Source organism: Streptomyces sp. NPDC058691 (assembly GCF_042714775.1).
GTDB lineage: Bacteria > Actinomycetota > Actinomycetes > Streptomycetales > Streptomycetaceae > Actinacidiphila.
Map to the genome: position 1 here is coordinate 1 of NZ_JBHXSO010000053.1, position 56,226 is coordinate 56,226.

Below are 56,226 nucleotides of genomic sequence, written 5' to 3' on the forward strand. Positions count from 1 at the left end.
GTCGCCAGGTCGGACGCCGTGGACAGCGAACCCGACACCGTGGACGCCAGGTCAGACGACGTCGTCACCGTCGTGCCCGAGATGTTCTTCTGGATCGTCTTCTTGACGGTGTCGATCTGCTGGGAGTCGGCGGCCCGCACATAGACGGTCGTGACCTTGCTCTTGGCGTCGGCGAGGCTCTGTGCCCGCTTGAGCGGGATGTAGACGTTCGCGGCGGATGATCCGCTGTCGGCGGTCGCGACGCCGATCACCGAGAACTTGGTGCCCGAGATGGTGAGCGTCTTGCCCACCGACAGCTTCTTCTGCTTCGCGTACGCGCTGTCGACGACGGCGACCTTGGCGTCGGCCTGGGAGGCGGCGAAGGTCTTCCCGGAGGTGATCTTCGAGGTCGTCAGCGGACCGAGGCCCATGTGGGCCACGTCGGTGCCGAAGACGGAGTAGTTGTCGACGCCGAAGTCGGCGCCGCCGCCCTGGACCTGCGGCCGCGCGCCGGGAGCGCCCTGGCCACCGCCGGCACCGGTGCCGGACTGCGCCGTGCCGCGGGTGAACTGACCGCTGACCTTCACCACTTGGAGGCTGAGACCGCCGACGGCCTCGGCCACGCCCTGCTGCGAGGCGACCTGCGTGACCACCGAGGAGTTCAGCGACTGGAAGCCCTGCACCATCACGTTGTCGGAGCTCTGCTTGGTGTCGCTGTCGTCGCCGCGGGCGTCGAAGTCGAACCTCGGCCCCCCGCTCCCGGAGGAGGACGGGGCGCTCTGCGCCTTGGTGACGGTCATGTCGGTGCCCAGGCCGTACAGCGACTGCAGTACCTTGCCCTGGGCCCGTGTCATGCCCGCCGACACCGAGTCGACGGTGATGACCAGGGCGATGCCGAGGGCCAGCCCCAGGGCGACCACCAGGGCGGCCTTCCGCCGGCGGCGGAGCTCGCGCCGGAGATAGATGAGAAACATGCTCGTCCTCGCGTCGTGCCCCGATGGGGGACCGTGAATGACCGTGAATGACCGCGAACGCAGAACACCCTGCGGGGCCACGGCGAGAAGCTACGGACGGGGATTTACGGAAGGCTGAGGTGCGCATGTGGGCCGGATGAGAAGGTCGGCGCCTGGATGAGAAACGTTCTTACGGTTGCGAGCGTGAGGGCCCGCGCGGCCATGCACGATGGGGAGAGCCAGAGATGACGGACGGAACGCCGTGGGGCGGGGACGGTCACGGCGGTCGCCACGGCTTCGGCGACGGGTCCGGCCACGGGTCCCGACCGGGGCATGCGCCGGAGTACGAGCCGGGGTTCGGGCCCGCCGGCCACGGCGCGGACGGCGGCTTCGGCCCGCCTCCCCCGCCCGCCCACGGCGCCGCCCGGTCTCCGTACCCGGCGAGGCCCGGGCACGCACCGCGGCCCGCGTCACGGTCCCGGCGCGGCGGGCTGCTGCCGGCCCTCGTCGGTGTCGCCACCGCCGTGCTGGTCGCCGGACTCCTCATAGCGAGCCCCTGGAACGACGGTTCCCCGGGGACGGCCTCCGACGGCTCGCCGGCCGCGGCCGGCAAGAACCCGGCCGCGGACGCCGCGCGGCTGCTGCGCGAGGCCGCGGACAACCTGGAGGAGGCCCAGGTGCTGTCGTACCGGGGCGAGTTCGCCCGCGACCCGGGTTCGGCCACGCCCTTCGACCTGCAGACCACGCCGGGCGGATGGGGCCGCGGTTCGCTCGGCGACCAGGGCCGGACCGTCCGGATGCTCACCGCCGGCGACAACCGGCTCGTCAAGGCGGACCAGGGGTACTGGAAGACCCGCGGCTACTCCGGCGACCTGCTGGACCGGATCTCCGGCCAGTGGACCGACGCGGCCTCCGACCTCCCCGAGGTCGACGACGTGACCGCCCCGCTGACCCCCGCCAACGTCGCCGGCCTGCTCCGGGACGCGGCCGGCGGTGCGGGCGCCGCCACCGCCTCGGCCACCCGGGTGGGCGGCCGGGCCGCCACGCTGCTGTCGACTCCGGGCGGCCGCTTCTCCATCAGCGACTCCGCGCCCCACACCCTGCTCCGCCTGGCCTCCGGCTCCTCCCCCGCCGCGACCGGGCCGCTCCCGCTGGCCGACGGAACGGACGTCTTCGTCTCCGCGCTCACCGGCGCCGACCGCGCTGCGTTCACCACGGGCTTCGAGCGGGACCTGACGGCGCTGAGGACCGCCGTCGACCCCACGGTCACCTTCACCACGGTCGGCAAGGCGCGCTTCTCCCCCTGCGGCAGCACCAGTTGCACGGCCCGCTTCACCCTCCAGAACTCCGCGTACGGGTCCGCGGCCGCGGAAGCGGCCACGGACGCCCCGGTCCACGCGGAGATCACCATCGACATCACGCTCGACGGCAGGAAGGTCAAGCGCTGCACGTACCAGCGGACGATGCGGCCCTCCGGATCGGTCGCGCTGACCTGCACGGCCGCCTACAGCGCCACCACCAGCCGCGACCACACCGTCCGGGGCCTGCCCGAGGCGTGGGCGCGGGCCGTCCCGGACGACGAACTCGCGCGGCTGCGGGCGGGCTTCGCCAAGGGAACGGTCGACGGCCAGGCGGCCTGACCCGCGCGGACGGCGCCGCCCGCCCGGAGCACGGCGTCTTCACCTTCCGGCCGGAGATCGGAGACGGACGCCGGGTCGCTCCTGCGCCGAGGCCTGAAGCGCGGCCGGGACCGCATGGGTTCCGCGGCAGAGGCGGAGGCGGAGGCGGAGGCGCTGCCGCCGATCCCCAACTCCCCTTGCCGTGAGTCCACTCCAAGGCGTTGGCTGGTCGTCCATGGAGTACACGCAGCTGGGCCGCACCGGCCTGACGGTCGGCCGCATCGTGCTGGGCACGATGAACTTCGGCGGGCAGACGGATGAGACGGACAGTCACCGGATCATGGACGCCGCGCTGGACGCCGGCGTCAACTTCTTCGACACCGCGGACATCTACGGCACGGCCGAGGACAAGGGCCTGACGGAGAAGGTCATCGGCTCGTGGTTCGCACGCGGCGGCGGCCGGCGCGACAAGGTCGTCCTGGCGACGAAGGTCTACGGGAACATGTCGGCCGACGGCAAGGCCTGGCACGAGCAGTCCTGGCCCAACCACGACCGGCTCACCGCACTGCACATCAGGCGGGCGGCGGAGGCGAGCCTGCGCCGGCTCGGCACGGACCACATCGACGTCTACCAGTTCCACCACATCGACCGCGCGACGCCCTTCGAGGAGATCTGGCAGGCGGTCGACGTGCTGATCCGCCAGGGGAAGATCCTCTACGCCGCGTCGTCGAACTTCCCCGGTTACAAGATCGCGCAGGCCAACGAGATCGCGGCGAACCGCGGCATGGTGGGCCTGGTCAGCGAGCAGTGCCTGTACAACCTGGCGGAGCGGCGGGCCGAGGCGGACGTGATCCCGGCGGCCCAGGCGTACGGCCTCGGGGTGATCCCCTGGTCCCCGCTGCACCAGGGCCTGCTGGGCGGCGCGCTGCGCAAGGAGCGCGAGAACAGCGGCTTCCGCACCAAGGCGGGCCGGTCCGCCGCGGGGCTGGCCGATCCGGCGGTCCGGGCCAAGGTGCAGGCGTACGAGGACCTGCTCGCCAAGCACGGTCTGGAGCCCGGCGAGGTGGCCCTGGCGTGGCTGCTGACCCGGCCGGGAGTGACCGGGCCGATCGTCGGGCCGCGCACCATGGAGCAGTTCACGTCGGCGCTGCGGGCGGCGGAACTGGAGCTGGACGCCGAGGTGCTGGCAGGGCTGGACGAGATCTTCCCGGGTCCGGGGCCGGCCCCGGAGGCCTTCGCCTGGTGAGTCTTGTCACACCGGAGCCGTCGGGAGCCGCTTCGCCATGAGGCGCTCCGGGCGGCCGTCGGGCATGAGGCCGCTCTCGCCGGAGTCCTCGAAGCCGTTGCGGCGGTAGAGCGCGGCGGCCTGCTCGTTGCCGTCCGCGACGGCGAGGGTGAGCACCGCGGCGCCGGTCCCCGCGGCCCATGTCTCGACGGCCCGGATCAGCAGGTCGCCCACGCCGTGGCCGCGCGCGTCACGCGCCACCCACATCGAGATCAGTTCGGCGGTGCCGGGGTGCTCGCCCGGGACCCCGCTCGCCATGCCGGAGGGCACCCCGTCGAGCAGGGCGACCAGGTGTGAGCCGGGCAGGGCGAGCCGGTCCCGCCAGCGCTCCTCGCGGTCCCCCGCGCCCTGCCAGTCGGCGAGCCGGGAGCCGAAGGCGTACGGGGCGTCGGCGAGGGCGGCCAGGCGCAGCCCTCGCCACAGCCGCCAGTCCCCGGGGGTGAGCATTCGCAGTTCGGTCATCCGGGCAGGCTGCCGCCGGGCGGGACCCGGCGGCAACCCATTTGCGGCCCGGAGGCCGGCACCGCGGTGGATACGCTCAGCGGGCGCCGAGCAGGTGGTTCATCGCGAGCTGGTCGAGCTGCTCGAAGGCGAACCCGCGCTGCGCGGCGGCCTCGACGTCGAAGTCCTCGAAGGCGGTGCGGTCGGCGAGGAAGCCGGCCAGGGTCTCGCCCTCCGCGAGGGTCGGCTGCGCGAGCTGGTCCAGGCGCGCGGCCTTCAGCGCCTCCTGCACGGCCGGGTCGGCGCGGAACGCGGCGGCCCGGTCCTTGAGGATGAGGTAGTTGCGCATGCAGCCCTCGGCGGAGGCCCACACGCCGCCGAAGTCCTCGGTCCGCGGAGGCTTGAAGTCGAAGTGGCGCGGGCCCTCGTAGCCGGCCGTCTCCAGCAGGTCGACCAGCCAGAACGCGGAGCGCAGGTCGCCGGCGCCGAAGCGCAGGTCCTGGTCGTACTTGATGCCGGACTGGCCGTTGAGGTCGATGTGGAAGAGCTTGCCGTGCCACAGCGCCTGGGCGATGCCGTGCGGGAAGTTCAGCCCGGCCATCTGCTCGTGGCCGACCTCGGGGTTGAGGCCGACGAGCTCGGGGTGCGCCAGCTCGTTGATGAACGCCAGCGCGTGGCCGACGGTCGGCAGCAGGATGTCGCCGCGCGGCTCGTTGGGCTTGGGCTCGATGGCGAAGCGGAGGTCGTAGCCCTGCTCCAGGACGTACTCGCCCAGCAGGTCGAAGGCCTCCTTGAAGCGGTCCAGGGCGACCCGCACGTCCTTGGCGGCACCGGACTCGGCGCCCTCGCGGCCGCCCCAGGCGACGTAGACCTTGGCGCCGAGCTCGGCGGCGAGGTCGATGTTGCGGATGGTCTTGCGGAGCGCGTAGCGGCGCACGTCGCGGTCGTTGGAGGTGAAGGCACCGTCCTTGAAGACCGGGTGGGTGAAGAGGTTGGTGGTGGCCATCGGCACCTTCAGGCCGGTGGCGTCCAGCGCCTGGCGGAAGCGCTTGATGTGGCCCTCGCGGGCGGTGTCGTCCGACCCGAAGGGGATCAGGTCGTCGTCGTGGAACGTGACGCCGTACGCGCCGAGCTCCGCCAGGCGGGTCACGCTCTCGACCGGGTCGAGCGCGGGGCGGGTGGCGTCGCCGAAGGGGTCGCGGCCCTGCCAGCCGACGGTCCAGAGACCGAAGGTGAACTTGTCGTCGGGGGTGGGGGTGAAACTCATCGCGGCGGCTCCTATTCGTAAGACCGTTGAACAAATTAATATGCGAACGCCGCTTTGTGAAGGGAGCCGCAGCATGAGCCGCGACATGGGGCACGGAACGATCGCACTGGGTGTGGACAGCTCCACGCAGTCCACCAAGGTGCTGGCAGTCGAGGTGGAGACCGGAAAGGTGCTGGCCAGGGGCCACGCACGACACGTGGTGAGCGAGGGAGAGGGCCGCGAGACCGACCCCGAGGTGTGGTGGAGAGCACTCGGTGAGGCGCTGGCCCAGCTCGGCCCGTACGCCGGGGAGGCCGGCGCGATCTCCGTCGGCGGGCAGCAGCACGGCCTGGTCGTGCTGGACGCGGACGGCAGGCCGCTGCGCCCCGCGCTGCTCTGGAACGACGTACGGTCCGCGCCCCAGGCCGCCGCGCTGGTCGAGAAACACGGCGCAGCCTGGTGGGCGGAGCGCTTCGGCAGCGTGCCCGGCACGAGCTTCACCGTCACCAAGTGGGCCTGGCTGGCCGAGCACGAGCCGGAGGCCGCCAAGGCCGCGGCGGCCGTGCGGCTGCCCCACGACTTCCTCACCGAGCGGCTCAGCGGGGCCGCCGTCACCGACCGGGGCGACGTCTCCGGCACCGGCTGGTGGGCCACCGACACGGAGGCGTACGACGAGGCGATGCTGGCCTCGATCGGCCTGGACCCGGCCCTGCTGCCGCGCGTGCTCGGTCCCGGCGAGCGGGCCGGCGCCGTCCTGCCCGGCCTGCCGCTGCGCGAGGGCGCCCTGGTCGCCGCGGGCACCGGCGACAACGCCGCCGCGGCCCTCGGCCTCGGCCTCGCCCCGGGCCAGCCGGCGCTCAGCCTCGGCACCTCAGGCACCGTCTACACCCCCTCGGCCGCCCGTCCCGCCGACCCGACGGGCATCGTGGCCGGCTTCGCCGGCGGCCACGGCGGCTGGCTCCCGCTGGCGTGCACCCTCAACTGCACGCTCGCCGTGGACAAGGTCGCGGCGCTGCTCTCCCTGGACCGGGAGGCGGTCGCCCCGGGCGGTTCCCCCGTGCTGCTGCCGTTCCTCGACGGCGAGCGCACCCCCAACCTCCCGTACGCCACCGGGCTGCTGACGGGGCTGCGGCACGACACCACCCCGGGGCAGATCCTCCAGGCCGCCTACGACGGCGCCGCGTACGCCCTGCTCAGCGCGCTCGAGCAGGTCCTCGCGGTCGACGGCGCCCCCTCCGACGCCCCGCTGCTGCTGATCGGCGGCGGCGCCCGGGGCACCGCCTGGCGGGAGACCGTGCGGCGGCTCTCCGGCCGCGCGGTGTGCGTCCCGGTGGCCGACGAGCTCGTGGCCCTCGGCGCCGCGGCCCAGGCGGCGGCCCTGCTGACGGGCGAGACCCCGCAGGAGATCGCCCGCCGCTGGAACACCACGGAGGGCCCCTCGTACGACCCGGTCGCGCGCGACGAGGAGTCCCTCGGCCGCATCGGTGCGGAGCTCACCCGGGCCTTCGGGGTCGAGTGAGCGCTCCCCGGCGGCGGCGGCGCGGGGGACGCCCGCCGGCCCGTGCGGCCTTGACAAGATCGCTTGCCGGAACGGCAAATGGAGGCATGGCAGACGACGACATCCCCGGCGTGCTGTCCGCCGTCGGACCCCGGCTGCGGGCCCTGCGGCGGGAGCACGGCGCCACGCTCGCGCAACTCGGCGAGACCACCGGGATCTCGTCGAGCACCCTGTCCCGGCTGGAGTCCGGGCAGCGCAAGCCGACGCTGGAACTGCTGCTGCCGCTGGCGAAGGCGTACGGCGTGCCGCTGGACGAGCTGGTGGGGGCGCCGCCGACCGGGGATCCGCGCGTCCATCCGCGCCCCTTCACCCGGCACGGGCAGACCTTCGTGCCGCTCACCCGCTACCTGGGCGGTCTGCACGCGTACAAGATGATCATCCAGGCGCCCCAGGACCCGGCCGCACGGCCCGAGCAGGGGCGGCACGAGGGGTACGAGTGGGTCTACGTGCTGTCCGGCCGGCTGCGGCTGACCCTCGGCGACCACGATCTGGTGCTGGCCGCCGGTGAGGCCGCCGAGTTCGACACCCGCACCCCGCACGGCTTCGCCAACGCGGGACCGCAGCCAGTGGAGTTCCTGAGCCTCTTCGGGGCCCAGGGCGAGCGGATGCACGTCAGGGCCCGTCCGGCCGGCGGGTGACCGGACCGGAGGGCGTGCGAGGGTGGGGACAGGTCCGGATCGACCGGACACCGGACGAGAGGGGATCGGCACGTGGCGGACGGCCCGGGATCGCAGGCGGGCGTGCGGAAACGGAATCTGGCCCTGGTGGCCCGTGCCGTGGCCGGACACGGCGAGATGTCGCGGGCCGCGGTGGCCGCGGAGGTCGGGCTGACCCGCGCGACGGTCTCGACACTGGTGGACGAGTTGCTGGCGGCCGGGCTGCTGGTGGAGCTCGGCACGCAGCGCCCCGGCACGGTCGGCCGGCCCGGCACCGCGCTCGCCCTCAGCGACACCGGCCCTGCGGGCCTGGGCGCCGAGGTCGGCGTCGACCACCTGTCGGTCTGCGCGATCGACCTGCGCGGCACGGTCCGCGCCCGCGCCCGCGTCGAGGCCGACAACCGCGGCCGTCCCGCACCGGACGTGCTGCGCGAACTGGCCGCGCTCGTACGGGAGGTGACGGTGGAGGCCCGGGAGAGCGGGCTGTACCCCGCCGGGCTGACGGTCGCCGTCCCGGGACTGGTCGGGCGGGACCGGCGGCAGGTGACCCGGGCCCCCAACCTCGACTGGGAGGACGTGCCGGCCGCCGAGTACTTCGACGGCCTCACCCCCGCCGCGACGCTGGTCGACAACGAGGCCAACCTCGGCGCCCTGGCGGAGCTGTGGCTCGGCGGCCATGAGGGCGTCACGGACTTCGTGCACGTCTCGGCGGAGATCGGCATCGGCGCCGCGCTCGTCGTCGACGGCCGGCTGTTCCGCGGCGCCCGCGGCTTCGCCGGGGAGCTGGGCCATGTACCGGTGTTCCCCAACGGCCCCCGCTGCTCGTGCGGGTCCCGGGGCTGCCTGGAGCAGTACGCGGGCGAGGAGGCCGTGCTGCGGGCCGCCGGGATCGGCCCCGACCGGCCGGACGCCCTCAAGGCCCTGCACACCGCGGCCACCGGGGACGACCCGGCGGCGCTGAAGGCGCTGGCCGCGGCCGGGCAGGCCTTCGGCATCGCGCTGAGCGGCGCGGTGAACCTGCTGGACCCGCAGGCCGTCGTGCTGGGCGGCACCCTCGCCTCGCTCGCCCCGTGGCTGCGCGGTGCGCTGGTACGGGAGCTGGACCGCCGTGTGACGGACCGTCAGTGGCCCTCGGAAGCGGTCCTGGTGTCCCGGCTGGGCCGCGAGGGCGTGCTGCTGGGCGCCGCGTACAGCGTCGTGCGCGATGTCCTCGACGATCCCCAGCAATTGCGAACCCCCTAGACCCCGGGGCCCGTTACGATGCGCTGCGCGCCGCACGGGGAGGCGGCGCGGATCGTTCTCGTCCCAGGGGGATTTCCGTGTTCGTGCTGTGCATCCTGCTGCTGATCGCGGCCGTCGTGCTGTTCGTCGTCGGCCGCGGCCGCACCGGGGGCTGGAAGCTGGGCGCCGCGCTCAGCGCCCTCGCCGGCGTGCTGGCCGGCGTCTTCGCCTGCGTCCATGTCGTCAGCGCCTACGAGGTCGGCGTACCGGTGACCTTCGGCAAAATAGGCTCGCCGATGACCTCCGGCGTCCACCTCAAGTCGCCGTTCACCGACATCACGTCCTTCTCCACCCGCCCGGCGGACCTCAACCTCTACGACAAGGACGTCGTCGAGGTCCGTTCCTCGCAGGGCGGTGTGCTGTACGCGGACGTCACGGTGAAGTGGGCCGTGGTGCCGAGCAAGGCCGTCGCCCTCTACCGGCTGGCAGGCAACGAGGAGGCCATCCAGGAGCGCCTGGTGGTCCCGGACAGCCGCGAGATCATCCGCAACGTCTTCGCCGAGCACACCAGCGAGGAGGGCTACGCCTCCGCCCGCGAGGCCATCGGCCGGGAGATCGACGCCCTGATCAAGGAACGCCTCGCGCCGCGCGGCATCGACATCACCGCCGTCAACCTGCGCAATGTGCGGCCCTCGGACCAGCTGCAGACGCAGATCGACAAGAAGATCCAGCAGGAGCAGGCCACCGAGCGGGCCGTCGAGGCCGCACGCACGGCCAAGGCCGAGGCGGAGCGCAAGCGCATCGAGGCGGAGGGCATCGCCCGCGCCAACCAGATCATCGCGCGCTCGCTGAACGACAAGGTGCTCTACAACCAGTGCCTGGAAGCCTTCAAGGAGGCCGCCAAGGCCAACCCGGTCTACGCGGTCCCCTGCGGCACGACCGCCAACGGCTCCCCGGTCATCGTCGACGGCACCAAGAAGTAGCCCGCACACGCCAGGGGCCCGGAACCAGATGGTTCCGGGCCCTTTCACGTGCCACCCGGCGAGTGAGCCAAAGGGGCGCGCGCCTGTCGACTGTCGACAGGCGCAGCAGGCGCCCCGGAGGCGAACCGAGCCCTCAAAAAATTCAGACCGCGCTGCCGGCCTGCCAGGCGGCCCAGCTCATGTTCCAGCCGTTGAGCCCGTTCGCCGGGTCGACGGTCTTGTCCTTGGAGTTCTTCACGATCACCACGTCGCCGATGATCGAGTTGGTGTAGAACCAGTACGCGTCGGTGCTGGTGTCCTTGGCGCCCTTGGTGTCGTTCAGGCCCACGCAGCCGTGGCTGGTGTTGACGTGGCCGAAGACGTAGTCCGAGCCCCAGTAGTTGCCGTGGATGAAGGTGCCGGACGTGGTCAGGCGGATGGCGTGCGGCACGTCCTTGATGTCGTACTCGCCCTTGCCGTCGTCGTCGGTGAAGCCGACCGTGGCACCGTTCATCCGGGTCTCGGTGAACTTCTCGGACATCACCATCTGACCGTTGTAGGTGGTGTTCTGGTCCGAACCCGCCGAGATCGGGATGTTCTTGATCACCTTGCCGTCACGGACGACCTGCATCTGGTGGGTCGAGGCGTCGACCGTGGAGACCTGGCTGCGGCCGATCTTGAAGGAGACCGTCTTCTCCTGGACGCCGTAGACGCCATCGGCACCCTCGACACCGTCCAGGTTCAGCTTGACCGTGACGGTGGAGCCGGCGGTCCAGTAGTTCTGGGGGCGGAAGTCCAGGCGGGTGGTGTTGAACCAGTGGCCGACGACCTGCTGGCCGCTGCTGGAGGTGACCGTGATCCCGGACTGGACGGCCTTCTTGTCGGTGATGGCCTTGTTGAAGTTGATCGACACCGGCATGCCCACACCGACGGTCTGGCCGTCCTCGGGGGTGTAGTAGCCGATGAAGCTGTGCGCGGCCGAGACGGTGGTGAACGTCGAGTTCTCCGCCGCCTTGCGGCCCTTCGCGTCCTCCGCCTTGGCGGCGATCTTGTACTGGGTGGCGCGCTCCAGCGGCCCGTTCGGCGCCCAGCTCGCACCGTCGGCCGAGATCGTTCCCTCGACCTCCTTGCCGTCCGCGACCGAGGTCATCGTCACGGCGTTCAGCTTGCCGCCGCTGACGGCGACCTTGGCACCGGAGTTGATGCTGACATTGTCGGCACCGGTCTTGGGGGTGATGGCTATTCGCGCGTCGGACGCGTCCTTGGCCGCCGCCTCGTCCACCGACGCCTGGGACTTGACGTTGTTCTGGCTGCCGGCGTCCGCCTTGTCTCCCCCGCAGGCGGTCAGCGTGATCGCGCCCACGGCCAGCAGAGCTATCGCTGCCAGCCGAGCTCCCCGCTGGTGGGGGGGACGCGGTTCGTTGGCTGTGCCGGTCTCGGCGCGCTTCACACGAATCTCCAATGTCTTCGGTACGCGATCCCCCAGCCCGCGGCTACGCGAGCCGCGGACCTCATTCGAGCCTCGGTCGTACTCTCGGGAACTGCCAGGGTCTTAGGTCCGTTCCTCCACGCCGCAGAGTGTGGGGAACAACACCATCGCGTTGCCCACAGCAACCAATGCGGAACCCCGGACCCAATGATGGGCCCGGGGCCTGTGAGTCATGCACACACGGAGACGCGATCAGCGGCCGCCCGGTTCCTTCCCTTCCGCATCGGCCTCCGCGTCGGCGCTGTCCTCGTCGTCGTCTTCGTCGTCGGCGGCCTCGTCGTCGTAGAGGTCCCACTCGTCGGAGTCGGGGTCGTACTCGGTGTGAGCGCAGGACCAGGACGCCTGGACCATGTCGATCCCCGGCACGCTCGTGACCAGGTCGAACGGATCGACCAGATAGGCCAGCGCCTCCGACTCGTCCTGGCGGACCGAGGATTCCGCGTGCTGTCGCTCGTCGGCCGGCATGTACTCGTCGCCGCCGAGCTGGTCGAGCGCGGCATCCGTCAGCTCTTCGGACCCCGTGATCTCCAGGACCAGCTCGACCTGGAGCCGCACGTAACGCGGCCCGGTCTCCCCGATGGGGATGTCAGTAGTGCTCATGTGACGGAGCGTATGCTCGCGCGGCCCGCCGCGGGGGGAGGCACCCGGATCCGGGCGGCAGGATACCCGCGGGGGCGGCGCGGAGGTTGCGGAAGGGGGCGTTCCGGGTTTGAACTTCCCTCCGCACCCCTTGTCTCACTACCATCGGGCTCCACGGTCAAGTCACCGCATCCGCTGGGGGATCCATTGACCTCGTACCGACCTCCCGCTTATGTCGCCGTCACCGCGGCGGCCGTGCTCGGCGCGCTCTACTTCGTGCCCAACGCGTCCGCCAACCCGGAGCACACGGCGACGACGGCTGCCGAGGTGTCCACGACGACCTCCACCACCGCGTCCGGCGGTGACGGGGGGCAGCGGCTCGCGGACACCGGCAGCGTCGACACCACGCCGTACCTGATCGGCGGCACCGCGTTCCTCGGCATGGGCGCGGCGCTCGTCATCAATGCGGGCCGCCGCGCCCGCGCCTACTGACCGGCCGGCCTCAGGCGAGCGGCCCGGTCGCCGACTCGGCCGCCGCGACCAGGGCACCGCTGCGCACGAACGTGTACGCGGCGGCCAGGTCCGGCGCGAGGAAGCGGTCCGGGCCGGGCCCGGTCACATCCGCATCACGCGCTGCCTTCAGCACCGCCTGTGACGCGGGCGCGGGCACCAGCACCGAGCTGCCCTGCACGCGCATCTCGATCGCCCGGGACGCGGCGACCAGCTCGATCGCCACGATGCGGGCCAGGTTGTCCACCGCCTGCCGCAGCTTGCGCCCGGCCGACCAGCCCATCGACACGTGGTCCTCCTGCATGGCCGAGGAGGGGATGGAGTCCACCGAGGCCGGGACCGCGAGCCGCTTGTTCTCGCTGACGAGCGCGGCCTGCGTGTACTGGGCGATCATCAGGCCCGAGTCGACACCCGGGTCGTCGGCGAGGAACGCTGGCAGCCCGTGCGAACGGCTCTTGTCCAGCAGCCGGTCGGTGCGCCGTTCCGCTATCGAGCCGAGGTCGGCGGCGGCGATGGCGAGGAAGTCCAGCACGTAGGCCACGGGAGCGCCGTGGAAGTTGCCGTTGGACTCCAGCCGCCCCTCGGAGCCGTCCTCCCCGAACAGCACGACGGGGTTGTCGACGGCCGCGGCCAGCTCGCGTTCGGCGACGGTGAGCGCGTGCGCCACGGTGTCGCGGCCCGCGCCGGCCACCTGCGGGGCGCAGCGGATCGAGTACGCGTCCTGCACGCGAGGCGCGTCGTCCTGGTGGTGCCCGGTGAGTCCGGAACCGGCGAGCACCCGGCGCATGTTGCCGGCGCTGGCGGCCTGGCCCGGATGCGGGCGGATCGCGTGCAGTTCGGGGGCGAGCACCTTGTCGGTGCCGAGCAGCGCCTCCAGGGACAGCGCGGCCGTGACGTCGGCGGAGGTGAACAGCAGGCGCAGGTCGTCAAGGGCCATGACCAGCATGCCGAGCATGCCGTCGGTGCCGTTGATGAGGGCCAGGCCCTCCTTCTCGCGCAGCTCGACGGGCGTGATGCCGTGCGCGGCCAGCAGCTCGGGGACGGGGCGCACGACGCCGTCGGGGCCCTCCGCCTCACCCTCGCCCATGAGCACGAGCGCGCAGTGCGCGAGCGGGGCCAGGTCGCCGGAGCAGCCCAGCGAGCCGTACTCGTGGACCACGGGGGTGATGCCCGCGTTGAGCAGGGCGGCCATCGTCTCGGCGACGACGGGGCGCACACCGGTGCGGCCGGAGGCGAGCGTCTTCAGCCGCAGGAACATCAGCGCGCGGACGACCTCGCGCTCCACCCGCGGCCCCATGCCGGCCGCGTGCGAGCGCACCAGGCTGCGCTGGAGCTGGGCGCGCAGCTCGGGGCTGATGTGCCGCACCGCCAGCGCGCCGAAGCCGGTGGACACGCCGTAGACGGGCTCCGGCTTGGCCGCCAGCGCGTCCACGACGTCACGCGCCGCGGCGATTCCGGCCAGCGCCTCCGCCGACAGCTCCACGTGCGCACCGCCGCGGGCGACAGCCAGCACGTCCTCCACCGTGGCCCCGTGGGCCCCGATCACCACGTTATGCATACCCATATTCACGCACCCTACGGACTGAATCGCGAGCTGTCACGTGTCCGGTTTCCGACCCTGGGGGAGCCCGCCGCGGCCGGCGCGAGGCTTCTTGACGGCGTACAGCCGCAGGAGCGCAGGCCGCGACTCCCGCCTCGCCGCCGGCCACCGCATCGCCCGAGCGACCCGCCCACGCCCCACACCCCGGCCACGACCCCCACCGTCCTCGGCCCCGCAGCGCCGGCCGCGGCACGACGGACTCCCCGGCCCCGCGTGCACCGCAAGCGGGCCACCCACCAGCCAGGCGGAACGTCCAAGCGGCCAGCCCACGCCGACCACACCACACCCCGCCCTCCAGCGCACGACGGGACGACAGGAACACGTCCCCGCCTCGCCCCGGCCACCCGCGGCGCGGAAGCCCCGACTCCCGCCACCCGGCGGGAGCACGACGCCGGGCCGCCGGATTGTCCGAGCAGCCCACACCACGCCCCACCCGCGCGTGGGGACAGGCCGGCCGGGACGGCAGGTGCACATACCCGCCGCCCCCGCGACAGACCGCCGCGGGGACTCGGCGCCGGCCGGGACGGCACGGGCATCGGCCCGGCTAGTCCCGGCCGCGGAAGCGGCGGCGTTCGACGTCGTGGCCGGCGGGCTGGTCGGCGAGGCGGACGACCGGGTCCTCCGGCGCGCCGCGGCCGGCCACGACCGGCTCGATGGAGTGCAGCGCCTTGGCCCGGTACTGGGCCGCGTCCGCCAGCCGGAACAGCCGCCGTGCCGAGGTGACCGGCCCGATCTCCGCGTCCGTCGAGGCCACCCCGACCGCGACCCCGTCGCCCAGTCCCAGCCACTTGGTCCGCACGCACAGCTCCTCGGCGACCCGGACCACGTCCTCGGCCTCGTGCCCCACCGACAGCAGGCAGAACTCGTCGCCGCCGAGCCGGGCCACCAGGCTCTCCGGCAGCGCCGCGCCGCACAGCGAGAGCACCGAGCCGAAGCCGACCAGCAGGCGGTCGCCGACCGCGTGACCGAGCTGGTCGTTGACCCGTTTGAGGCCGTTGAGGTCGCAGACCACCAGGCTGACCGGGGTCCCGTCGCCGCGGTGCCGTTCCAGCGCCTCCTCCAGGCGCTGGTCGACCGCGCGCCGGTTGGCCAGCCCCGTCAGCGGGTCGGTGAAGGCCAGCCGCCGCACCTCCGCCAGGCGCTCGGTCTGCGCGATCCCGGCGGCGGTGAGCGCCGCCAGGACGGTCGCGAACTCCGTGTCGTCCCGGTCGAAGACCGGCCGCCCGGCCGCCCGGGCGACGTACAGCTCGCCCCAGGCGAGCCCGTGCAGCAGGATCGGCGCGATGACGCAGGAGGAGCGGCCGCGCCGGCGCAGCATGGCGACCCGCTGGTGGAAGTAGGCGCCCGCGCCGTCGCCGGACGGCCCGTACGCGGTCTCGACCCAGGCGTGCGGCTCGCCGCCCTCGGTCCACCGGCCGTGCAGGAACTCCACGATCTCGGGGAAGTCCGCGACCGAGTAGACCTCCTCGGCCGGCTGCGCCTCCTCGTCGGGCGCGAGGTCGCCGTCGTTGACCAGGACCCGCAGCCGCCCGCGGTCGCGCTCCCAGCGGGAGACCGCCGCCATCGTGCCGCCGAGGGCGACCCGCGCGGCGGTCGCCGCGGCGACGACCGCCTCCATCGGCGACTTCGCCGCGGCCACCGCCCGCGCCAGCTCGGCGACGGCGCGCAGTCGGGCGTCCCCGCCGCCGGTGCCGTTCATGCGCCCGTCTCCTGTCGCCGCCGCTTTTTACCAGTTTGCGACGTTTACCGGATCGTGCGCGTCACAAGCCCGCCCGGCGCGACGGTTTCCCGCGCCAATCACTCACCCGGCCACACCGGGTCGCGCTTCTCGTTGAAGGCCGCCACGCCCTCCGCACGGTCCCCGGAGAAGGCGACCGTGCGCCAGGCCGCGTCCTCCACCTCCAGGCCGGTGCGCAGGTCCGTGCCCTGACCCAGCCGCAGCGCCCGCTTGGCGGCCCACAGCCCCACCGGCGAGTTCCGGGCCATCCGGCCGGCCAGCGCCAGCGCCTCGGCGCCGTCCTGGCCGTCCTCGGCGAGGACGTCGACCAGGCCCAGCGCGAGCGCCTCCGCGGCCGGCACCCGCCGCCCCGTGAAGATCAGCTGCGCCGCCCGGGCGGCACCCACCCGGCGCGGGAGCAGCTGCGTGCCGCCGCCGCCGGGGATCACGCCGACGCTGACCTCCGGCAGCCCGACGACGGCCGTCGGGTCCGCCACGATCACGTCACAGGCCAGCGCCAGTTCGTAGCCGCCGCCCAGCGCGTAGCCGTGCACGGCGGCCACCGAGGGCATCGGCAGCTCCAGCACGGCGGTGTAGGCGGCCCGGGTGTGCGGGCGCTGCTTCATCAGGTCGGCGTCGGAGAAGGAGTTGCGCTCCTTGAGGTCGGCGCCGACGCAGAAGGCCCGCTCATGGGTCGAGCTGAGCACGACCACGCTCACCGACCGGTCGGCGGCCAGCGCCGCGCACGCCTCGGTGATCGCCCGCGCCATGTCCGTGGAGACGGCGTTCATCGCCTTCGGCCGGTCGAGCACCAGCTCGGCGACCCGTCCCCCGTCACCGTGCCGGCGGACCGCCACCCACTCACCAAACCGCAGCTCGGACATTGCCCACGCACCCTTCGGGTCGGCCGTTAACGATCGTGAACCAACCCGAGCAGGGTAGGGCGCCGCCCCCGCCGGCGAAAGCGCCCCCGGGCCCGAGCGGGCCCGGCCCGCCCGTCCGGCACCGCCGGTCAGCCGCCGCGCCGGGCCAGCAGCCAGGGCTCCACGACGCCGAGACCGCGTACCGGCCGCCGCCACATCGGCTGCAGCGCGAACCGGTACTTCTCCTCCGACCCGGGCTCGATCCCCGCCTCCGACTCGGGGGCCTCGCCGCCGGCGACCAGCGCCTGCGCGAGCTCCCCGTCCACGAGCACCGCGTCCCGGGGCGCTATCGAGGTCAGCCGGCTCGCCAGGTTCACCGTCGTGCCGAAGACGTCGCCCATGCGCGTGGTGACCGTGCCGAAGGCGATGCCGACACGCAGCGCGGGCATCGTCTCGTCGCCGTTCATGGTCTCGATGAGCCGCATGCCGATCTCGGCGGCCGTGCCCGGGTCGTCGGCGATGAACAGCACCTCGTCGCCGAGGGTCTTGACCAGCCGTCCGCCGTGGGCGGCGACCTGGTCGGCGGCGGTGGTCTCGAAGGCCTCGACCAGCTCGCCGAGTTCCTCCTCCTCCAGCCGCCGGGTCAGCCGGGTGAAGCCGACGAGGTCGGCGAAGCCGACGGCGAGCCGGCGGTCGACGGCCTCCTCGTCGTCCGAGCGCACGACACGGCTGGTGGCCGCCGCCAACTGCCGCCGCCAGACGTACGTCAGGAACTCCTCCAGCTCCGGCAGCAGCAGTTCGACCAGCGGATAGGCCACCTCGGCCCGGGTCAGGCCGGGCTCGGGCGGCTCGGTCAGTTCCTCCAGGAAGGAGTCGGTCTGCCACTCGGCGAGCCGCGCGGTGGTCTGCCCCGTGGAGCGGGCCACTTGGATGGCGGTGTTCTCGCTGATCAGACCGGCCTCCACCAGGCCCGCCAGACGGCGCAGCGCGAGCACGTCGGCCTCGGTGAGGGCCCGTGCCTGGCCGATGTCGGCGAAGCCCATGGCCCGCCAGAAGCGCGCCGCGAGGTCCATGGAGACACCGGCGCTGCGGGCGGCCTGGAACGGCGTGTAGAGCCGCTCGGCGCCCATGATCAACTGCTCCAGGCGGAGCGCGATGGGGTCCTCGTCCGGCCCGGACGGCCCGGCCTCCGGCTCGGCTTCCGGTTCGTCGTCGGGTGCGGCGCCCTCGGGCCCGCTCTCCGGCTCCCGGTCCGGCCCGTCGTGCGACGGGAGGTCGCTCGCGTCGTCCACGGTCACCGCCCGCCCCCTCCAGGGTCCCTGCGCACTGGCCCCTCCGCGCACCTGTTGTATGGCGGCTGCCGCACCCACCATACGACAGGTGTGGCCTGGCTCACTCTCCCGCCGGCCGCACATGGACGACGTCGCCCGCGGCGACCGCCCGCTTGCCCGCGTCGGTGGCCACGACCAGCCGTCCGTCGTCGTCCACGGCGACCGCCCGGCCGGTCGCCTCGCCGCCGCCCGGGAGCACCGCGCGCACCGTGCGGCCCAGGGTCGTGCAGCCGGCGGCGTACGCCTGCTGCAGCCGCGAGGCGGCCGGATCGCCGTCCGCGCCCAGCCACTCGCCGTACCAGTCGGCCAGGGAGCGCAGCACGGCCCGCAGCAGCGGATCGCGGTCGGTGACCTTGGCCCCGGCCAGCGCCAGGGACCCGGCGGCGGGCACCGGCAGTTCGTCCTCGCGCAGGGTGACATTGAGCCCGATGCCCAGGACGACGGCGTCGTCGCCCACCCGCTCGGCGAGGATGCCGCCGGTCTTGCGCTCCTCGCCGCCGACGGTCACCAGGATGTCGTTGGGCCACTTCAGGCCCGTGTCGACGCCCGCGGTGCGTGCGACGGCGGTGGCCGTGGCGACCCCGGCGAGCAGCGGCAGCCAGCCCCAGCGGTGGGCGGGGACGGCGGACGGGCGCAGCAGGACCGAGAAGAACAGCCCGGAGCGGGCCGGCGCCTGCCACTGGCGGTCCAGCCGGCCGCGTCCCGCGGTCTGCTCCTCGGCGACCAGCACCGCGCCCTCCGGCGCGCCCTCCCGGGCACGTGCGCCCAGGTCGCTGTTGGTGGAGCCGGTGGCCTCGACGAGGTCGAGGGAGGTCCACCGGCCGTCCGGGGTGACGATCGCCTTGCGCAGGGCCGTCACGTGCAGCGGCGGCCGGTCGAGGTCGGACCAGCGGTTCGATGTCATGTGTCCCAGCCTAGGAGCAGGGGTGTGGCCAACGCCGCACTGACCGGGCAGCATCCGCGCGGTTACGCTACGGAAACAGAATTACTCGCCAGTCACGTCACACCCTCAGATCCACCCGACGGGAACAGGAGAGCCGCCTCCCATGGCTGAGCCGGAGTACGACATCCACACGACCGCGGGGAAACTCGCGGACTTGCGCCGCCGCACCGAGGAGGCGACCCACGCAGGCTCGGCGCGCGCGGTGGAGAAGCAGCACGCCAAGGGCAAGCTGACGGCCCGTGAGCGCATCGAACTGCTGCTGGACGAGGACTCGTTCGTCGAGCTCGACGAACTCGCGCGACACCGCTCGACCAACTTCGGCCTGGAGAAGAACCGCCCCTACGGCGACGGCGTCGTCACCGGCTACGGCACCGTCGACGGACGCCCCGTCGCGGTGTTCTCGCAGGACTTCACCGTCTTCGGCGGGGCGCTCGGCGAGGTCTACGGCGAGAAGATCGTGAAGGTCATGGACTGGGCGCTGAAGACCGGCTGCCCGGTCATCGGCATCAACGACTCCGGTGGCGCCCGCATCCAGGAGGGCGTGACCTCGCTCGGCCTGTACGGCGAGATCTTCCGCCGCAACACCCACGCCTCCGGCGTGATCCCGCAGATCTCGCTGATCATGGGCCCCTGTGCGGGCGGAGCGGTGTACTCCCCCGCCATCACCGACTTCGTGGTGATGGTCGACCAGACCTCGCACATGTTCATCACGGGCCCGGACGTCATCAAGACCGTCACCGGCGAGGACGTCGGCTTCGAGGAGCTCGGCGGCGCCCGCTCGCACAACTCCGTCTCCGGCAACGCGCACCACATGGCGGGCGACGAGAAGGACGCCATCGAGTACGTCAAGGCGCTGCTGTCCTACCTGCCGTCCAACAACCTCCAGGAGGCGCCCGCCTACCCCCAGGAGGCGGAACTGACGGTCAACGCCGAGGACCTGGAACTCGACGCGCTGATCCCGGACTCGGCGAACCAGCCGTACGACATGCACAAGGTCATCGAGCACGTCCTGGACGACGGCGAGTTCCTGGAGACGCAGGCGCTGTTCGCCCCGAACATCGTCACCGGCTTCGGCCGCGTCGAGGGCAGCCCGGTCGGCGTGGTCGCCAACCAGCCGATGCAGTTCGCCGGCTGCCTGGACATCAACGCCGGCGAGAAGGCCGCGCGCTTCGTCCGCACCTGCGACAGCTTCAACATCCCGGTCATCACCTTCGTCGACGTCCCCGGCTTCCTGCCGGGCACCGACCAGGAGTGGAACGGCATCATCCGGCGCGGCGCCAAGCTGATCTACGCGTACGCCGAGGCCACCGTGCCGCTGATCACCGTCATCACGCGCAAGGCGTTCGGCGGCGCCTACGACGTCATGGGCTCCAAGCACCTCGGCGCCGACCTCAACCTGGCCTGGCCGACCGCCCAGATCGCCGTCATGGGCGCCCAGGGCGCCGTCAACATCCTGCACCGCCGCACGCTCGCCGAGGCCGGTTCGCCGGAGGAGGCGGAGTCGCTGCGCGCGGAGCTGATGCGGGAGTACGAGGACACGCTGCTGAACCCGTACGTCGCGGCCGAACGCGGCTACGTCGACGCGGTGATCATGCCCTCGGAGACCCGCATGCACCTGGTGAAGGGGCTGCGGACGCTGCGCAACAAGCGCGAGAGCCTGCCGCCGAAGAAGCACGGCAACATCCCGCTGTAAGGAGTGTGCCCACGATGATGATCAAGGTCGAACGGGGCAACCCGACCCCGGAGGAACTGGCGGCCGTCGTCGCCCTCGTCCAGGCGCGGGCCGCGGCCGCACCGGGGCCCGCCGACGGCCCACGGCAGGCCGACGAGTGGGCCGCCCCCGCGCGCAACGTGCCCTCCCGGGCGCTCCGCCCGGCGCCGGCGGCCTGGCGCGCCACGTACTGGCCGCACTGAGCCACCGGCCGCACCCGCGGCGTACCGCCCGCGCCTGAGTATCCGTACTCAGGCGCGGGCGGCGCACGCGGCGCACCCTGGACGGATGCTGTGGTCCGACCCGTCCGACGAACCCCCAGAGGAGATGCGGCAGGCCCAGGCGATGATGCGCCGGGCGATGCTCGTGATCGCCGTCGCCGTCCCCGTCGTCACCGCCCTGGTGGCCTGGCGCTGCTGACTACGATGACGGGCATGACCGACAGCCGCAGCGCCCGCCCCCGCCCGCTCGTCCTCGCCTCCGCCTCCCCGGCGCGGCTCGGACTGCTCAGGGACGCCGGACTCGACCCGCGGGTCGTCGTCAGCGGCGTCGACGAGGAAGCGGTCAGCGCCGGCAGCCCCGCCGAACTCGCCCTGGTCCTGGCCGAGGCCAAGGCCGCCGCGGTCGCCGCCGGGCTCTCCGGCGACGAGGTGGTCATCGGCTGCGACTCCGTGCTGGACCTGGACGGCCAGGCACTCGGCAAGCCGTCGGACGCGGAGGACGCCACCGCCCGCTGGAAGTCCATGCGCGGCCGGTCCGGCGTGCTCCGTACCGGACACTGCGTCATCGACCTGGGCGCGGGCGGCCGGCGGGTGTCGGCCACCGGCTCGACCACGGTCCGCTTCGGCACCCCCGACGACGACGAGATCGCCGCCTACGTCGCCTCCGGCGAGCCGCTGGCGGTGGCCGGGGCGTTCACGCTCGACGGCCGCTCGGCCCCGTTCATCGACGGCATCGAGGGCGACTCCGGCAACGTCATCGGGCTGTCGCTGCCGCTGCTGCGCCGGCTCTTCGCGGACCTCGGTCTGCGCATCACGGACTTCTGGGTCTGAGGGTCTGAGGCTGCCCGGTCAGGCCGCGGCGGGCGCCACGGGAGGCGGCGGGGGCGTGCTCCCGCCCGGCTTCTCGGTGGCCGGGGCCGCCGGGGCCTCACCGCCGCTGTACAGGACCAGGCTGAGCACCACGAGCCCCATGACCACCACCATCCCCACGAACGCCGCCCAGCCCACCGGCGCGGCCAGCCCCGCGGCGAGCACGCCGTGGGTGACGGCGCAGACGATCAGCAGGATGCGGCCGAGGCGCCCGGGGGCGCGGTCCCGGATCGCGGTGCGGGCGAGGACGATCGCGCAGCCGATGAGGAAGAGCGCCATCACCACACCGGCCGCCCACGCGCCGGCCGCCATGGCACTGGGTTTCAGCCCGCCGAGGGACATCTGCTGGTGCTCCACGGCGATGCCCATCACCCAGTTGACGACGGCGAAGCCGAACGCCTCCAGGACGAGCACCACGGCCGCTGTCGCGGCGACACTCCTGCGCACTGCGCGCCCCCTGTCCCAGGCCGCCTTACCGGCGGTATCACGTAGGGCGCACGCTACTAACGGGTAGGAGTTGCGGCAAGGGTTTCGCCGTCACCACCCGTATGGGGCGCCGGTCCGGCAAAGATTTCCCCGGGCCTTCGTGGAGTTCCCACAAAACCAACGCCCCGTCGGCCACGGTGGAGGCCGGTGACCCGGCCCACACCCCAGGGCCCTAACCACCGGGATGAATAGGGATTTACCGTGGGAAGCCACGGCATCCGAGCCCCCCGCGGGGACTCGTGTCACCCTCCGTGTGGGCAAGCTCACCCCCAGGGGTGCCTCGGCACGAAGTGTCGCCAGTACCTAAACTCTGCTTGTTTCAAGGAGGGAGCCATCGTGCGCAAGGTCCTCATCGCCAACCGCGGTGAAATCGCAGTCCGCGTCGCCCGTGCCTGCCGGGATGCCGGGATCGCCAGTGTGGCCGTCTACGCGGAGCCGGACCGGGACGCGCTGCATGTGCGCGTGGCCGATGAGGCGTACGCGCTGGGCGGTGACACTCCGGCCACCAGTTACCTGGACATCTCCAAGGTGCTGGCGGCCGCCGCCGAAGCCGGGGCGGACGCCGTCCACCCGGGGTACGGCTTTCTGTCGGAGAACGCCGACTTCGCGCAGGCGGTCATCGACGCGGGCCTGACCTGGATCGGCCCGCCGCCGCAGGCGATCCGCGACCTGGGTGACAAGGTCGCCGCCCGGCACATCGCGCAGCGCGCCGGCGCGCCGCTGGTGGCCGGCACGCCCGACCCGGTCTCCGGGTCCGACGAGGTCGTCGCCTTCGCGCGTGAGCACGGCCTGCCGATCGCCATCAAGGCCGCCTTCGGCGGCGGCGGACGCGGCCTGAAGGTCGCCCGCACGCTGGAGGAGATCCCCGAGCTCTACGACTCCGCGGTGCGCGAGGCGGTCGCCGCCTTCGGTCGCGGCGAGTGCTTCGTCGAGCGCTACCTGGACAAGCCCCGGCACGTGGAGACCCAGTGCCTGGCCGACCAGCACGGCAACGTGGTCGTCGTCTCCACCCGTGACTGCTCGCTGCAGCGCCGCCACCAGAAGCTCGTGGAGGAGGCCCCCGCGCCCTTCCTGACCCCCGAGCAGAACGCGCAGCTCTACCGCGCCTCCAAGGCCATCCTCACGGAGGCCGGCTACGTCGGCGCGGGCACCTGCGAGTTCCTGGTCGGCACCGACGGCACGATCTCCTTCCTCGAGGTCAACACCCGCCTCCAGGTCGAGCACCCGGTCACCGAGGAGGTCACCGGCATCGACCTGGTCCGCGAGATGTTCCGGATCGCCGACGGCGAGAAGCTCGGCTACGACGACCCGCCGATGCGCGGTCACTCCTTCGAGTTCCGCATCAACGGCGAGGACCCGGGCCGCAACTTCCTGCCGGCCCCCGGCACCGTCACCCGGTTCGACGCGCCGTCCGGCCCGGGCGTGCGCCTGGACGCGGGCGTGGAGGCCGGCAGTGTCATCGGTCCCGCCTGGGACTCGCTGCTGGCCAAGCTGATCGTCACCGGCGCCACCCGGCAGCAGGCGCTGCAGCGCGCCGCCCGCGCCCTGGCGGAGTTCCAGGTCGAGGGCATGGCCACCGCCATCCCGTTCCACCGCGCGGTGGTCGCCGACCCGGCGTTCGGGCCCGAGGTGCACGGCGAGAAGGGTCCGTTCACGGTCCACACCCGGTGGATCGAGACGGAGTTCGTCAACGAGATCCCGCCCTTCACCGCCGCCCTCGACGGTGAGGAGTCCGACGAGTCGGGCCGTGAGACCGTCGTGGTCGAGGTCGGCGGCAAGCGCCTGGAGGTCTCCCTCCCGGCCTCGCTGGGCATGACCCTGGCCCGTACGGCGGCCGCGGGCGGCGCCCGCCCCAAGCGTCGCGCCGCGAAGAAGGCCGGCTCCGCCGCCTCGGGCGACAGCCTCGCCTCGCCGATGCAGGGCACCATCGTGAAGGTGGCCGTCGAGGAGGGCCAGGAGGTCAAGGAGGGCGACCTGGTCGTCGTCCTGGAGGCGATGAAGATGGAGCAGCCGCTCAACGCGCACCGCTCCGGCACCGTCAAGGGCCTGACCGCCGAGGTCGGCTCCTCCGTCTCCTCCGGTGCGCTGATCTGCGAGATCAAGGACTGATCCGCTTCTCCTGACGACACAGCACCGCACATAGGGCACCGCACGCGGGCCCCGGCCGAGGATCGGCCGGGGCCCGCGGTGGTCAGCGGCGCCGTGGTGCCAGGTCCGCGATCCGCGCGGCCTGCTGCTCCCCGGCCAGTTGGGCGGTGCGCAGCGGGGACATGCTGCCCGCCACGCCTCCGGCCGACTGGCCGGCGGCCCGGGCGCGCGGCTCACCGGGTGGGGCCGCGCTGCCGCCGGAGTAGCCCGGCTGCGGGTGCTGGTGGCGGCGGGGGCCCGGCACGGGCGGCATCTCCCGCCGCTGCCGCCCGTGGGGCATCCCGCCGTCCACACCGTCGGTCGACGCCACCGCGACCTGCACACCGCGGTCGGCCAGCGCCTGGAGCTCGGTCGCGGCGCGATCGTCGCCCGCGGGCGGCGCGTCGGTGACCAGATGGGTGATCAGGTCCGTCGGCACCGTCTGGAACATGGTGTCCGTGCCCAGCTTGGTGTGGTCGGCCAGCACCACGACCTCCGCGGCCGCCTGGACCAGCGCCCGGTCGACGCTCGCGGAGAGCATGTTGGACGTGGACAGGCCGCGTTCGGCGGTGAGACCGGCCCCGGACAGGAACGCCCGGGACACCCGCAGCCCTTGCAGGGACTGCTCGGCACCGCTGCCGACCAGCGCGTAGTTGGACCCGCGGAGCGTGCCGCCGGTCATGACGACCTCGACCCGGTTGGCATGCGCCAACGCCTGCGCCACGAGCAGGGAATTGGTCACGACGGTCAGCCCCGGCACCCGGGCGAGCCGGCGTGCCAGCTCCTGGGTGGTGGTACCGGCACCGACGACGATGGCCTCGCCCTCCTCGACGAGACCGGCCGCGAGATCGGCGATCGCCGTTTTCTCCGCGGTCGATAGATGGGATTTCTGCGGAAAGCCGGACTCCCTGGTGAAGCCCCCCGGCAGCACCGCACCGCCGTGCCGGCGGTCGAGCAGTCCTTCTGCCTCCAGCGCCCGCACGTCACGCCGTACGGTCACTTCCGAGGTCTGGACGACGCGGGCGAGCTCACGGAGGGAAACCGCTCCGTTGGCGCGCACCATTTCGAGGATCAATTGGCGACGTTCTGCTGCGAACACGAAACTGACAGTAACGCCAATGACCGTCTGCTATCAGCAGTTTGCACCGATTAACAGAAGTTGTTCGTGAAGTCGGACGTCGCGTGCTATACGGAAAGCTGCGACCCCGCAGCAGGCGGTTACAGCTCTCCCGAGGCCTTCCGGGTCGCCAACTGCCGTGCGGCTTCGGCGATCGAGCCCGACAGCGACGGGTAGACCGTGAAGGTGTTCGCCATCTGCTCCACGGTCAGATTGTTGTCGACCGCGATCGAGATGGGGTGGATCAGCTCGCTCGCGCGCGGCGAGACGACCACGCCGCCGACCACGATCCCGGTGCCCGGACGGCAGAAGAGCTTCACGAAGCCGTCCCGGATGCCCTGCATCTTCGCGCGCGGGTTGCGCAGCAGCGGCAGCTTCACGGCGCGGGCGTCGATGATGCCGGCGTCGACGTCGGCCTGCGTGTAGCCGACGGTCGCGATCTCGGGATCGGTGAAGACGTTCGAGGAGACGGCCTTGAGGTTCAGCGGGCCGACCGTCTCGCCGAGGAAGTGGTACATCGCGATCCGGCCCTGCATGGCGGCGACCGACGCGAGCGCGAAGATGCCCGTGACGTCACCGGCCGCGTACACGCCCGGGGCCGAGGTGCGGGAGACCTTGTCGGTCCAGATGTGACCGGAATCCTTGACCTTGACGCCCGCGCCCTCCAGGCCCATGTCGGAGCTGTTCGGTATGGCGCCGACGGCCATGAGGCAGTGGCTGCCGGTGATGACCCGGCCGTCGGAGAGGGTGACCTCCACGCGGTCGCCCACCCGCTTGGCGGACTCGGCGCGGGAGCGGGCCATGACGTTCATGCCGCGGCGCCGGAAGACGTCCTCCAGGACGGCGGCGGCGTCCGGGTCCTCGCCGGGCAGCACGCGGTCGCGGGAGGAGACGAGCGTCACCTTGGAGCCGAGCGCCTGGTACGCGCCGGCGAACTCGGCGCCGGTCACGCCGGAGCCGACCACGATGAGCTCCTCGGGGAGCTCGTCCAGGTCGTACACCTGCGTCCAGTTCAGGATGCGCTCGCCGTCCGGCAGCGCGTCGGGGAGCTCGCGGGGACGGCCGCCGGTGGCGATGAGCACGGCGTCCGCGGTGAGGGTCTCGGTCGTGCCGTCGGCGGCCTGGACGACGACCTGGCGGGAGCCGTCGATGGCCTGCATGCCGTCGAGCCGGCCGCGGCCGCGCAGGACGCGGGCGCCGGCGCGGGTGACGGAGGCGGCGATGTCGTGCGACTGGGCGAGTGCGAGACGTTTCACACGGCGGTTGACCTTGCCGAGGTCGACGCCGACCACCCGGGCCGCCTGCTCGACGTGCGGCGTGTCGTCCGCCACGATGATGCCCAGCTCCTCGTACGAGGAGTCGAAGGTCGTCATCACCTCGGCCGTCGCGATCAGGGTCTTCGACGGTACGCAGTCGGTCAGCACCGACGCCCCGCCCAGACCGTCGCAGTCGACGACGGTCACCTCCGCGCCCAGCTGGCTGGCCACGAGGGCCGCTTCATATCCGCCGGGTCCGCCACCGATGATCACGATCCGAGTCACGTACCCCATTGTCCCGCACGCGCCAAGTGATCACCTACGGGGTCCCGGCGGCCCGGCCGTCGTGGTCGGGTGGGCGGGGTCCCACTGTCGTACTCTCGTCACCATGTCGCTCTACGCCGCGTACGCCGGCAACCTCGACGCGCGGCTGATGACCCGCCGCGCCCCGCACTCGCCGCTGCGCGGAACCGGCTGGCTCGACGGCTGGCGCCTGACCTTCGGCGGCGAGCAGATGGGCTGGGAGGGCGCGATCGCCACTCTTGTGGAGGACCCGCTGCACCAGGTCTTCGTCGGTCTCTACGACATCGCGCCGGTCGACGACGAGTCGCTGGACCGCTGGGAGGGCGTGCCGCTCGGCATCTACCGCCGCCACCAGGTCCGCGCGCACACCCTGGACGGCGACGTCTCGGCGTGGCTCTACGTGCTCAACGACTACGAGGGCGGCCTCCCCTCCGCCCGCTACCTCGGCGAGCTGGCCGACGCGGCGGAGTCCGCGGGCGCGCCGCACGACTACGTCATGGAACTGCGCAAGCGCCCCTGCTGACCGCCGGAGCGCGCGGCGGAGCCGGTCGCGGAGACCAGCGGAGATGAACACTCGGCGGTCCATGGGGAAAGCGCTCACCATCGGACGCCCCAGGGGTCACAATGGGACCGTCAATCGTCGGATCCTCCGAAGTTGCGCAGACCGTGACCTGAGACGTCTACGCGCGTAGGAGATAACCGGCTACCCTCATCGGCGTGAACTCTTCCGCACATTCCAACGCAGCCCGCACCCCGCTGGGCGACCCGTACGCCGCCGCCACGCAGGCAGCCGCCCGCCTGCGCGAGCTCACCGGCGACGAGACCCACGACGTCGTCCTGGTGATGGGCTCCGGCTGGGTGCCGGCCGCCGACCGGCTCGGCGAGGCCGAGTACGAGTTCGCGATCACCGACCTGCCGGGCTTCCCGCCGCCGGCCGTCGCCGGCCACTCCGGCAAGGTGCGCTCCGTGCGGATCGGCGACCGGCGCGCCCTGGTCTTCCTCGGCCGCAACCACTTCTACGAGGGCCACGGCGTGGCCACCGTGGTGCACGGCGTGCGCACCGCCGTCGCCGCCGGCTGCAAGACCGTCGTGCTCACCAATGGCTGCGGCGGGCTGCGCCCCACCTACCGGCCCGGCCAGGCCGTGCTGATCAGCGACCACATCAACATGACGGCCACCTCGCCGATCGTGGGCGCCAACTTCGTGGACCTCACCGACCTGTACTCGCCGCGGCTGCGCGCGCTGTGCAAGGAGGTCGACCCCTCCCTGGAGGAGGGCGTCTACGTCCAGCTCCCCGGCCCGCACTACGAGACGCCGGCCGAGATCAACATGGTCCGCACCATCGGCGGCGACCTGGTCGGCATGTCCACCACGCTGGAGGCCATCGCGGCCCGCGAGGCGGGCGCCGAGGTGCTCGGCATCTCCCTGGTCACCAACCTGGCCGCGGGCATGACCGGCGAACCCCTGAACCACGAGGAGGTCCTGGAGGCCGGACGCGACTCGGCCGAGCGCATGGGGGCCCTCCTCGCCCAGGTGCTGGAGCGGATCTGACCCTCCGGCCGGGCCGCCTGGCCCATCTGGCCCATCTGGTTAGGGAACCGGCGGGCGCGGGGAGGTAACCCCGGTAACCCACGGCCCCCCGGCACGCGCCGCCCCCACCCGGCCGCCGACCGCCGGACGGGTCACGGCACGCCCGCCCCACGCGGCAGCAGGCGGCCCGGCCCCGAGACCGGCCACCGCGCGGCGGAGGCGGCACCGACGACCGAGACATCGCAGGAGCATCACGTGGCAAGCGCAAGCGCAGGCGCCGGCAACAACGCGGACCTGATCCGGCAGGCCCGTACCTGGCTGGCCGAGGACCCCGACCCGGACACCCGGGGCGAGCTGGAGGCGCTGCTCGCCGCCGCCGAGGCCGGCGACCGGGACGCGGCGGACGACCTGGCGGACCGGTTCGCGGGCACCTTGCAGTTCGGCACCGCCGGCCTGCGCGGCGCGATCGGCGCGGGCCCGATGCGGATGAACCGCTCGGTCGTCATCCGGGCGGCGGCGGGCCTGGCCGCGTACCTGAAGGCGCAGGGCCAGGGCGACGGACTGGTCGTCGTCGGCTACGACGCCCGCCACAAGTCGTACGACTTCGCGCGCGACACCGCCGCCGTGATGGCGGGCGCCGGGCTGCGCGCCGCCCTGCTGTCCCGGCCGCTGCCCACACCCGTGCTCGCCTTCGCCGTACGCCACCTCGGCGCGGCCGCGGGCGTCATGGTGACCGCGAGCCACAACCCGCCCCAGGACAACGGCTACAAGGTCTACCTCGGCGACGGTTCGCAGATCGTGCCGCCGGCCGACTCCGGCATCGCCGCCGAGATCGCCGCGATCGGCCCGCTCTCCGGTGTGCCGCTGGCCGACGAGGGCCGGCACGTGTACGGCGACGAGGTGGTCGAGGCCTACTTGGAGCGCGTCGCCTCGGTGGTGGACCGGCACTCCCCGCGGGACCTGTCCGTGGTCTACACCCCCCTGCACGGGGTCGGCCGCGATGTACTGACCGCCGCCTTCGCGCGGGCCGGTTTCGCCGCCCCGCACGTCGTCGCCGAACAGGCCGAGCCCGACGCGGACTTCCCGACCGTCGCCTTCCCCAACCCCGAGGAGCCGGGGGCGATGGACCTGTCCTTCGCCGCCGCACGGGAGTTCGGGCCCGACATCATCATCGCCAACGACCCCGACGCCGACCGCTGCGCCGTCGCCGTCCCGGACCGCGGCGCCGAGGCCGGCTGGCGGATGCTGCGCGGCGACGAGGTCGGCGCCCTGCTCGCCACCCATCTGGTCCACCAGCGCGCCACCGGCACCTTCGCGGCGAGCATCGTCTCCTCCTCGCTGCTGTCCCGCATCGCCGCCCGTGCGGGCCTGGACTACGCCGACACCCTGACCGGCTTCAAGTGGATCTCCCGGGTGGAGGGCCTGCGCTACGGCTACGAGGAGGCGCTCGGCTACTGCGTGGACCCCGGGGGCGTCCGCGACAAGGACGGCATCAGCGCGGCCCTGGCCGTCGCCGAACTGGCCGCCGAGCTCAAGGCCAAGGGCCGCACGCTCTCCGACCTCCTGGACGACATCGCCCTGGAGTACGGCCTGCACGCCACCGACCAGCTCTCGGTGCGGGTCGCCGACCTGAGCGTGATCGGCGACGCCATGACCCGGCTGCGGGAGCGGCCGCCCACCTCGCTGGCAGGGCTGGCCGTGACGACCGCCGAGGACCTCACCCAGGGCACCGAGGACCTGCCCCCGACCGACGGCCTGCGCTACCACCTGGCCGGCGCCGGCCCCGTCGAGGCGGCCCGCGTCATCGTCCGCCCCAGCGGGACCGAGCCCAAGCTCAAGTGCTACCTGGAGGCCGTCCTCCCGGTCCCTGGCGGCGCCGACACGCTCGCGGCCACCCGCACCAGGGCCGCCGAGGTCCTGGCCGCCCTCAAGACCGACCTCGCGGCCGCCGCGGGCATCTGACGGCCTCGCCCTGATTCCCCGCCCCACCCCCCGCGCCGCTCACTCGCGGGCCAGGTAGCTGAAGCCCGTGTTCGGGCCGACGCAAGACTGCAGGGTCAGGTCGCCCCAGTAGAGGCCGTGGGAGGGGGTGCCGCGGCCGGGCTCGATGTGGTGGGCGTAGACGCGGTAGGTGAAGGTGCCGCGCGGGGTGGTGGCGGTGACGGCCGTGCCGATCGGCAGGGTGGCGAACCGCTGGAAGCCGCAGTAGTCGTGCCCCACGACGACGGCGGTGTTCATGGCGTAGCCGTTCTCGGTGCCGAGGTCGGGACCGTCCCACTGGACGGCGTCGCGGCACGCGTCCACGGTCTCCTGGTCGCCGCGGACGACCTGGGCCGTCCACGTGCCGATGCGGAGGGTGGTGGTCCCGTCCGGCGGCGGGGCGGACGGCGCCGAGGAGGACGGCTGCGTCGGCGGCTGCGGCGAGGACGAGGGCCTGGTGGGCGCGGTGCGCGGGCGCGGGGAAACGGACGGGGCGGCTGTACGCGACAGGTCCGGGTGCCTCGGCCACGGCGAAGCGGTGGTCCCGCGGGGGGACGGCGAGGCCGCGGGGCGGGTCCGGGCCGGTGCCCTCGGGGTACGCCGGGGGGCGACGGCCACCCCCGGTGCGGCCGGCGCCGCCGGTGACGCGGACGCCGGTGGCGGCGCGGGCACGCCCCCGGCCGCCCTCCCGTGCCCGGGGCTCGCGACGGGGGCCGGCTCCGGGCCCGCGAGCGGTTCGCCGGCCGTGCCGGGGCCGCCGCAGCCGGCGACGGCCGCGGACGCGGACGCGAGCAGGCCCAGGACGGCCACGGCGGCACGGATGCCTCTCATCCCACGCCTCCGTTCGTCGTCGGTCGTACGGGGCGGCACCGGACACAAGCTGCCTACCCGAAGCGGCCGTTGACGTAATCCGTCGTGCGCGGGTCCTGCGGGCTGCCGAACATCGCGTCCGTGTCGCCGTGTTCGACGATGACGCCAGGGGTGCCCTGCTCGGCCAGGAAGAACGCGCACTGGTCGGAGACGCGCGCGGCCTGCTGCATGTTGTGCGTGACGATGACGATGGTGACCTCGTGGGACAGCTCGTGGATCGTCTCCTCGATGCGCCGCGTGGAGGTCGGGTCCAGGGCGGAGCACGGCTCGTCCATCAGCAGCACCCGCGGCCGTACGGCCAGCGAGCGCGCGATGCACAGGCGCTGCTGCTGGCCGCCGGACAGGGCGCCGCCGGGCTGCCGGAGGCGGTCCCTGACCTCCTTCCAGAGACCGGCTTTGGTCAGGCACTCCTCGACAAGCGCGTCCTTGTCCTGGCGGCCGGCCTTGATGCCGCCCATCTTCAGGCCGGCGACCACGTTGTCGTAGATCGACATCGCCGGGAAGGGGTTGGGCTTCTGGAAGACCATGCCGATCTGGCGGCGGGCCAGGGTGATGCGGCGCCCGCGGTCGTAGATGTCGTCGCCGTCGAGCAGCACCCGGCCGGCCAGCGACGCGGAGCCGACCAGCTCGTGCATGCGGTTGAGGATCCGCAGGAAGGTGGACTTGCCACAGCCGGACGGGCCGATGAGCGCGGTGACCTGGTGGGCGGGCATGGTGAGTGACACCTCGTCCAGAACCTTGTGGTCGCCGAACCAGGCGGAGATCGCGTCGGCCTCCAGGGTGGCCGGGCTGCCACTCGCCGCGACCGCCGGGGCGGCGACCGCGGGGATGCGCAGTGTTTCTCCGACGAGCGTGTCGGTGGGGTCGGACATGTCGTGGCTCCCAGTCGGTCAGGGGTCGGTCAGAGCAGGTTGGGCAGCAGACGGGCGGCGGCGCCGGAGACGGCGAGGCCGAGCGCGACCAGTACGGGCACCCCGGCGATCCAGGTCTGCCAGCGTCCCCACGCGCGATGGGCCCAGGTGGTGAGCAGCGCCGCGGCGAGCAGCCCCAGGGACCACAGGAAGACCGAGAGCCAGACCGAGTTCTCGCGGCCCAGGGCCTGCTCGGAGCCCTCGATCCAGCCGGCGGCCAGTGGACGCGGCGGGTTGGGCTGTACGTCGCCGACCAGGTCGGCGTCGACGCGGAGGACGCCGGAGGGCGTGTAGGCCGGGCCCTCGGCGGTGATGAGGGTGAGCCGGCCCCGGCCCTGTTCGAGGACGGGCGGCAGCGGGTCGCCCGCGCGGCGGATGGCGGTGACCTCGTAGCGGGCTGTGCCCTGCCCGGTGGTCAGCTCGATGGCGGTACCGGGGACCAGTCGGTGCAGATCGTTGAACGGGCCGCCGTACCCCCACTGGCGGCCCATGACCACGCTGGTGCCCGCCTGGCCCGGCAGCGGGGTGTCGCGGCGGTGTCCGGGGCCGGACATCAGCACGCCGGAGGTGGTGCCCTCCTCGACGACCTCGTCGAGGTCGAGTGCCGGAATACGCAACAGGGCGACGGGGGCGCCGGGTTCGAGCCGCTTGCCGTCGAAAGTCCGCTGGCCCACCGGCGCGGTGCCGAGGGCGAGTTGTCGACGCAGCTCGTCGTACGCCGTCCGCTGGTCGCGGGCGTGCTGCAGGTTGCCCAGGAGGGTGAGGTTGGCGGCGAAGCCGAACAGCAGGGCGGCGAGCACGCACAGCGCCACCCCGGCGAACGCGAAACCGGGGCGGGTGGGCGGCGGCCCGGCGTCCGGCGGGCGCGGAGGCGCCGGCGCCACAGCGGGCAGGGGCGGAGGCGGGGGCGGGGACAGCGTGGTCACGGGGTGCGCTCCCTGTGCAGAGGTGTGGGGTGGAGAAACGGAGGCGCGGGCGGCGGGGTGGGGGCCCGCCGCCCGTGCTCCGCGGGCCGTTACGAGCGGGGTGCGCCGAAGGTCAGCAGCTTCCTGCGGCCGCCGAGCCGTACGAAGGCGAAACCGGCCGCGACCAGGACGACGGCGCCCACGCCGGAGAACAGCGCGATCTGGCCGCCGGTGGAGGCGAGGCCGCCCTGAGGGGAGTTCCCCCCGGTGCCGGAGCCGCCGGTGGTGCCGGTACCCCCGGTGTCACCGCTGCCGCCGGAGTCACCGGCGGTGTCGCCGCCACTGGTTCCGGACGTCGTGCCGGACGTGTCCGTCGCGGAGTCCGTGGGCGACGGGGTGTCGGAGGGGTCGTCGGTCGGGTCGTCGGTGGGCGTCGTGGAGCCGGTGGGGCTCGGAGACCCGGACGGCGGCTCGGGGACGGTGAAAGTCATCGCCCTGGAAGTCGCGTCACAACTCGGCGACCATTCCCACCTGTAGAGGTCGCTGGCGACCGCGTCCCCGGGAACCGTGAGAGCGTCCCAGGTCACCGCTCCGCCGGCGTCGGCCTTGACGTCAGGGATCTCGACATCGACCCTGCCGGCAGCCATGTACATGTCCAATGCGTACGACGCGTCGGGCACGCATCCCCGGACGATCAGCTTGACCGCCTGACCACGCTGCAACTCCGAGCCCGGGGACAGCCGGTTGCCCGAGGCGTCCAGCAGCTCGGCCCTCAGCAACTGCACGGCCAGTCTGACGGGCTGGGACTCGGAGGCTCCCCACTCGGCGGGGTTCGCCGGAGTGAACCGGGCGGTGATCGAGTGGTTTCCGTCGGACAGCGTCGACGTCTTGAACTCGGCCTTCCCCTCGGCGACCGGGACCGGGGTCTGGTTCAGCGGTGTCTCACCGTCCAGGAAAGTCACCGTGCCGACTGCCTCCGCCGGCGTGACCTTCGCCGTGAGCGTTATCTCCTGGCCCGGCTCGGGCTGGCTGGGGCTGTACTCCGGTATCGCGACACTGACGGCCGTGGCACCCTCTCCGACCGCCCAGTCGTCACCGGTGACGGTGATCTTCTGGGTCCAGTAGGGCGAGTCCGGGTGGGTGCCCGAGAAATCGTCCATGCATTGCAGTCGAAGCTCATAGGTGCCGTCACCGCTGAAGATCTGCGACAGGTCGTGGACAGCCAGATCGGGGTTGTCCGCCGCGGCCAGCGAGATCGTCTTCGGCGCGTCGTAGGGCCGATCCGCGTCATTGTAGATGCCGTCAATCGCGCGTACCTCTGTGCCGTCCTTGACGACATTGAGGAAAAGGCCCCAATTGAAGGGGAAGCTGATCACGTTGCCGCTTCCGTCGTCGATGACGTAGTCAGGGCACGCAGCAGGAATTCCGATGGTGCTGCCAAGCGGCTCCGGATCGCTCAACTTGCCGCTGGGCGCCATGGTGAAAGTCCCGATGGACGCCGCCCGGGCAGGCTGGGACTGGGATGCGACCAGGGTCACGAGGCCCAGGGCGAGCACGGCGCAGGCGGCCGCGATCGCGGCCACTCTTCGTAAGGGATGGAGCACTGTCATTGCGATTGCCCCCCGGGGGACGGTTGATGGACGGACAGGGCGACAGCACGTGGGGCCGGGCACCTGGAGGGTGCCCGGCCGTCACGCGAGGATCAGACGACGATCACGGATCAGCTCTTGCCCGTGAGGGTGGTCGCACCGCAGTTGGGGATGGTGGCGAAGCCGTAGGTCGTGATGGTGCTCGTGTCCTGGCAGACATCCGCCGTGTCTCCCGGGACGGCCGCCTTCACCACGAACGCCTCGTCGATCGCGGCCTCGTTGAGCCTGGAGGTCTGGACGACGTTGTAGACGTCACGGGTGAAGACGAAGCTCGGGTTGAGCGCGAGCGCGCTGCCGGAGCCGGTGGTGGGTGCCACACCCCCGATGCTGCGCAGACGCGACTCACCGCGACGGTTCGGGACGCCCGGGAGGCTCTTGCCCTGGGCGATCCACTGGGCGACGGAGTACGGCATGATCTGGTTGAGGTTGGTGATCGCCGTACCGTTGTGCTCCTGAACGTTGTCGACGAGGCCGCAGCTCGCCTTGGCCGCGGTGATCTGCGCCTCGGTGACTCCGATGGACGACAGCCAGTACGTCCGGGTACCGGAGCCGGCCTGCGGCAGCAGCGGCTGCACCGTGTGCACGGCGCCCGCGGCATCCGTGTACTTGCACGTGGTGTAGATCTGCTGCAGCTGCGCCGTCGTCAGAGTCGGGACACCCGCGGTGCCGGGCGCCTGGGACCCGATGGTGCTGCCCAGGTCGGTGGCGTAGGTGACCGCGTCCTTGGCGAACGGGATCCAGGTGAGGTCCGCGTTGGTGGTGTCGTTCGGCTGACGCGAGGAGCGGGCGAAGTCGAGGCAGACGCTCCCCCCGTTCGCGATGTCGGCGTTCAGCAGCTTGATGCCGTTCGAGGAGCCGTTCGCCTCCGCGCGGGTGAACGTGCATCCGGGGGTCGTCGCCTGGTCCTTGGTGGTGAACGGGTCGGCGGCGCCCGTCTGGGCGACGGCGTCCCACGACGTGACGTAGTTCGCGCCGCCGGCGTTCACGACGACGGTGCCGTTGGCCAGGCCGTTCATGACGTACTGCGTGGTGTCCGAGCCGACACCCGCCAGCTGACGGACGGGGCCGTCCGCGGACGCGGGGGCGGCCAGGATGCCGACGCCGAGCGCCGCGGCGCCGAGGATCGCGGCGCCGGCCTTGGCGCGAGACTTGACGTTCACTTCAGAACTCCTTGTTTCGGGATTTCGAAGACTGGACGTTCAAGCTGAATCCGGATTTCCGTGCTGCCGACCCGTCGGCCGGCCACCGCATACGCTTCCAAGTTTTCAATGCGGCGGCCACCAATTCCCATGGAGGAAAAGGTTACGAGCAAGCCTCCTAGGCGTCTCCTAGGGAGTTCGCCGTCGCGCGAAACGAAGAAACACCGGACCCGACAGCGCTGCTGCCCCACCGAGAACGAGAACGGCGAGAAGGACCCAGCGGATCACTCCGAGGGCTTCGCCGGGGGTAATCCCGGATTGGGCGACATTCTGCTGCGGCATGACGGAAGGAGGCGCGGATCCGGGCGGGGCGGCGGATGAATTCGACGGCTCGGCACTGGGGTCGCCGCCGGTGCCACCGGTGTCGCCTCCCGTTCCGCCCGAGGACGCTCCGCCGGCGCCCGTACCGGAGGAGGTCCCCCCGGTGTCGCCCCCGGATGCGAGACCGCCCGAGTCACCGCCCCCGGGATCGCCCGGTGCCGGCCCACCGGTCGAAGGGCCGTCCGCGGGCGCTCCTCGTTCCAGGGCGTCGGCGGCAGCCTCGGCCTGCCGGCGGAGCTTCATCGACAACGGCGCGTAGCCGGGCGGAAGTTCGCCTGCCGACCGCCCCGGCGTCTGACCCGGACCCGCGGCGAACCTGATGAAATCCGCGTACGCCTTGCGGGCCTGCGCGTCCTGGTTCACCGAAGCGGCGGCGTAGGTCACCGCGGCCAACGGGTACGCCTGGCCCTTGGCTCGCGCCGGATCGGGCTTCAGCACGGCAGAGTTGTCCGGCCACGGTCGCATGGCATCGACGCCTGCCTGCAGCGTGCCGACCGAGGGCTGCACGAAGTTTCCGTCCGCATTGCGCAAGGCCGCTGTCGACAGCCCGTAACGCTCCGCCGACGCGGCATCGACGATCGCCATCACGGCATGATGGCCCGGGAAGATGTCGTCGGCCTTGAGACCCCTGGGGTTGGTGGAAGAGCCCACATCCTGCTGGATGGTTCGGCCGTTGTGGCCCCGGCGCGTACGCAGGGCGCCGTCGTGCAGGTCGGCCACGTACGGGGCAAGATCGATAATTCCGTAGTCGGGCGGGTTCGGCGGGAGTCCGGCCACGGCCGGGGCGCGAGTCTCATCCACCTTGGGGAAGTTGTTCAGGGCCGTGTCCAGGCCCAGGTCCTTGAAATAGGGGTTCAACCTCGTTCCCCAGGGATCTTCCTTTCCGGCAAGGAAGTCCCGGGCGTCCTTGTCCGCCTGGAGCCAGTTCCAGATCATGCGCGCGGTGTCGGAATTCCCCTGCGGAACGATGAGGCTCATGGGCGTGACCTGCTCAGGGAATTCCGGGTTCAGTTCTTCGAATTCCGGGTCCTGGGTGTAGTAATCCGGATTCCCTTTCACATGTTCCGGAACGGGGATGGCCCACGGTACGTCTCGCACATAGGAATGAGTGAGCATCTTGGCCACGAGCCGCGGCGTCAGATTCATTTCGTGCACCACACCGGAAGGGCCTTCTATGAAGAAGGCGAACGCCAGACCGGACAACGCCACCGGAGCGTGCACGACGGATGGTCCGCCTCCCGGCCGGACAACCGGGTCGACGGTGACGCCGAGCCCGGGCGTCTCCGTCGTCGTGCTCAGTACCTCGCCCCTGGCACTCTCCTCGTCCTCCCGGTTGAAGACGAACGTGTTCCCCGTGGACGAGCACAACTTCGGCCCCCACGACGCGACCGCGTCGTCCGCCAGTTCGGAACCCGATATGGGTCGTTCCGCCTGGCCCACCCGGCAGAACGAGGCGATCGGCTGGAAGTCCAGGCGGAAGACCATCCGCTGGGCCCAGTTCGTCGCGGACAGCGGCGAGGTGTCGAGCTTGCCGCCCGCGCCCCTGTCACTGCCGTCCGCGTCGTGAGTGCCGCGCGGCACGACGACCAGCCAGCAGGAACGCGGAGTGACGGCACCGCCGGGCGGCGCCGTGTTCACGCCGCAGCCGAGGTGGTCGGCCTGGCTGCCGTCCTGCACTTCGAATCCCACTTCACCCGTGCCGTTGGCGAAGATGCGGCTGGCTATCTGCTCGTTGGTGTCCAACGGCCCGAAGTACGTGTAGTCCGTGGAGGACGTGGTGGGCGACCCGTCGACGGGACGGAAGGGGACGAAGTTGTTCGTGCCGGTGTACTGCGTCTCCCCGGGATCGCCGACGCCGGACCCGGTGCTGGCGACCCGCCGGCTGCTGGTCATGATGCCTGGAAGCGGAATTCCCGTGGCGCCGAATTCGCACTGCTCTCGCGTGGGACCGGCCGGATCGTCGCCCCAGCACTGCATGATCTGCAGGAAGTTGACATTGAACTGGGTCTCCGGCTGTGTCGGCGCCCCGCCTTCCCAGCTGATCCGCACGCCCTGGGAGCGCAGGTTCCTTGTCTGGTGGACGGTCACCTTCAGGTGGGAGAAGTCGTCGTACTCGCCCTTGGTCCCCGTCTTCGTCACCGCGGAGGACTCCGCGCCGGTGTCCGCCGCCGCGGCGGCAGTGGTGGCCGGCGGCAGCGGGAGCAGGGCCACCACGAGGGCGGCCAGCAGCGATCCGACGGCCAGGAGAACACGCGGCCGGGGCCGGTTCAGTGCGGTCCTCATGCCGCACCGCCGTTGCGCCGGGCCCGGTTGGCCATCACCCGGGCGACGAGCGGTGGTCCGACGACGACACCGAGGAGCAGCGTGGCCGACAGTGCCATCAGGGCGGTGCGCCATCCGAGGGCGTCGTCCGAGCCGAGCGAGACCGGGCTGGCGACGACGGAGGTGTCGCCGCTCTGGCTGGTGCTGACGAGCTGGCCGGTGTCGGGATCGAGCACGGCCCCACCGCTCGTGCCGCCCGCGGCGGCGCCGGGGTCACCGGTCGCGCCACCGGTGCCCGCGGTGCCCCCCGTCGATCCTGAGGCACCGGTACCGCCCGTCGAACCCGTCGATCCGGTGCCGCCCGTCGATCCCGTGGAACCGGTGCCGCCGGTCGATCCCGTACCGCCGGACGTTCCCGTCGATCCGGAGCCCCCCGTGCCGGAGCTGCCGGCGGAGCCGCCGCTCGGCACGGTGGGCTGCTGGGCGCCGGCGGTGCCGTCGGCACACTGTTCGGGGCCCTTCCTGTCGCACGCCTTCGGGTGCGGGGCGTTGAGGATCAGGGTGTTCCTGCCACCCGAGAACGTCGGGTTGTTGCATTTGTTGATGTCGATGGTGTTCGCCACGGCGCCGGGGATCTTCTTCGTCTGGGCCATGGCGGCCTCCACCAGGTTCCGCGGCAGCGGTGAGTAGCCGAGCCGGTCCGCGAGCTGCTGGCCCTCACACAGGAAGTAGTTGTTGAAGGCGCTCAGCGTCCTGCCCTTGGCCTGGGTGAAGCCCATCTCCTCCTTGGTCGGGATGATCATGTAGCTGTAGCTGGACAGCGGGTAGGTGCGGTCGTCGCCGTACCGGTACACGTTGTCCAGCTGCTGCGTCAGGTAGTTCGCGGAGCGCGGGTCGTTGTTGATCTCGGCCTTGGTGAGGGCGACGGCCACGCTGGACGCGGTCGGCTCGACGTAGTAGCCGGCCTTGTTGAGCACCTTGACCACCGGGAAGCCCGCGTTCCTGGCGTACGAGTACTCGACGTAGGTGATGGCGCCTTCGGCCTGGGGTTGCCTGGTGTAGCCCGCGACGCCGAGGGACCCCGACTGGGAGACGAACCCGGAACCGGGGATGTTCGGGAAGTACGACGTCAGGCCGCAGGGCGGTGTCTTGCCGGCCCGGCGGCAGTAGTCGTTCCACGGACCGGAGTGCTCCTTGGACATCCAGAGGGTGAACTGCGCCGTGGTGCCGGAGCCGTCGGAGCGGACGACCGGGACGATACGCCGGGCCGGAAGGTTCAGTTCGGGGTTGTCGGCCCGGATCTCCGGCGAGTTCCACATGGTGAGCTTGCCGGTGAAGATCTTGCTGATGACATCCCCGGACAGCCGGAGGTTGGTGACCTGCCTGCCGCCGATCTTCAGGTTGTACATGAACGACGTACCACCGGCCACGATCGGCATGTAGGCGTACTTGCGCGCCGGCGGGGGGTCCTGCTGGCCCAGGTCGGTGAGGCCGTAGGGAATCTCGGACACGCCGAAGTCGGATGTCCCGGACGCGAACTGGCTCCGGCCGACCGTGGAGCCGACCGACGCGTAGTTCACGGTCATGCCCTGCTGGCGGACGTTGCGGCGCCATTGCTCGATGGCGTTGGCGCTCCATGTCGAGCCGGATCCGCTGATCTTCGTGTAGGAAGCCGCGACGGCCCCCGGCGGCCGGACCGCCAGCAGCGAGCAGACCACGGCGACGAACAGCGCGAGTGCCTGGTACGCGCGCAGGGCGCGCGTACGACGGACGGGTGCGGGCATCACGGAGTGCTCCTCGTCGGTGCGGGACGGACTGGCGACTGTTCTGCTGCTGCGGACGGCGCGAAGCGCCGGGCGTCACGGTGCGAGGCCCTGACCGCGCGATGCTCCTGACGACGCGTCAGCTTCCCCGGACCGCGGCCGCCGAAGATGCGGGCCATGACGAACAGGACGAGCACCAGCACCAGAAGCACCGCGGCGGTGCCGAAGCCGCGGGCGATGTAGGTGGGCTCGGGGGACTTGACGAGTTCGAAGGCGGCGAGCGGCAGCGACACCATCGGGTCGTGGAGCGGATTGGTGTTGAGCTCCGCGGTGAAACCGGCGGTCAGCAGGACCGGCGAGGTCTCGCCCACGCCGCGCGCCGTACCCAGGATGACCGCCGTGGTCAGCCCGGACCGGGAGGTGGGCAGCACCACGTGCCAGACGGTGCGCCACCGCGAGGTGCCGAGCGCGTAGGACGCCTCACGCAGCGTGCCGGGGGTCAGCCGGATGACCACGTCCGAAGCGCGGATGATGATCGGCAGCATCATCACGGAGATGGCGAGCGCGGCGGCGAGACCGGACTGGTCGAAGCCCAGCCCCAGGATGAACATGGCGTAGATGAACAGGCCGGCGACGATGGACGGCAGCGCGGTCATCGCCTCGACGATGGTGCGGACGAACCTGCTGAAGGCGCCCGGGATCTCGTTGAGGAAGACCGCGCACACCAGCCCGGCCGGGATGCAGATCACCAGGGCGATGCCGATCTGCCAGAGCGTGCCGACGATCGCGTGCAGGATGCCGCCGACGTCGAGCGGTTCCAGCGGACCTGCGTCGGCCATCGACTGGGTGTAGAAGTTCAGGTGCGGCAGCGCCTTGCGGCCCTCGAACAGGGTGAAGACGACGACGAAGGCCAAGGCGGTCAGCATCACCAGACCGAGACTCTGGACGACCGCGGCGGCCACCCGGTCGCGGACCGCGGGACCGTCCTCGTCGAAGGAGACCGTCAGCGCGTAGATGCCGATGAAGAGCGCGTAGGCGATGACGATGAAGCCCAGCGCGCCGTTGAAGGGCAGCAGCCGGTCGTACAGCAGCCACGTGACGGCGATGGACGCGGCGCCGGCGCCCACCATCGCGTACGCGTCGGTGGCACGCAGGGTCGACAGGTTCCGGCGCGACTCGCCGCGCGTCGCGCGGTCGCCGGTCCGGCGTCCGGGCAGGTTGGTGCCCGGGCCGGAACCCTTCGGCGGACCCGCGGGGTCCGGCGCGGGGTGTGGGCCCTGCCCGGCCTTCTGGCTCTGTGCAGCGGTGACGGTCATCGGGCTCGGTCTCCTCAGGAGTCGCTCGCCGCGCCGGAACGGCTGCGGGCGACGATCGACGACGCGGCGAAGTTGACGACGAGGGTCATCAGGAAGAGCGCGAGGCCGGCGGCCATCAGCGCCGACATGCCGAACGGGGTCGCCTCGCCGTAGCGCAGGGCGATCAGGGAGGAGACCGAGTTGGCGCCGTTCTGCAGGATGTGCGGCTGGATCGCGAAGACCGGCGAGATGATCATGTACACGGCGATGGTCTCGCCGAGTGCCCGGCCCAGGCCCAGCATGGTGCCGCCGATCATGCCGCCCTTGCCGAAGGGCAGCACGACGCTGCGGATCATGCCCCAGCGGTTCGCGCCGAGCGCGTATGCCCCCTCCCGCTCGCCGACCGGCGCCTGCGAGAAGACCTCCCGCATCACCGAGCAGGTGATCGGCGCGACCATCAGGGCGACGACCATGCCCGCGATGAAGGTGGAGGAGGTGTAGACGGTCGCGGTGGCCAGCGGGTCGTTCGGATCGGCGCCGTCCACCGCGAAGGCCGGGATCCAGCCGAAGTAGGTGGAGATCCAGCGCGAGACGGTGACCACGTGCCCCTGGTAGAAGAACAGACCCCACAGGCCGTAGACCACCGACGGCACGGCGGCCATCAGGTCGACGACACTGATGAGGGTCTGGCGGATCCGCGGCGGGGCGAACTCGGAGATGTAGAGCGCGGTACCGAGTGCGAGCGGCACCGCGAACACGATGGCGACGGTGGCGATGAGCACCGTACCGACGAGCACCGCCGCGATGCCGAAGTTGTGAGCCTCCGGCTCCCACGCCTGAGTGGTGATGAAGGACCACTTCGCGACCGACAACGCCTGCCAGGCCCGGTAGGTCAGGAAGCCGCCGACGAGCAGCATGATCGCGAGGACGAAGGCGCCGCCACCGCGCAGGATGCCCCTGAACACGCGGTCGGACATGCCTGGGTCCGGGTACAGGCGTCTCGGCGGTCGAGGCGCCGGAGCCACTGGCCGTTCGGATATTCGCGTCGTCACGTGCTACGACACTTCTGGGGTGCGGTGGACACCCGCGCACACGAATGTGAACGAGACAGCCCCTAGGGGCAACTTCCGGCAACAGCCGTGTGTGGATTTCACCTCAGTCCGCGTCGTCCCACAAAGCCGTCCGCCCCGAGCCGAGTTCGGTCAGGACCGCGCGGAAACGGTCGTATGCCGTCCGGCACGTCGAGTGCCGCTCGTAGGCGCGGGAGGCCACGGCCACGGACCGGCCACTGGTATCACGCATCCGCCAGACCCAGCCGTTGCCTTCGGCGGAATGATGCAGCTCGCCGGGTAAGCGCTCGGCTTCCGCACACAGTTGCTCGAACGCCGCACGGCACGCGCCGTAGTCTTCGTACACGGTCGCCGCCACGGCGATGACCCGGCCGTTCGACGCGGTGAGCCGCCACGAGTAGGAGCCGTCCGCTTCGATGTCTATCTGGCAGCGCATGCCCGGTAGGGCCGCGCCCCCTCTAAGTGCCGCCATCCCCACCCCTGTTGCCTGATGTCAGGAAACGTTGCATGCGCTGTTCATGGTTGAGCGCTCATGCAGCACACGCAGGGTAATCAGGCAAGAGTGCACTGTGGTCGTGCCGGTTGGCTGCACGCGCCATGCTTCGCGGGGAAGTTGCCCCTCGTTCACCCGGTGGACTCACAGGAACTCCACAGACAAGAGGTCCTCACCGGCAGGCCATCACCGCACCGCCGGCCGTTCACCGGGCGGGCCGCTCCGGCGGGCCGGCGACACGACGGTGCGGCCCGTGGCCGCCGGGTCGACTGAAATTCGGATTGTGTTTCTCCTTCGGTTTCCCGGGAAATCGGCGCAACCGATATTCCGCATTGTTTCCCCCGGGATGAAATCAACGGCCGCCCACTTCGCTCTTTCGAAGAGAGCGTTCCAAAATCTCCACAGCATGAGTACGCTGCACACGTCAATTCGAGTCTGCCAGGGGGAGATTGGCAGGCCGTGGCACTCACCTTGGGGAATTCACATGCGCATTGGCTCAGCAGTCGTCGCCGCTTCCGGCGTCCTTGTCCTGTCCGCCCTCGCCCTTCCGGCCGCTCACGCGGACCAGAGGTACGGCGACACCGACATCACCGGCGTGGTCGTCAACGGCGGTCAGCCCGTCGTCGTCGGCACGGCGGAGAGAGACGTCACCGTCAAGGTCACCGCCACCGACCCGTCCGGCCTCGATCAGATCAACGCCACCCTGTACCACGGCACGTTCGCCGACCAGGACGTCACCGTGCCCTCGGCGGCGGCCTGCGAACCGACCACCGAGACCACCAGCACCTGCACTCTGACCTTCACCCTCACGCCCGGCACCGTCCCGGCCGACGGCTCGCAGGCAGGCGCCTGGAGCGTCTCCGCCTGGGCGATCGCTCCGGACAGCGACGCCGTCTTCCTGGACGCCGCTGCCACCTTCGACGTGCGGCGCGACACCCAGGTGACCGCCGACGCCACCCCCGAACCGGTGAAGTTCGGCAAGAACCTCACCGTCAAGGGCAGTGTCCAGCACGCCGACTGGGCGGCGGGCGCGTACGCCCCCGCCGCGGCCGGCCGCCCCGTCGCGCTGCAGTTCCGCGTGGCCGACTGCGACTCCTGGATCACCGTCAAGACCGTCAAGACCGCTGCCGACGGCACCGTCTCCACCACCGTCCCGGCGCTCATCGACGGCTCCTACCGCTGGTCCTGGGCCGGCACGGCAGACACCGCGGCCGCGGTCTCCGCTGCCGACTTCGTCGACGTCCGCTGAGCCCCGGGCCACTGCCGGCGCCGGACCCCTCACGGGGCCCGGCGCCGCACCGTCTCCGCGGCCGGTGAATTCGACGAGCAAGGGGGTCCTGCGGGGCAAATTCGAGATGAATCCGCCGGACCGGCGTTATCCCGCGCCCGGAAGCAAAACGCGCGCCCGCCGTACGGAATTCGGCCCTGGCGTGCCGTTCTTGTTTTCAGGGGTGTCTTTTCCGCGAGCGGAGCACGCTGGATCGGCCTATTGACGGAGCGACGAAGCGAGCATCCGCCGGGTTGGGTCATTCGTTCTGCCGGCCCGAACCGGAACGCGGACAGCCGGGCGCGGCACTCCCCCGAAATCTCACCGCGTGTGGCCGGCTCCCGAGCCGCCGCAGGGCACCGATGGACTGCGACGGCAGCACGGCCGCCACTCCGGCTCACCCCATGGCGAGCAGGACCACCAGGGCGATCAACGCGGCCACCGCGGGGGCGATCACCTCGTAGGCCCAGCGCACCGTGACCTCGCCCTGGGCGGTGTCACGTCGCGCGTTCTTCTCGGCGAGCTCGCGCAACTCGTCGACGACCTGGTCGGACCAGGCCCTGGTGGAGTCCGTCGCGCCGGGGCGCTTGCTCAAGGTCGCGCCCGGATCGGCCGCGGCCACCGCCCGGGCCCTGGTCCGCGCCGCGCGCTTGCGGGCGCGCAACGACACCGGGACCGCCCACAGCTGGTACTTCTTGCCCCCGGCGAACAGTTCCGTGGAGTACCCGGCACGCAGCCCCTCCACCGCCGCCCAGGGCGCGGTGATCGTCCGGAAGGGGTTGCGCACCCGCAGCCGCTCCTGCCCCGCGTACACCACCGGGCGCAGGCTGAAGGCGGCGATCAGCGAGACGATCAGCACCAGCAGCGCCAGCGCGGCCCAGGGGGTGCGGCCCTCGCCCCGGAAGATCGCGTCGCCGCAGAGCCAGAGGGCGATGGCGAGCATGAGCACGCCGCCGGCGATACCGGCCGTCGAGCGGTAGGACCGGTCGGCGTACTTCGGCTCCCCCGGATCGGGCTGCGGGTCGGGGGCGGGGGTCTGCGAGCTCGTCATGAGATCAGATTGTGCCCGAAGGCCCGCCGCCGCCTCATGGGGCCGAGGTTGCGTTAGTGCATCGGCGTCAGCCGCCCACGGTCTGCTCGTAGACGGTGTCCTGCCTGGAGTCGTAGATCAGCTTCCCCGTCGCGTCATAGCCCTTGACGCGCGGCGCGGAGGTCACCGGCCGGGTGAGTATGCCGGTGGCCGCGTAATAGCCGTGGTCGAGGGCCGCCTCGCTGGTGACGCCTCCATAGGAGACGGTGACCTTGGCGACCTGGGGTTCGACCGTGCCGATGCTGCCCCAGCGATAGGGGAACCGCCAGGCGCTGCTGGTGATCATCGTCTGCTCGTAGAGCTTGGTGGCGTTGATGTCGGGTGCGACGGGACCGCGCCCCGGGTCCTCGCCACCCGCGGAGTTCAGGCCTGAGATCCTCCCGCCCTTCATGGTGCAGATCAGGCGCAGGGCCCCGGCCTCCGGCCTGCCGACCGCGACGACCCTGAAGCCGTCCCCCGGCGCGTTGTCGTCACCGGTTGCCTTCAGGGCGAGGATCACGCGGTAGTCCCCGGCTGCGCCGGAACCGGGCCCGGAGGTCGTCACCTGGGGCTGGTGCCGCCCGTCGAAAGCCAGGCACTCGCCGACCGCCTCGCTCGCCTGCCGCATCGTGATGCCGTCCACGAGTTGCCCCGGGGTGGCCGGGCCCTCGGGGCCGGAGGGCGTGGGGGAAGTGCCCACCACCGGGACGGAGGACTGAGGACGGGCCGTGCCCGCGGTCGTCGCCGGCAAGGTGCCCCCGGCCGGCTGCGCGGTCGCCCCGCGCCCGTCCGGCTGGAAGTGCACGGCCACCGCCGTGCCCGGCACCGCCACGAGTGCCGCCAGACCGGCCCCCGCGGCCGCCATACGGCGCCTGCGGTCGGTCCTGCCCTGCCGCACGATCGAGGCGTACGGCGCCTCACCTGGATGGAACCCGTCCGACTCCCGCTCCAGCAGATCGCGCAGCCTCGCCTCGAACGCGGTGTCCTGCGGGCCCCCCGTCTGCGGTCCGCGCCCGCCGTCCTTGCGTGCCCTGCTCCGGCCCATGCCGTTCATCGGCCCCTCCTCCTGTCTCTGTGTGCCTCGCCGTGGTCCACCGCGCCGGCCCCTCTTCCGGGGCGGCGCCCGTCGCTCCCGCCGCTTCCAGATGGCCGCGGAGTTTGGCCAGGCCTCTGGCCGCCTGGCTCTTGACCGTCCCCACCGAGCAGCCGAGCACGTGCGCGACCTCGGTCTCCGACAGGTCGTCCCAGTACCGCAGGACCACCACGGCCCGCTGCCGGGCGGGCAGTTCGCCGAGCGCCTCCAGCAGCACCTCGCGCTGGGCGACCCGCGCCGTCGGATCGGCCCCCGCGCCGTCCGGCGGAGCGTCGACCAGCCGCTCGGGCACCCGTTTCTTGCGGAACCGGTCCTTGTTGCACGTGATCAGGATCCGGCGCACATAGGCGTCGGGATTGTCCTTGCGCTGGAGCCTGCGCCAGGACCGGTAGGCCTTGGCGAGCGCCGTCTGGGCCAGGTCCTCGGCGTGATGCCTGTCACCTGTGAGCAGATAGGCGGTCCGCACCAGATGGGCCCACCTGGCGCGGACGTAGCCTTGGAACTGCGCTTCGTCGTCCGGATTCATCGATGACCCCCTTCACCTTCCAGACCACCGGTTCGGCGGAATCGGTTGCCGGACCGGGCCGTCGGTCCTCACGAATCCCCCTCCCGGGTAGTGACATGCGCTACGCGCGTAGATATGCTCCCCTGGTGACCATGCCCACCACTGTTCCCGCTCACGGCCCGGACGCCGCGGCGAGGCTGGCGTCGATGTCCGACGTCACGGCCTCCGACGCCGCGCTGCGCCGCTTCCTGCACGGGCTGCCCGGCGTCGACGCGGTCGGCCTCGAGGCCCGCGCCGCAAGCCTCGGCACCCGTTCGATCAAGACCACGGCGAAGGCCTACGCCATCGACCTGGCGATCTCCATGATCGACCTGACCACGCTCGAGGGCGCGGACACCCCGGGCAAGGTCCGGGCGCTGTGCGCCAAGGGCGTCACTCCGGACCCGACCGACCGCACGGCCCCCAAGGTCGCCGCGATCTGCGTCTACCCGGACATGGCCGCCATCGCCAAGGAGTCCCTCGGCGCCTCCGGCGTCCGGGTCGCGTCCGTCGCCACCGCCTTCCCGGCAGGCCGCGCCGCGCTGCCCGTCAAGCTCGCCGACGTCGCCGACGCGGTGGCCGCCGGAGCCGACGAGGTCGACATGGTCATCGACCGCGGCGCCTTCCTCTCCGGCCGCTACCTGAAGGTCTTCGAGGAGATCAAGGCGGTCAAGGAGGCCTGCGGCCGCCCCGGGGGCACCGCCGCCCGCCTCAAGGTGATCTTCGAGACCGGTGAGCTGGCGACGTACGACAACATCCGCCGCGCCTCCTGGCTCGGCATGCTCGCCGGCGCCGACTTCATCAAGACCTCGACCGGCAAGGTCGCGGTCAACGCCACCCCCGCCAACACCCTGCTGATGCTGGAGGCGGTGCGCGACTTCCGCGCCGCCACCGGCGTCCAGATCGGCGTGAAGCCCGCCGGCGGCATCCGCACCTCCAAGGACGCCATCAAGTTCCTGGTGCTGGTGAACGAGACCGTGGGCGACGAGTGGCTGAGCAACGAGTGGTTCCGTTTCGGCGCCTCCAGCCTGCTGAACGACCTGCTCATGCAGCGCCAGAAGCTGAGCACCGGCCGCTACTCCGGTCCCGACTACGTGACGGTGGACTGAGAAACCCCATGACCAAGAACACGCAGAAGACACCCACGCAGCAGCCCGAGCAGCCGAGGCCGGGCTCCGCCTTCGCGTACGCGCCCGCGCCGGAGTCCCGTTCCGTCGTCGACATCGCGCCCTCCTACGGCCTGTTCATCGACGGTGAGTTCGCCGAGGCCGCCGACGGCAGGGTCTTCAAGACCGTCAGCCCCTCGTCCGAGGAGGTGCTCTCCGAGGTCGCCCGGGCCGGTGAGGCGGACGTGGACCGCGCCGTGCGGGCCGCCCGCCGCGCCTTCACCTCGTGGTCGGCGCTGCCCGGCTCCGAGCGGGCCAAGTACCTGTTCCGCATCGCCCGGATCGTCCAGGAGCGCTCGCGCGAACTGGCCGTGCTGGAGTCGCTGGACAACGGCAAGCCGATCAAGGAGACCCGCGACGCCGACCTCCCCCTGGTCGCCGCGCACTTCTTCTACTACGCGGGCTGGGCGGACAAGCTCTCGCACGCCGGCTACGGCCCGAACCCGCGCCCGCTGGGCGTGGCCGGCCAGGTCATCCCCTGGAACTTCCCGCTGCTGATGCTGGCGTGGAAGATCGCCCCGGCGCTGGCCGCCGGCAACACCGTGGTCCTCAAGCCCGCCGAGACCACGCCGCTGTCCGCGCTGTTCTTCGCCGACATCTGCCGCCAGGCGGGCCTGCCGAGGGGCGTCGTCAACATCCTCCCCGGCTACGGTGACGCGGGCGCGGCCCTCGTCTCGCACGAGGACGTGGACAAGGTCGCCTTCACCGGCTCCACCGCGGTCGGCAAGCAGATCGCCCGCAGCGTCGCCGGCACGAAGAAGAAGGTCACGCTGGAGCTGGGCGGCAAGGGCGCCAACATCGTCTTCGACGACGCCCCGATCGACCAGGCCGTCGAGGGGATCGTCAACGGCATCTTCTTCAACCAGGGCCAGGTCTGCTGCGCCGGCTCCCGCCTGCTGCTCCAGGAGTCGGTGGCCGACGAGGTGCTGGACGCGCTCAAGCGCCGCCTGTCGACGCTGCGCGTGGGCGACCCGCTGGACAAGAACACCGACGTCGGCGCCATCAACTCCGCCGAGCAGCTGGCGCGGATCACCGCGCTCGCCGAGGCCGGCGAGGCCGAGGGCGCCGAGCGCTGGTCGCCCGAGTGCGAACTGCCCTCGTCCGGCTACTGGTTCGCGCCGACGCTCTTCACCGGCGTCACCCAGGCGCACCGCATCGCCCGCGAGGAGATCTTCGGCCCGGTGCTGTCGGTGCTGACCTTCCGCACCCCGGCCGAGGCCGTGGAGAAGGCCAACAACACCCCGTACGGCCTGTCGGCCGGCATCTGGACGGAGAAGGGCTCGCGCATCCTGTCGGTCGCGAACCAGCTCCGCGCGGGCGTGGTGTGGGCCAACACGTTCAACAAGTTCGACCCGACCTCGCCCTTCGGCGGTTACAAGGAGTCGGGCTTCGGCCGCGAGGGCGGCCGGCACGGTCTGGAGGGGTACCTCGATGTCTGAGAAGGCTGAGAAGTCTGAGGCGGCGCGGCTGTCCGTCTTCAAGACCTACAAGCTGTTCGTCGGGGGCAAGTTCCCCCGCAGCGAGAGCGGGCGGGTGTACGAGGTGACCGACTCCAAGGGCGACTGGCTCGCCAACGCCCCGCAGTCGTCCCGCAAGGACGCCCGTGACGCGGTCTCCGCCGCCCGCAAGGCCGTCGCCGGCTGGTCCGGCGCGACCGCGTACAACCGGGGCCAGGTCCTCTACCGCGTCGCGGAGATGCTGGAGGGCCGCCGGGACCAGTTCGTGCGCGAGGTCGGCGAGGCCGAGGGGCTGTCGAAGTCCAAGGCGGCCGCCGTCGTGGACGCCGCGATCGACCGCTGGGTCTGGTACGCGGGGTGGACCGACAAGATCGCGCAGGTCGTCGGCGGCGCCAACCCGGTGGCGGGGCCGTACTTCAACCTCTCCAGCCCCGAGCCCACCGGCGTCGTGGCGGTCCTCGCACCGCAGGAGTCGTCCTTCCTCGGCCTGGTCTCGGTGATCGCCCCGGTGATCGCCACCGGCAACACCGCGGTCGTCGTCACCAGCGAGAAGGCCCCGCTGCCCGCGCTGTCGCTGGGCGAGGTGCTGGCCACCTCGGACGTACCCGGCGGCGTGGTCAACCTGCTGTCCGGCCGGACGTCCGAGGTCGCGCCGACGCTCGCCGCGCACCAGGACGTCAACGCCATCGACCTCGCGGGCGCGGCGCACGACGCCGATCTGGCCCGGGAGCTGGAGGTGGCCGCCGCGGACAACCTCAAGCGGGTGCTGCGTCCACAGGCTGTGGACTGGGCGGCCGAACCCGGCACGGAGCGCATGACCGCGTTCCTGGAGACGAAGACCGTGTGGCACCCGGCGGGTGCGGGCGCGGGCTCCGGCTCCGCCTACTGACTCCGACTCCCCGGCGGCGCCTCCCGCCGCCGGGGAGCATCGGGCAGTCTCACTCGGCCGAATCGGCGGCCCCCGTGCCCCCGGCGTCGTCCGCCGTCGTGTCCGCCAATAAGGAGACGAAGCGTTCGTACGCCGTCTGGCAGGTCGAGTAACGCTCGTAGGCGCGGGGGGAGACGGCCAGGGTGCGGCCCTGCCCGTCGCGCGCGGCCCAGCACCACCCGCTGCCGTCGCCGGGGGCGTGCAGCATCACACAACCGAGCTCGCCGATCTCGCTCTTGAGGAGCTTGAAGTCGGCGCGACAGGTGTCGGGATCGGGCCGTCCCTCGGCCGACACCGCCACCACCCGGCCGTTGTTCGCCTTCATGCGCCAGTGGTGGTCCCCGTCGGCGGACCGCTCGACGCCCCACCGTGCACCCGGCGCAGGTCCGCGGTCCTTGCGTGCGGCCATCACTTGCCCCTCCAGCCCTTCCGCTCATCCGGCCCGAGCCGCCGCTGCGGCTGATCTCGGTTCGCGGAATGTAGTGGGCGGTGGCGCGCCTGACGTCCCATCGGTCCGAATACCGAAAGGGCTTCACACCGAAGTTGTCCCTCATTCACGCGGGACGACGCGCCCCGCCTGACCGAAAGTCGCTGGTCAGAGCGGGGCGAAGCGGAAACGACGGTCAGTGGCCCTGGAGCGTGCGCACCAGGCCGCCGACGAGCGGCAGATCGGCGACCGAGCGGCTGTCGGCGACCGGCTTGGTGAGCATGGCGGTGGACACCGGCTTGAAGTCGCTGACCTGCGAACCCACCGCGTTGTCGAGGGGGTTGACGGTGGTGCGCGCCAGGGGGTTGACCGGCAGGTAGTTGATGGTGCCGACGACGGCCGACGCGGTCTCCTTGGCGGACTTGGCGGACTTGTCGGCGCTGCCCTGCCCGTCGGGCTGCGCCGCGCCCGCCTGCGCCGCCCCGGCCACCGCGAGGGCGGCGACGGACGACACCGCGAGGGCTGCGGTGCGAAGGAGGGTACGGGAGAGCTGCGCCATGAAAGTCCACCTGCCTGGTCACTGAACCGGTGCCGGGCCGGAGACCGGAGCCGGTCGCGGGCCGGCGGCCGTCTCCGTACGCGACAATGTCGTCACGTACGGTAGTTGGTTGAACATCACCCGTCCAAAGCATGTCCCCGAGGGTCACTCCAAAGGCCGAATGCCTCACACTGGTGTTCCGTGAGCTCCCACCCCGCCGCCCGCGTGATCCTGCTGACCGGCCCCTCCGGGTCCGGCAAGTCCTCGCTCGCCGCCCGTACCGGGCTGCCGATCCTCCGCCTGGACGACTTCTACAAGGAGGGCGACGACCCGACCCTCCCGATGCTGCCGAGCGGCATCGGCGCCGACTGGGACTCGCCGCAGTCCTGGAACGCCGACGCCGCCCTCGACGCCGTCGCCGAACTGTGCGCGAGCGGCCGCACCGAGGTGCCGGACTACGACCTCGCCTCCAGCTCCATCATCGGCCGCACGGCCGTGGAGCTCGGCGGGGCACCGCTGTTCATCGCCGAGGGCATCTTCGCCGCCGACATCGCCGCGCGGTGCGACGGCCTCGGGCTGCTCGCCGACGCCCTGTGCCTGAGCCGGGGGGCGGTCACCACCGCCCGCCGCCGCTTCGCCCGGGATCTGCGCGAGGGCCGCAAGTCGGTGCCCTTCCTGCTGCGCCGCGGCTGGAACCTGATGCGGGCCGAACGGCACATCGTGGCCCGGCACTCGGCGCTCGGGGCCCATGTGTGCGACCGGGACGAGGCGCTGGAACGGATCATCGGTGCCCGGGTCGAATCGGTTCCCGTCCGGGTCTGAACGAAACGGCGCCCACGTCCGTATGACATGGACGAGGGAGCGGTGCGCACAGACCCCCCGCTGTACGCGACCGCTCCCTCTTCCCCCTCCCCCCGCTGTGGAGCCCCCGCTCCCCCGATCCCCCCGGGGGCTCCGCGGCGTCAGGCCACCAGCTCGCCGAACGCCCCTTCCTCGTCGACGCCCGCGCTGAGCGTCTGGTCCTCGCGCAGCCGGCGCAGGGAGCGCCAGATGCTGCTCTTCACCGTGCCGACGCTGATGCCGAGGATGTCGGCGATCTCCGGGTCGGTCCGGCCCTCGTAGTAGCGGAGCACCAGCATCGTGCGCTGGGTCTCCGGCAGCTTGGCGAGCGCCTGCCAGAGCACGGCCCGCAGTTCGGTGCCGCGCATCTCGTCGGAGTCGCCCACCGTCTCCGGCAGCTCCTCGGTCGGGTACTCGTTGAGCTTGCGGCGCCGCCAGGCGCTGATGTGCAGATTGGTCATGGTGCGGCGGAGGTAGCCCCCGACCGCCGCCTTGTCGCTGATCCGGTCCCAGGCCCGGTAGGTGGAGAACAGCGCGCTCTGCAGCAGGTCCTCCGCCTCGAACCGGTCACCGGTCAGGTGGTACGCGGTCGCGTACAGAGAGGCCCGGCGCTCCTGGACGTAGGCGGTGAAGTCCGCCTCCGCCGAGAGCCGCCGCTCCTCCTCGCCGCCCGTGGCCGGGCCGGCGAGATCCCCCGAGGCCCCCGTGGCCTCTCCGTACGCGACACCCCCGTGTCCCCCGTGACCGCCCTCGATCGCCGTGAAGTACAGCGGCCGGTTGCGGATCACCCCACGTCCGGTGCCACGAGCGCACCCCCGCCCGCCCGTGGCACCGGACTTCTCCACGCCCCGCCCCGCGGTGTGCACCGCTGCGGCCGGGCGAAGCTCCTCGTTGCAGACATGCTGGTGGGAGACGAGCGGGAGCGGCTGAAGTACTGCCGTCGTCATGCTGTGCAGTGCGTTCATTTCGCGCCCCCGTGGGTGGAGCCTGCCTGGTGTCTGTCTTGGTCCGGCGGGAGCTTCGTCCAGGGAGGCCCTCGCCGTGAGCAATAGACTGCCGGGCCAGTTTCATGACGCTGTCCGCCGAGTGTCACAGGCCCGTCACAGACGCCACAGGTACCTTCCGCGGCCATCCTTGGTGGAGAATGCGGGCGTGCCTTTCCTGTTGCTGATCGAGGACGACGACGCCATCCGAGCGAGCCTCGAACTCGCCCTGTCACGCCAAGGCCACCGAGTGGTGGCCGCGGCGACGGGCGAGGACGGGCTGAAGCTGCTGCGCGAGCAGCGGCCGGACCTGATCGTGCTGGACGTCATGCTGCCCGGGATCGACGGTTTCGAGGTCTGCCGGCGTATCCGGCGCACCGACCAACTGCCGATCATCCTTCTGACCGCCCGAAGCGACGACATCGACGTCGTCGTGGGCCTGGAGTCCGGCGCGGACGACTACGTCCTCAAGCCGATCCAGCCGCGGGTGCTGGACGCCCGCATCCGCGCGGTGCTGCGCCGCGGCGAGCGGGACAGCTCCGACTCGGCGGCCTTCGGCAGCATCGTGATCGACCGGTCCGCGATGACCGTCACGAAGAACGGCGAGGACCTGCAACTGACCCCCACCGAGCTGCGCCTGCTGCTGGAGCTCAGCCGCCGGCCCGGGCAGGCGCTGTCCCGGCAGCAACTGCTGCGCCTGGTGTGGGAGCACGACTACCTCGGTGACTCCCGCCTGGTCGACGCGTGTGTGCAGCGGTTGCGCGCGAAGATCGAGGACGTGCCGTCGTCACCCACCCTGATCCGTACCGTCAGGGGCGTCGGATACCGCCTGGACGCCCCGGCGTGAATCCAGGGCAGCACGAGCACACCACCGAGGACGACCCCGCGGAGCAGCGGCTGAACGGCTGGCGATCAAGGTTGCTGAGGCTCACGAGCCTGCGGCTGCGCCTGGTGGCGGTCTTCGCCGCCGTGGCGCTGGCCGCCGCCGTGTCCGCCTCCGGCATCGCGTACTGGCTCAACCGCGACGCCGTGCTGACCCGTGCCCAGAACGCGGCGCTGAACGACTTCCGCGCCTCGATGACGCGCAACGCGGGGTCGCTGCCGCGCCATCCGTCCTGCGACAAGCTGGCCGAGGCCACGCGCAGCATCGGCGCGAGCACGCAGAACTACCAGGTGATCCTGATCGGCACCGGGCCGGACGGCGAGCGCTGCGCGACCAAGTCGAGCAGCGACGGCCTCTCCCTGGACGCGGTGCCGCCGTCGCTGCGCAAGGCCGTCGAGAAGCGCAACCCGAAGCAGGGCGACCCCGCCGAGTACCACCTGTACTGGCAGCGGATCACCCGTGGCGGCCAGCCCTACCTGGTGGGCGGCGCCAAGGTGATCGGGGGCGGCCCGACCGGCTACATGTTCAAGTCGCTCGAGGCCGAGCGCAAGGACCTCAACTCGCTTGCCTGGTCGCTCGGCATCGCGACCGCCCTCGCCCTGATCGGCGCCGCGCTGCTGGCGCAGGCCGCCGCCTCCACCGTGCTGCGGCCCGTGGCCCGGCTCGGCGACGCCGCGCGACGGCTCGGCGAGGGCAAGCTCGACACCCGGCTGCGCGTGACCGGCACCGACGAACTCGCCGAGCTGTCAAGGACGTTCAACCGCACCGCCGAGCGCCTGGAGCGGCGCGTGGACGAGCTCAGCCAGCGCGAGGCGGCCAGCCGCCGCTTCGTCGCCGACATGTCGCACGAACTGCGCACCCCGCTGACCGCGATCACCGCCGTCACCGAGGTGCTGGAGGACGAGGCCGACTCGCTCGACCCGATGATCGCACCGGCGGTGCGGCTGGTGGTGAGCGAGACCAAGCGGCTGGGCGAGCTGGTGGAGAACCTGATGGAGGTCACCCGGTTCGACGCGGGCACCGCCCGGCTCGTCGAGGACGCGGTGGACGTCTCCGACATGGTCACCGCCTGCATGGACACCCGTGCCTGGCTGGACGCGGTCGATCTCGACGCCCCGCGCGGCATCATCGCGCGGCTCGACCCGCGCCGCCTCGACGTCATCCTGGCCAACCTGATCGGCAACGCCCTCAAGCACGGCGGCTCGCCGGTCCGGGTCAAGGTGCGGCAGGACGGTGACGAACTGGTCGTTGAGGTCGCCGACAACGGCCCCGGCATCCCCGAGGACGTCCTGCCGCACGTCTTCGACCGGTTCTTCAAGGCCGACGCCTCCCGCGCCCGTTCCGAGGGCAGCGGCCTGGGCCTGTCGATCGCGCTGGAGAACGCGCACATCCACGGCGGCGGCATCACCGCGGCCAACGCCCCCGGCGGGGGCGCGGTCTTCACACTGCGGCTGCCGATGGGCGGTGGGGACGACGACCTCGCCCCGGAGCCCGAGGAAGGAAACGTGAGCACGTGACGCAGCCGCCCCGGGGCACCGCCCCGCACCCCGCGGTGCCGCGTGCCGCCGGACGGTGGCGTGCCCCGCTCCTCGCCGTGCTGTGCGCGGCGCTGGCGGCCGGCTGCGGCATCCGCACCACCTCCGTGCCGGTGGACGCGGGACCGGCTCCGTCGCGGGTGTCGTGCGCGGTGCCGGACGACAGCCGGTCGACGGCGTCCGCCTCCCCTTCCGCTTCCGCCTC

At 72.0% G+C, this 56,226-nt stretch carries 51 protein-coding genes and 1 pseudogene (1 of these 52 only partly in view); 23 read left to right on the plus strand and 29 right to left on the minus strand.

The window, feature by feature from the left end; genetic code table 11:
- The coding region (locus ACFWVC_RS29980) for an ABC transporter permease (protein ID WP_384294048.1) at window positions 1-953 on the minus strand (953 nt) is incomplete at its 3' end.
- A gap of 224 nt (window positions 954-1,177) precedes the next feature.
- Here ACFWVC_RS29980 and ACFWVC_RS29985 point away from each other — a divergent pair.
- Window positions 1,178-2,572, plus strand: coding sequence for a hypothetical protein (locus ACFWVC_RS29985; protein WP_384294054.1), 1,395 nt, complete (start codon window positions 1,178-1,180; stop codon window positions 2,570-2,572).
- Window positions 2,573-2,786: 214 nt separating this feature from the next.
- Window positions 2,787-3,797: an aldo/keto reductase gene (locus ACFWVC_RS29990; RefSeq protein WP_384294059.1), complete on the plus strand. Its 1,011-nt coding sequence runs from the start codon at window positions 2,787-2,789 to the stop codon at window positions 3,795-3,797.
- A gap of 6 nt (window positions 3,798-3,803) precedes the next feature.
- Here the strand turns inward: ACFWVC_RS29990 and ACFWVC_RS29995 are convergent, their stop codons facing one another.
- The gene (locus ACFWVC_RS29995; protein ID WP_384294065.1) at window positions 3,804-4,298 is read right to left on the minus strand and encodes a GNAT family N-acetyltransferase; all 495 of its coding nucleotides are present in this window, start codon (window positions 4,296-4,298) and stop codon (window positions 3,804-3,806) included.
- Between the two features lie 76 nt (window positions 4,299-4,374).
- Window positions 4,375-5,544, minus strand: a complete 1,170-nt coding sequence (xylA, locus tag ACFWVC_RS30000) for a xylose isomerase (RefSeq protein ID WP_384294070.1) — start codon at window positions 5,542-5,544, stop codon at window positions 4,375-4,377.
- Between the two features lie 73 nt (window positions 5,545-5,617).
- Between xylA and xylB the strand changes: the two genes are divergently transcribed.
- The 4 genes from xylB to ACFWVC_RS30020 all read left to right on the plus strand — a co-directional run bounded on the left by xylB (window position 5,618) and on the right by ACFWVC_RS30020 (window position 9,941).
- A complete protein-coding gene (gene xylB / locus ACFWVC_RS30005; protein ID WP_384294073.1) occupies window positions 5,618-7,042 on the plus strand; it encodes a xylulokinase in 1,425 nt (474 codons plus the stop codon).
- An 86-nt stretch (window positions 7,043-7,128) separates the two neighbouring features.
- Window positions 7,129-7,719 carry a helix-turn-helix domain-containing protein gene (locus tag ACFWVC_RS30010; protein WP_384294078.1) on the plus strand — a complete coding sequence of 197 codons (591 nt, stop codon included), beginning with the start codon at window positions 7,129-7,131 and terminating at the stop codon, window positions 7,717-7,719.
- A 102-nt stretch (window positions 7,720-7,821) separates the two neighbouring features.
- Window positions 7,822-8,979, plus strand: a complete 1,158-nt coding sequence (locus ACFWVC_RS30015) for an ROK family protein (protein WP_384294083.1) — start codon at window positions 7,822-7,824, stop codon at window positions 8,977-8,979.
- Window positions 8,980-9,056: 77 nt separating this feature from the next.
- Window positions 9,057-9,941 carry a prohibitin family protein gene (locus tag ACFWVC_RS30020; protein ID WP_384294088.1) on the plus strand — a complete coding sequence of 295 codons (885 nt, stop codon included), beginning with the start codon at window positions 9,057-9,059 and terminating at the stop codon, window positions 9,939-9,941.
- A gap of 142 nt (window positions 9,942-10,083) precedes the next feature.
- Here the strand turns inward: ACFWVC_RS30020 and ACFWVC_RS30025 are convergent, their stop codons facing one another.
- Window positions 10,084-11,307: an Ig-like domain-containing protein gene (locus tag ACFWVC_RS30025; protein WP_384294274.1), complete on the minus strand. Its 1,224-nt coding sequence runs from the start codon at window positions 11,305-11,307 to the stop codon at window positions 10,084-10,086.
- A 294-nt stretch (window positions 11,308-11,601) separates the two neighbouring features.
- Window positions 11,602-12,009: a hypothetical protein gene (locus ACFWVC_RS30030; RefSeq protein ID WP_384294095.1), complete on the minus strand. Its 408-nt coding sequence runs from the start codon at window positions 12,007-12,009 to the stop codon at window positions 11,602-11,604.
- 186 nt (window positions 12,010-12,195) lie between these two features.
- Between ACFWVC_RS30030 and ACFWVC_RS30035 the strand changes: the two genes are divergently transcribed.
- The gene (locus ACFWVC_RS30035; RefSeq protein ID WP_384294102.1) at window positions 12,196-12,480 is read left to right on the plus strand and encodes a hypothetical protein; all 285 of its coding nucleotides are present in this window, start codon (window positions 12,196-12,198) and stop codon (window positions 12,478-12,480) included.
- A 10-nt stretch (window positions 12,481-12,490) separates the two neighbouring features.
- On the opposite strand, the gene hutH is transcribed toward ACFWVC_RS30035, so the two are convergent.
- The 5 genes from hutH to ACFWVC_RS30060 form a co-directional block, all read right to left on the minus strand.
- Window positions 12,491-14,062: a histidine ammonia-lyase gene (hutH, locus tag ACFWVC_RS30040; RefSeq protein ID WP_384294106.1), complete on the minus strand. Its 1,572-nt coding sequence runs from the start codon at window positions 14,060-14,062 to the stop codon at window positions 12,491-12,493.
- A 580-nt stretch (window positions 14,063-14,642) separates the two neighbouring features.
- Window positions 14,643-15,797, minus strand: a complete 1,155-nt coding sequence (locus ACFWVC_RS30045; RefSeq protein WP_384294112.1) for a GGDEF domain-containing protein — start codon at window positions 15,795-15,797, stop codon at window positions 14,643-14,645.
- A gap of 98 nt (window positions 15,798-15,895) precedes the next feature.
- Window positions 15,896-16,699 (minus strand): enoyl-CoA hydratase/isomerase family protein, encoded by an 804-nt coding sequence (locus ACFWVC_RS30050; protein ID WP_384294117.1) that lies wholly within the window; start codon window positions 16,697-16,699, stop codon window positions 15,896-15,898.
- Between the two features lie 128 nt (window positions 16,700-16,827).
- Window positions 16,828-17,976 carry an adenylate/guanylate cyclase domain-containing protein gene (locus ACFWVC_RS30055; RefSeq protein WP_384294121.1) on the minus strand — a complete coding sequence of 383 codons (1,149 nt, stop codon included), beginning with the start codon at window positions 17,974-17,976 and terminating at the stop codon, window positions 16,828-16,830.
- Between the two features lie 94 nt (window positions 17,977-18,070).
- Window positions 18,071-18,913, minus strand: a complete 843-nt coding sequence (locus ACFWVC_RS30060; protein WP_384294127.1) for a biotin--[acetyl-CoA-carboxylase] ligase — start codon at window positions 18,911-18,913, stop codon at window positions 18,071-18,073.
- A 142-nt stretch (window positions 18,914-19,055) separates the two neighbouring features.
- Here ACFWVC_RS30060 and ACFWVC_RS30065 point away from each other — a divergent pair, with 142 nt between their 5' ends.
- The 4 genes from ACFWVC_RS30065 (at window position 19,056) to ACFWVC_RS30080 (ending at window position 21,715) form a co-directional block, all read left to right on the plus strand.
- Window positions 19,056-20,645: an acyl-CoA carboxylase subunit beta gene (locus ACFWVC_RS30065; protein WP_384294133.1), complete on the plus strand. Its 1,590-nt coding sequence runs from the start codon at window positions 19,056-19,058 to the stop codon at window positions 20,643-20,645.
- A 17-nt stretch (window positions 20,646-20,662) separates the two neighbouring features.
- Window positions 20,663-20,866, plus strand: coding sequence for an acyl-CoA carboxylase epsilon subunit (locus tag ACFWVC_RS30070; RefSeq protein WP_384294276.1), 204 nt, complete (start codon window positions 20,663-20,665; stop codon window positions 20,864-20,866).
- A gap of 85 nt (window positions 20,867-20,951) precedes the next feature.
- Window positions 20,952-21,083, plus strand: coding sequence for a morphogenic membrane protein MmpB (mmpB, locus tag ACFWVC_RS30075; RefSeq protein ID WP_384294141.1), 132 nt, complete (start codon window positions 20,952-20,954; stop codon window positions 21,081-21,083).
- Window positions 21,084-21,088: 5 nt separating this feature from the next.
- Window positions 21,089-21,715, plus strand: coding sequence for a Maf family protein (locus ACFWVC_RS30080; protein ID WP_384294147.1), 627 nt, complete (start codon window positions 21,089-21,091; stop codon window positions 21,713-21,715).
- An 18-nt stretch (window positions 21,716-21,733) separates the two neighbouring features.
- On the opposite strand, the gene ACFWVC_RS30085 is transcribed toward ACFWVC_RS30080, so the two are convergent.
- A complete protein-coding gene (locus ACFWVC_RS30085; RefSeq protein ID WP_384294152.1) occupies window positions 21,734-22,201 on the minus strand; it encodes a hypothetical protein in 468 nt (155 codons plus the stop codon).
- A gap of 375 nt (window positions 22,202-22,576) precedes the next feature.
- On the opposite strand from ACFWVC_RS30085, the gene ACFWVC_RS30090 reads away from it, so the two are divergent.
- Window positions 22,577-24,349, plus strand: coding sequence for an acetyl/propionyl/methylcrotonyl-CoA carboxylase subunit alpha (locus ACFWVC_RS30090; RefSeq protein WP_384294158.1), 1,773 nt, complete (start codon window positions 22,577-22,579; stop codon window positions 24,347-24,349).
- An 82-nt stretch (window positions 24,350-24,431) separates the two neighbouring features.
- On the opposite strand, the gene ACFWVC_RS30095 is transcribed toward ACFWVC_RS30090, so the two are convergent.
- Together ACFWVC_RS30095 and ACFWVC_RS30100 are read right to left on the minus strand one after the other, a co-directional pair.
- Window positions 24,432-25,430, minus strand: coding sequence for a DeoR/GlpR family DNA-binding transcription regulator (locus ACFWVC_RS30095; protein WP_384294279.1), 999 nt, complete (start codon window positions 25,428-25,430; stop codon window positions 24,432-24,434).
- 155 nt (window positions 25,431-25,585) lie between these two features.
- Entirely contained in the window at window positions 25,586-27,034 is a 1,449-nt protein-coding gene (locus ACFWVC_RS30100; protein ID WP_384294164.1) for an NAD(P)H-quinone dehydrogenase, read from the minus strand.
- A 94-nt stretch (window positions 27,035-27,128) separates the two neighbouring features.
- Here ACFWVC_RS30100 and ACFWVC_RS30105 point away from each other — a divergent pair, with 94 nt between their 5' ends.
- From ACFWVC_RS30105 to ACFWVC_RS30115, 3 genes are all read left to right on the plus strand, one after another.
- The gene (locus tag ACFWVC_RS30105; RefSeq protein ID WP_384294170.1) at window positions 27,129-27,566 is read left to right on the plus strand and encodes a gamma-glutamylcyclotransferase; all 438 of its coding nucleotides are present in this window, start codon (window positions 27,129-27,131) and stop codon (window positions 27,564-27,566) included.
- Window positions 27,567-27,760: 194 nt separating this feature from the next.
- Window positions 27,761-28,594 (plus strand): purine-nucleoside phosphorylase, encoded by an 834-nt coding sequence (locus ACFWVC_RS30110; protein ID WP_384294176.1) that lies wholly within the window; start codon window positions 27,761-27,763, stop codon window positions 28,592-28,594.
- A 234-nt stretch (window positions 28,595-28,828) separates the two neighbouring features.
- Window positions 28,829-30,535 (plus strand): phospho-sugar mutase, encoded by a 1,707-nt coding sequence (locus tag ACFWVC_RS30115; RefSeq protein ID WP_384294182.1) that lies wholly within the window; start codon window positions 28,829-28,831, stop codon window positions 30,533-30,535.
- 39 nt (window positions 30,536-30,574) lie between these two features.
- Here the strand turns inward: ACFWVC_RS30115 and ACFWVC_RS30120 are convergent, their stop codons facing one another.
- The 10 genes from ACFWVC_RS30120 to ACFWVC_RS30165 all read right to left on the minus strand — a co-directional run bounded on the left by ACFWVC_RS30120 (window position 30,575) and on the right by ACFWVC_RS30165 (window position 43,234).
- Window positions 30,575-31,384 (minus strand): hypothetical protein, encoded by an 810-nt coding sequence (locus ACFWVC_RS30120; protein ID WP_384294187.1) that lies wholly within the window; start codon window positions 31,382-31,384, stop codon window positions 30,575-30,577.
- A gap of 53 nt (window positions 31,385-31,437) precedes the next feature.
- Window positions 31,438-32,295, minus strand: a complete 858-nt coding sequence (locus ACFWVC_RS30125; protein ID WP_384294192.1) for a phosphate ABC transporter ATP-binding protein — start codon at window positions 32,293-32,295, stop codon at window positions 31,438-31,440.
- Between the two features lie 29 nt (window positions 32,296-32,324).
- Window positions 32,325-33,260, minus strand: a complete 936-nt coding sequence (locus tag ACFWVC_RS30130) for a sortase (protein WP_384294196.1) — start codon at window positions 33,258-33,260, stop codon at window positions 32,325-32,327.
- An 89-nt stretch (window positions 33,261-33,349) separates the two neighbouring features.
- Window positions 33,350-34,822, minus strand: coding sequence for an Ig-like domain-containing protein (locus ACFWVC_RS30135; RefSeq protein ID WP_384294200.1), 1,473 nt, complete (start codon window positions 34,820-34,822; stop codon window positions 33,350-33,352).
- Between the two features lie 137 nt (window positions 34,823-34,959).
- Window positions 34,960-36,048, minus strand: a complete 1,089-nt coding sequence (locus ACFWVC_RS30140) for a hypothetical protein (RefSeq protein WP_384294206.1) — start codon at window positions 36,046-36,048, stop codon at window positions 34,960-34,962.
- A gap of 168 nt (window positions 36,049-36,216) precedes the next feature.
- Window positions 36,217-38,691 carry a hypothetical protein gene (locus tag ACFWVC_RS30145; protein WP_384294210.1) on the minus strand — a complete coding sequence of 825 codons (2,475 nt, stop codon included), beginning with the start codon at window positions 38,689-38,691 and terminating at the stop codon, window positions 36,217-36,219.
- A complete protein-coding gene (pstS, locus tag ACFWVC_RS30150; protein WP_384294213.1) occupies window positions 38,688-40,454 on the minus strand; it encodes a phosphate ABC transporter substrate-binding protein PstS in 1,767 nt (588 codons plus the stop codon). The genes ACFWVC_RS30145 and pstS overlap by 4 nt, the downstream gene beginning before the upstream one ends.
- Window positions 40,454-41,749, minus strand: coding sequence for a phosphate ABC transporter permease PstA (pstA, locus tag ACFWVC_RS30155; protein ID WP_384294219.1), 1,296 nt, complete (start codon window positions 41,747-41,749; stop codon window positions 40,454-40,456). Before pstA ends, pstS begins: the two co-directional genes overlap by 1 nt.
- A 14-nt stretch (window positions 41,750-41,763) precedes the next feature.
- Complete coding sequence (gene pstC / locus ACFWVC_RS30160) at window positions 41,764-42,705, minus strand: phosphate ABC transporter permease subunit PstC (RefSeq protein WP_384294224.1); 942 nt, start codon at window positions 42,703-42,705, stop codon at window positions 41,764-41,766.
- 178 nt (window positions 42,706-42,883) lie between these two features.
- Window positions 42,884-43,234 carry a DUF1508 domain-containing protein gene (locus ACFWVC_RS30165; RefSeq protein WP_384294227.1) on the minus strand — a complete coding sequence of 117 codons (351 nt, stop codon included), beginning with the start codon at window positions 43,232-43,234 and terminating at the stop codon, window positions 42,884-42,886.
- A 541-nt stretch (window positions 43,235-43,775) separates the two neighbouring features.
- Here ACFWVC_RS30165 and ACFWVC_RS30170 point away from each other — a divergent pair.
- The gene (locus ACFWVC_RS30170) at window positions 43,776-44,540 is read left to right on the plus strand and encodes a DUF5707 domain-containing protein (protein ID WP_384294230.1); all 765 of its coding nucleotides are present in this window, start codon (window positions 43,776-43,778) and stop codon (window positions 44,538-44,540) included.
- A gap of 415 nt (window positions 44,541-44,955) precedes the next feature.
- Here the strand turns inward: ACFWVC_RS30170 and ACFWVC_RS30175 are convergent, their stop codons facing one another.
- From ACFWVC_RS30175 to ACFWVC_RS30185, 3 genes and pseudogenes are all read right to left on the minus strand, one after another.
- Window positions 44,956-45,609: a PH domain-containing protein gene (locus ACFWVC_RS30175; RefSeq protein ID WP_384294234.1), complete on the minus strand. Its 654-nt coding sequence runs from the start codon at window positions 45,607-45,609 to the stop codon at window positions 44,956-44,958.
- A gap of 67 nt (window positions 45,610-45,676) precedes the next feature.
- Entirely contained in the window at window positions 45,677-46,681 is a 1,005-nt protein-coding gene (locus ACFWVC_RS30180; RefSeq protein WP_384294238.1) for a hypothetical protein, read from the minus strand.
- A 46-nt stretch (window positions 46,682-46,727) separates the two neighbouring features.
- Window positions 46,728-47,246, minus strand: a pseudogene (locus ACFWVC_RS30185) (SigE family RNA polymerase sigma factor); the annotation flags it as partial.
- 131 nt (window positions 47,247-47,377) lie between these two features.
- Here ACFWVC_RS30185 and deoC point away from each other — a divergent pair.
- From deoC to ACFWVC_RS30200, 3 genes are read left to right on the plus strand one after another with little or no spacing between them, the layout of a single operon-like run.
- The gene (gene deoC / locus ACFWVC_RS30190; RefSeq protein WP_384294282.1) at window positions 47,378-48,373 is read left to right on the plus strand and encodes a deoxyribose-phosphate aldolase; all 996 of its coding nucleotides are present in this window, start codon (window positions 47,378-47,380) and stop codon (window positions 48,371-48,373) included.
- Between the two features lie 8 nt (window positions 48,374-48,381).
- Window positions 48,382-49,869 carry an aldehyde dehydrogenase family protein gene (locus ACFWVC_RS30195; RefSeq protein WP_384294241.1) on the plus strand — a complete coding sequence of 496 codons (1,488 nt, stop codon included), beginning with the start codon at window positions 48,382-48,384 and terminating at the stop codon, window positions 49,867-49,869.
- Window positions 49,862-50,776 (plus strand): aldehyde dehydrogenase family protein, encoded by a 915-nt coding sequence (locus ACFWVC_RS30200; protein ID WP_384294246.1) that lies wholly within the window; start codon window positions 49,862-49,864, stop codon window positions 50,774-50,776. Before ACFWVC_RS30195 ends, ACFWVC_RS30200 begins: the two co-directional genes overlap by 8 nt.
- A gap of 49 nt (window positions 50,777-50,825) precedes the next feature.
- Here ACFWVC_RS30200 and ACFWVC_RS30205 read toward each other — a convergent pair whose 3' ends face one another.
- Both ACFWVC_RS30205 and ACFWVC_RS30210 read right to left on the minus strand, forming a co-directional pair.
- A complete protein-coding gene (locus tag ACFWVC_RS30205; RefSeq protein ID WP_384294251.1) occupies window positions 50,826-51,224 on the minus strand; it encodes a hypothetical protein in 399 nt (132 codons plus the stop codon).
- Window positions 51,225-51,438: 214 nt separating this feature from the next.
- The gene (locus ACFWVC_RS30210; RefSeq protein ID WP_384294255.1) at window positions 51,439-51,801 is read right to left on the minus strand and encodes a hypothetical protein; all 363 of its coding nucleotides are present in this window, start codon (window positions 51,799-51,801) and stop codon (window positions 51,439-51,441) included.
- Window positions 51,802-51,981: 180 nt separating this feature from the next.
- Between ACFWVC_RS30210 and ACFWVC_RS30215 the strand changes: the two genes are divergently transcribed.
- Complete coding sequence (locus ACFWVC_RS30215; protein ID WP_384294258.1) at window positions 51,982-52,602, plus strand: uridine kinase; 621 nt, start codon at window positions 51,982-51,984, stop codon at window positions 52,600-52,602.
- Window positions 52,603-52,742: 140 nt separating this feature from the next.
- Here ACFWVC_RS30215 and ACFWVC_RS30220 read toward each other — a convergent pair whose 3' ends face one another.
- Entirely contained in the window at window positions 52,743-53,585 is an 843-nt protein-coding gene (locus tag ACFWVC_RS30220) for a SigE family RNA polymerase sigma factor (protein WP_384294260.1), read from the minus strand.
- Window positions 53,586-53,772: 187 nt separating this feature from the next.
- Here ACFWVC_RS30220 and ACFWVC_RS30225 point away from each other — a divergent pair, with 187 nt between their 5' ends.
- The 3 genes in view from ACFWVC_RS30225 to ACFWVC_RS30235 are tightly spaced (each overlapping or abutting the next) and all read left to right on the plus strand, a layout consistent with a single transcriptional unit that may run on beyond the window.
- Complete coding sequence (locus ACFWVC_RS30225) at window positions 53,773-54,450, plus strand: response regulator transcription factor (RefSeq protein WP_319658662.1); 678 nt, start codon at window positions 53,773-53,775, stop codon at window positions 54,448-54,450.
- Complete coding sequence (locus tag ACFWVC_RS30230; protein ID WP_384294264.1) at window positions 54,447-56,003, plus strand: ATP-binding protein; 1,557 nt, start codon at window positions 54,447-54,449, stop codon at window positions 56,001-56,003. Before ACFWVC_RS30225 ends, ACFWVC_RS30230 begins: the two co-directional genes overlap by 4 nt.
- A protein-coding gene (locus ACFWVC_RS30235; RefSeq protein WP_384294266.1) for a hypothetical protein crosses the window boundary here: on the plus strand, window positions 56,000-56,226 show its 5' portion. 487 nt of this gene lie beyond the right edge of the window; 227 of the gene's 714 nt are visible here — the first part of the coding sequence; it begins with the start codon at window positions 56,000-56,002; its stop codon lies off the right edge, out of view. The genes ACFWVC_RS30230 and ACFWVC_RS30235 overlap by 4 nt, the downstream gene beginning before the upstream one ends.

Excerpts from the sequence above, each read along its gene's own strand:
- ACFWVC_RS30220 (WP_384294260.1), bottom strand. The coding sequence starts at position 53,585 with ATGAACGCACTGCACAGCATGACGACGGCAGTACTTCAGCCGCTCCCG.
- ACFWVC_RS29985 (WP_384294054.1), top strand. The coding sequence starts at position 1,178 with ATGACGGACGGAACGCCGTGGGGCGGGGACGGTCACGGCGGTCGCCAC.
- ACFWVC_RS30205 (WP_384294251.1), bottom strand. The coding sequence starts at position 51,224 with ATGGCCGCACGCAAGGACCGCGGACCTGCGCCGGGTGCACGGTGGGGC.
- deoC (WP_384294282.1), top strand. The coding sequence starts at position 47,378 with ATGCCCACCACTGTTCCCGCTCACGGCCCGGACGCCGCGGCGAGGCTG.
- ACFWVC_RS30045 (WP_384294112.1), bottom strand. The coding sequence starts at position 15,797 with ATGAACGGCACCGGCGGCGGGGACGCCCGACTGCGCGCCGTCGCCGAG.
- ACFWVC_RS29990 (WP_384294059.1), top strand. The coding sequence starts at position 2,787 with ATGGAGTACACGCAGCTGGGCCGCACCGGCCTGACGGTCGGCCGCATC.
- ACFWVC_RS30105 (WP_384294170.1), top strand. The coding sequence starts at position 27,129 with ATGTCGCTCTACGCCGCGTACGCCGGCAACCTCGACGCGCGGCTGATG.
- ACFWVC_RS30120 (WP_384294187.1), bottom strand. The coding sequence starts at position 31,384 with ATGAGAGGCATCCGTGCCGCCGTGGCCGTCCTGGGCCTGCTCGCGTCC.
- pstC (WP_384294224.1), bottom strand. The coding sequence starts at position 42,705 with ATGTCCGACCGCGTGTTCAGGGGCATCCTGCGCGGTGGCGGCGCCTTC.
- xylB (WP_384294073.1), top strand. The coding sequence starts at position 5,618 with ATGAGCCGCGACATGGGGCACGGAACGATCGCACTGGGTGTGGACAGC.
- ACFWVC_RS30070 (WP_384294276.1), top strand. The coding sequence starts at position 20,663 with ATGATCAAGGTCGAACGGGGCAACCCGACCCCGGAGGAACTGGCGGCC.
- ACFWVC_RS30095 (WP_384294279.1), bottom strand. The coding sequence starts at position 25,430 with ATGGTGCGCGCCAACGGAGCGGTTTCCCTCCGTGAGCTCGCCCGCGTC.
- ACFWVC_RS30100 (WP_384294164.1), bottom strand. The coding sequence starts at position 27,034 with ATGGGGTACGTGACTCGGATCGTGATCATCGGTGGCGGACCCGGCGGA.
- pstA (WP_384294219.1), bottom strand. The coding sequence starts at position 41,749 with ATGACCGTCACCGCTGCACAGAGCCAGAAGGCCGGGCAGGGCCCACAC.
- ACFWVC_RS30175 (WP_384294234.1), bottom strand. The coding sequence starts at position 45,609 with ATGACGAGCTCGCAGACCCCCGCCCCCGACCCGCAGCCCGATCCGGGG.
- ACFWVC_RS30210 (WP_384294255.1), bottom strand. The coding sequence starts at position 51,801 with ATGGCGCAGCTCTCCCGTACCCTCCTTCGCACCGCAGCCCTCGCGGTG.
- hutH (WP_384294106.1), bottom strand. The coding sequence starts at position 14,062 with ATGGGTATGCATAACGTGGTGATCGGGGCCCACGGGGCCACGGTGGAG.
- ACFWVC_RS30170 (WP_384294230.1), top strand. The coding sequence starts at position 43,776 with ATGCGCATTGGCTCAGCAGTCGTCGCCGCTTCCGGCGTCCTTGTCCTG.
- ACFWVC_RS30200 (WP_384294246.1), top strand. The coding sequence starts at position 49,862 with ATGTCTGAGAAGGCTGAGAAGTCTGAGGCGGCGCGGCTGTCCGTCTTC.
- ACFWVC_RS30080 (WP_384294147.1), top strand. The coding sequence starts at position 21,089 with ATGACGGGCATGACCGACAGCCGCAGCGCCCGCCCCCGCCCGCTCGTC.
- ACFWVC_RS29995 (WP_384294065.1), bottom strand. The coding sequence starts at position 4,298 with ATGACCGAACTGCGAATGCTCACCCCCGGGGACTGGCGGCTGTGGCGA.
- ACFWVC_RS30195 (WP_384294241.1), top strand. The coding sequence starts at position 48,382 with ATGACCAAGAACACGCAGAAGACACCCACGCAGCAGCCCGAGCAGCCG.
- ACFWVC_RS30010 (WP_384294078.1), top strand. The coding sequence starts at position 7,129 with ATGGCAGACGACGACATCCCCGGCGTGCTGTCCGCCGTCGGACCCCGG.
- ACFWVC_RS30165 (WP_384294227.1), bottom strand. The coding sequence starts at position 43,234 with ATGCGCTGCCAGATAGACATCGAAGCGGACGGCTCCTACTCGTGGCGG.
- ACFWVC_RS30065 (WP_384294133.1), top strand. The coding sequence starts at position 19,056 with ATGGCTGAGCCGGAGTACGACATCCACACGACCGCGGGGAAACTCGCG.
- ACFWVC_RS30060 (WP_384294127.1), bottom strand. The coding sequence starts at position 18,913 with ATGACATCGAACCGCTGGTCCGACCTCGACCGGCCGCCGCTGCACGTG.
- ACFWVC_RS30180 (WP_384294238.1), bottom strand. The coding sequence starts at position 46,681 with ATGAACGGCATGGGCCGGAGCAGGGCACGCAAGGACGGCGGGCGCGGA.
- xylA (WP_384294070.1), bottom strand. The coding sequence starts at position 5,544 with ATGAGTTTCACCCCCACCCCCGACGACAAGTTCACCTTCGGTCTCTGG.
- ACFWVC_RS30050 (WP_384294117.1), bottom strand. The coding sequence starts at position 16,699 with ATGTCCGAGCTGCGGTTTGGTGAGTGGGTGGCGGTCCGCCGGCACGGT.
- ACFWVC_RS30125 (WP_384294192.1), bottom strand. The coding sequence starts at position 32,295 with ATGTCCGACCCCACCGACACGCTCGTCGGAGAAACACTGCGCATCCCC.
- pstS (WP_384294213.1), bottom strand. The coding sequence starts at position 40,454 with ATGCCCGCACCCGTCCGTCGTACGCGCGCCCTGCGCGCGTACCAGGCA.
- ACFWVC_RS30030 (WP_384294095.1), bottom strand. The coding sequence starts at position 12,009 with ATGAGCACTACTGACATCCCCATCGGGGAGACCGGGCCGCGTTACGTG.
- ACFWVC_RS30145 (WP_384294210.1), bottom strand. The coding sequence starts at position 38,691 with ATGAGGACCGCACTGAACCGGCCCCGGCCGCGTGTTCTCCTGGCCGTC.
- mmpB (WP_384294141.1), top strand. The coding sequence starts at position 20,952 with ATGCTGTGGTCCGACCCGTCCGACGAACCCCCAGAGGAGATGCGGCAG.